The sequence below is a fragment of the Sulfurovum aggregans genome (genome assembly GCF_055385215.1).
On the sequence record NZ_AP042387.1, the window covers coordinates 1,321,088 to 1,378,758 of the forward strand.

Annotated in this window: 60 protein-coding genes and 2 pseudogenes (2 of these 62 running past the window's edge); 48 read left to right on the plus strand and 14 right to left on the minus strand. The window is 36.8% G+C overall.

The features are described 5' to 3' along the window. From ACZ48W_RS06725 to ACZ48W_RS06870, 30 genes are all read left to right on the plus strand, one after another. On the plus strand, positions 1–202 hold the final stretch of the coding sequence (locus ACZ48W_RS06725) for a hypothetical protein (protein ID WP_464827571.1). The gene continues 278 nt to the left of window position 1, outside the view; 202 of the gene's 480 nt are visible here — the last part of the coding sequence; the start codon falls outside the window, past its left edge; its stop codon occupies positions 200–202. Between the two features lie 2 nt (positions 203–204). Then, entirely contained in the window at positions 205–651 is a 447-nt protein-coding gene (locus ACZ48W_RS06730) for a hypothetical protein (protein ID WP_464827572.1), read from the plus strand. Between the two features lie 647 nt (positions 652–1,298). Further along, a complete protein-coding gene (locus ACZ48W_RS06735; RefSeq protein WP_464827573.1) occupies positions 1,299–3,848 on the plus strand; it encodes a molybdopterin-containing oxidoreductase family protein in 2,550 nt (849 codons plus the stop codon). Beyond that, a complete protein-coding gene (locus ACZ48W_RS06740) occupies positions 3,848–4,654 on the plus strand; it encodes a 4Fe-4S dicluster domain-containing protein (RefSeq protein WP_464827574.1) in 807 nt (268 codons plus the stop codon). Before ACZ48W_RS06735 ends, ACZ48W_RS06740 begins: the two co-directional genes overlap by 1 nt. After that, on the plus strand, positions 4,647–5,339 hold the full coding sequence (locus ACZ48W_RS06745; RefSeq protein WP_464827575.1) for a cytochrome b/b6 domain-containing protein: 693 nt from the start codon (positions 4,647–4,649) through the stop codon (positions 5,337–5,339). The genes ACZ48W_RS06740 and ACZ48W_RS06745 overlap by 8 nt, the downstream gene beginning before the upstream one ends. A 154-nt stretch (positions 5,340–5,493) precedes the next feature. Next, positions 5,494–6,654 carry a porin gene (locus tag ACZ48W_RS06750; protein WP_464827576.1) on the plus strand — a complete coding sequence of 387 codons (1,161 nt, stop codon included), beginning with the start codon at positions 5,494–5,496 and terminating at the stop codon, positions 6,652–6,654. Positions 6,655–6,806: 152 nt separating this feature from the next. Then, positions 6,807–7,601 carry a fumarate reductase cytochrome b subunit gene (locus ACZ48W_RS06755; protein WP_464827578.1) on the plus strand — a complete coding sequence of 265 codons (795 nt, stop codon included), beginning with the start codon at positions 6,807–6,809 and terminating at the stop codon, positions 7,599–7,601. Next, on the plus strand, positions 7,598–9,583 hold the full coding sequence (locus ACZ48W_RS06760; RefSeq protein WP_464827579.1) for a fumarate reductase flavoprotein subunit: 1,986 nt from the start codon (positions 7,598–7,600) through the stop codon (positions 9,581–9,583). The genes ACZ48W_RS06755 and ACZ48W_RS06760 overlap by 4 nt, the downstream gene beginning before the upstream one ends. Continuing rightward, the gene (locus ACZ48W_RS06765; RefSeq protein ID WP_464827580.1) at positions 9,555–10,313 is read left to right on the plus strand and encodes a fumarate reductase iron-sulfur subunit; all 759 of its coding nucleotides are present in this window, start codon (positions 9,555–9,557) and stop codon (positions 10,311–10,313) included. Before ACZ48W_RS06760 ends, ACZ48W_RS06765 begins: the two co-directional genes overlap by 29 nt. Before the next feature lie 10 nt (positions 10,314–10,323). Next, complete coding sequence (locus ACZ48W_RS06770) at positions 10,324–10,908, plus strand: adenylate kinase (protein ID WP_464827581.1); 585 nt, start codon at positions 10,324–10,326, stop codon at positions 10,906–10,908. 384 nt (positions 10,909–11,292) lie between these two features. Further along, on the plus strand, positions 11,293–12,384 hold the full coding sequence (locus tag ACZ48W_RS06775; RefSeq protein WP_464830477.1) for a hydrogenase small subunit: 1,092 nt from the start codon (positions 11,293–11,295) through the stop codon (positions 12,382–12,384). A gap of 14 nt (positions 12,385–12,398) precedes the next feature. Beyond that, complete coding sequence (locus ACZ48W_RS06780) at positions 12,399–14,135, plus strand: nickel-dependent hydrogenase large subunit (protein WP_464827582.1); 1,737 nt, start codon at positions 12,399–12,401, stop codon at positions 14,133–14,135. Between the two features lie 12 nt (positions 14,136–14,147). Next, on the plus strand, positions 14,148–14,849 hold the full coding sequence (cybH, locus tag ACZ48W_RS06785) for a Ni/Fe-hydrogenase, b-type cytochrome subunit (RefSeq protein WP_464827583.1): 702 nt from the start codon (positions 14,148–14,150) through the stop codon (positions 14,847–14,849). A gap of 314 nt (positions 14,850–15,163) precedes the next feature. Next, entirely contained in the window at positions 15,164–15,727 is a 564-nt protein-coding gene (locus ACZ48W_RS06790; RefSeq protein WP_464827584.1) for a HyaD/HybD family hydrogenase maturation endopeptidase, read from the plus strand. Beyond that, complete coding sequence (locus ACZ48W_RS06795) at positions 15,711–17,384, plus strand: hydrogenase (RefSeq protein ID WP_464827585.1); 1,674 nt, start codon at positions 15,711–15,713, stop codon at positions 17,382–17,384. Before ACZ48W_RS06790 ends, ACZ48W_RS06795 begins: the two co-directional genes overlap by 17 nt. A 161-nt stretch (positions 17,385–17,545) precedes the next feature. Beyond that, on the plus strand, positions 17,546–18,814 hold the full coding sequence (locus tag ACZ48W_RS06800; protein WP_464827586.1) for a coproporphyrinogen III oxidase family protein: 1,269 nt from the start codon (positions 17,546–17,548) through the stop codon (positions 18,812–18,814). A 167-nt stretch (positions 18,815–18,981) separates the two neighbouring features. Continuing rightward, complete coding sequence (locus ACZ48W_RS06805; protein WP_464827587.1) at positions 18,982–21,117, plus strand: cytochrome C; 2,136 nt, start codon at positions 18,982–18,984, stop codon at positions 21,115–21,117. An 87-nt stretch (positions 21,118–21,204) separates the two neighbouring features. Continuing rightward, positions 21,205–22,026, plus strand: coding sequence for an FKBP-type peptidyl-prolyl cis-trans isomerase (locus tag ACZ48W_RS06810; RefSeq protein ID WP_464827588.1), 822 nt, complete (start codon positions 21,205–21,207; stop codon positions 22,024–22,026). A gap of 25 nt (positions 22,027–22,051) precedes the next feature. Then, positions 22,052–22,738, plus strand: coding sequence for a 4Fe-4S dicluster domain-containing protein (locus ACZ48W_RS06815; protein ID WP_464827589.1), 687 nt, complete (start codon positions 22,052–22,054; stop codon positions 22,736–22,738). A gap of 1 nt (position 22,739) precedes the next feature. After that, a complete protein-coding gene (nrfD, locus tag ACZ48W_RS06820) occupies positions 22,740–23,720 on the plus strand; it encodes an NrfD/PsrC family molybdoenzyme membrane anchor subunit (RefSeq protein WP_464827590.1) in 981 nt (326 codons plus the stop codon). Between the two features lie 114 nt (positions 23,721–23,834). Next, positions 23,835–26,513, plus strand: coding sequence for a cytochrome c biogenesis protein CcsA (gene ccsA / locus ACZ48W_RS06825; protein WP_464827591.1), 2,679 nt, complete (start codon positions 23,835–23,837; stop codon positions 26,511–26,513). An 18-nt stretch (positions 26,514–26,531) separates the two neighbouring features. After that, positions 26,532–27,053, plus strand: a complete 522-nt coding sequence (locus ACZ48W_RS06830; RefSeq protein WP_464827592.1) for a CopD family protein — start codon at positions 26,532–26,534, stop codon at positions 27,051–27,053. Then, on the plus strand, positions 27,050–27,883 hold the full coding sequence (locus ACZ48W_RS06835) for a tetratricopeptide repeat protein (protein ID WP_464827594.1): 834 nt from the start codon (positions 27,050–27,052) through the stop codon (positions 27,881–27,883). Before ACZ48W_RS06830 ends, ACZ48W_RS06835 begins: the two co-directional genes overlap by 4 nt. A gap of 10 nt (positions 27,884–27,893) precedes the next feature. Continuing rightward, positions 27,894–28,721 carry a tetratricopeptide repeat protein gene (locus tag ACZ48W_RS06840; RefSeq protein WP_464827595.1) on the plus strand — a complete coding sequence of 276 codons (828 nt, stop codon included), beginning with the start codon at positions 27,894–27,896 and terminating at the stop codon, positions 28,719–28,721. A gap of 10 nt (positions 28,722–28,731) precedes the next feature. Next, on the plus strand, positions 28,732–29,796 hold the full coding sequence (locus ACZ48W_RS06845) for a nitrous oxide reductase accessory protein NosL (RefSeq protein ID WP_464827596.1): 1,065 nt from the start codon (positions 28,732–28,734) through the stop codon (positions 29,794–29,796). After that, on the plus strand, positions 29,796–29,984 hold the full coding sequence (locus tag ACZ48W_RS06850; RefSeq protein WP_464827597.1) for a hypothetical protein: 189 nt from the start codon (positions 29,796–29,798) through the stop codon (positions 29,982–29,984). Before ACZ48W_RS06845 ends, ACZ48W_RS06850 begins: the two co-directional genes overlap by 1 nt. Then, positions 29,974–31,074, plus strand: a complete 1,101-nt coding sequence (locus ACZ48W_RS06855) for an ABC transporter permease (protein ID WP_464827598.1) — start codon at positions 29,974–29,976, stop codon at positions 31,072–31,074. Before ACZ48W_RS06850 ends, ACZ48W_RS06855 begins: the two co-directional genes overlap by 11 nt. Continuing rightward, entirely contained in the window at positions 31,074–31,748 is a 675-nt protein-coding gene (locus tag ACZ48W_RS06860) for an ABC transporter ATP-binding protein (RefSeq protein WP_464827600.1), read from the plus strand. The genes ACZ48W_RS06855 and ACZ48W_RS06860 overlap by 1 nt, the downstream gene beginning before the upstream one ends. 2 nt (positions 31,749–31,750) lie before the next feature. Beyond that, positions 31,751–32,704 (plus strand): hypothetical protein, encoded by a 954-nt coding sequence (locus tag ACZ48W_RS06865; protein WP_464827601.1) that lies wholly within the window; start codon positions 31,751–31,753, stop codon positions 32,702–32,704. 8 nt (positions 32,705–32,712) lie between these two features. Continuing rightward, positions 32,713–33,303, plus strand: coding sequence for a hypothetical protein (locus ACZ48W_RS06870; protein WP_464827602.1), 591 nt, complete (start codon positions 32,713–32,715; stop codon positions 33,301–33,303). Here the strand turns inward: ACZ48W_RS06870 and ACZ48W_RS06875 are convergent. The 5 genes and pseudogenes from ACZ48W_RS06875 to ACZ48W_RS06895 all read right to left on the minus strand — a co-directional run. Further along, on the minus strand, positions 33,289–34,761 hold the full coding sequence (locus ACZ48W_RS06875; RefSeq protein ID WP_464827603.1) for a c-type heme family protein: 1,473 nt from the start codon (positions 34,759–34,761) through the stop codon (positions 33,289–33,291). The genes ACZ48W_RS06870 and ACZ48W_RS06875 overlap by 15 nt on opposite strands. Positions 34,762–34,797: 36 nt before the next feature. Next, positions 34,798–35,478: an IS1595 family transposase gene (locus ACZ48W_RS06880; protein WP_464830475.1), complete on the minus strand. Its 681-nt coding sequence runs from the start codon at positions 35,476–35,478 to the stop codon at positions 34,798–34,800. A 20-nt stretch (positions 35,479–35,498) separates the two neighbouring features. Next, positions 35,499–36,200 (minus strand): response regulator transcription factor, encoded by a 702-nt coding sequence (locus ACZ48W_RS06885; RefSeq protein WP_464827604.1) that lies wholly within the window; start codon positions 36,198–36,200, stop codon positions 35,499–35,501. 457 nt (positions 36,201–36,657) lie between these two features. Then, the gene (gene nrdD / locus ACZ48W_RS06890) at positions 36,658–36,819 is read right to left on the minus strand and encodes an anaerobic ribonucleoside-triphosphate reductase (RefSeq protein ID WP_464827605.1); all 162 of its coding nucleotides are present in this window, start codon (positions 36,817–36,819) and stop codon (positions 36,658–36,660) included. 131 nt (positions 36,820–36,950) lie between these two features. Further along, positions 36,951–37,052: pseudogene (locus ACZ48W_RS06895) on the minus strand (IS3 family transposase); the annotation flags it as partial. A 181-nt stretch (positions 37,053–37,233) separates the two neighbouring features. Here ACZ48W_RS06895 and ACZ48W_RS06900 point away from each other — a divergent pair. From ACZ48W_RS06900 to ACZ48W_RS06925, 6 genes and pseudogenes are all read left to right on the plus strand, one after another. Beyond that, the gene (locus ACZ48W_RS06900; protein WP_464830478.1) at positions 37,234–37,500 is read left to right on the plus strand and encodes an IS3 family transposase; all 267 of its coding nucleotides are present in this window, start codon (positions 37,234–37,236) and stop codon (positions 37,498–37,500) included. A 2-nt stretch (positions 37,501–37,502) separates the two neighbouring features. Next, positions 37,503–38,240: a nitrous oxide reductase accessory protein NosL gene (locus ACZ48W_RS06905; protein WP_464827606.1), complete on the plus strand. Its 738-nt coding sequence runs from the start codon at positions 37,503–37,505 to the stop codon at positions 38,238–38,240. Positions 38,241–38,454: 214 nt separating this feature from the next. Next, a pseudogene (locus tag ACZ48W_RS06910) lies at positions 38,455–38,913 on the plus strand (trigger factor); the annotation flags it as partial. 115 nt (positions 38,914–39,028) lie between these two features. Further along, complete coding sequence (gene clpP / locus ACZ48W_RS06915; RefSeq protein ID WP_464827513.1) at positions 39,029–39,616, plus strand: ATP-dependent Clp endopeptidase proteolytic subunit ClpP; 588 nt, start codon at positions 39,029–39,031, stop codon at positions 39,614–39,616. A gap of 9 nt (positions 39,617–39,625) precedes the next feature. Continuing rightward, positions 39,626–40,150, plus strand: a complete 525-nt coding sequence (gene def / locus ACZ48W_RS06920; protein ID WP_464827608.1) for a peptide deformylase — start codon at positions 39,626–39,628, stop codon at positions 40,148–40,150. A gap of 149 nt (positions 40,151–40,299) precedes the next feature. Further along, positions 40,300–41,811 carry a YifB family Mg chelatase-like AAA ATPase gene (locus tag ACZ48W_RS06925; protein WP_464830479.1) on the plus strand — a complete coding sequence of 504 codons (1,512 nt, stop codon included), beginning with the start codon at positions 40,300–40,302 and terminating at the stop codon, positions 41,809–41,811. 87 nt (positions 41,812–41,898) lie between these two features. Here ACZ48W_RS06925 and ACZ48W_RS06930 read toward each other — a convergent pair whose 3' ends face one another. Then, positions 41,899–42,966 carry a YeiH family protein gene (locus ACZ48W_RS06930; protein WP_464827609.1) on the minus strand — a complete coding sequence of 356 codons (1,068 nt, stop codon included), beginning with the start codon at positions 42,964–42,966 and terminating at the stop codon, positions 41,899–41,901. Positions 42,967–43,108: 142 nt separating this feature from the next. Here ACZ48W_RS06930 and ACZ48W_RS06935 point away from each other — a divergent pair, with 142 nt between their 5' ends. Then, positions 43,109–44,026 carry a LysR substrate-binding domain-containing protein gene (locus tag ACZ48W_RS06935; RefSeq protein ID WP_464827610.1) on the plus strand — a complete coding sequence of 306 codons (918 nt, stop codon included), beginning with the start codon at positions 43,109–43,111 and terminating at the stop codon, positions 44,024–44,026. A gap of 10 nt (positions 44,027–44,036) precedes the next feature. Here ACZ48W_RS06935 and mobA read toward each other — a convergent pair whose 3' ends face one another. From mobA to ACZ48W_RS06960, 5 genes are read right to left on the minus strand one after another with little or no spacing between them, the layout of a single operon-like run. Continuing rightward, positions 44,037–44,606: a molybdenum cofactor guanylyltransferase MobA gene (gene mobA / locus ACZ48W_RS06940; protein WP_464827611.1), complete on the minus strand. Its 570-nt coding sequence runs from the start codon at positions 44,604–44,606 to the stop codon at positions 44,037–44,039. Continuing rightward, the gene (locus ACZ48W_RS06945) at positions 44,603–45,721 is read right to left on the minus strand and encodes an MFS transporter (RefSeq protein ID WP_464827612.1); all 1,119 of its coding nucleotides are present in this window, start codon (positions 45,719–45,721) and stop codon (positions 44,603–44,605) included. The genes mobA and ACZ48W_RS06945 overlap by 4 nt, the downstream gene beginning before the upstream one ends. 11 nt (positions 45,722–45,732) lie before the next feature. Further along, the gene (locus ACZ48W_RS06950; RefSeq protein WP_464827613.1) at positions 45,733–46,218 is read right to left on the minus strand and encodes an RDD family protein; all 486 of its coding nucleotides are present in this window, start codon (positions 46,216–46,218) and stop codon (positions 45,733–45,735) included. Further along, entirely contained in the window at positions 46,218–46,976 is a 759-nt protein-coding gene (locus ACZ48W_RS06955) for a TIGR04219 family outer membrane beta-barrel protein (protein ID WP_464827614.1), read from the minus strand. The genes ACZ48W_RS06950 and ACZ48W_RS06955 overlap by 1 nt, the downstream gene beginning before the upstream one ends. Before the next feature lie 17 nt (positions 46,977–46,993). Then, positions 46,994–48,208 carry a type II secretion system F family protein gene (locus tag ACZ48W_RS06960; protein ID WP_464827615.1) on the minus strand — a complete coding sequence of 405 codons (1,215 nt, stop codon included), beginning with the start codon at positions 48,206–48,208 and terminating at the stop codon, positions 46,994–46,996. Positions 48,209–48,359: 151 nt separating this feature from the next. Between ACZ48W_RS06960 and ACZ48W_RS06965 the strand changes: the two genes are divergently transcribed. The 4 genes from ACZ48W_RS06965 to ACZ48W_RS06980 all read left to right on the plus strand — a co-directional run bounded on the left by ACZ48W_RS06965 (position 48,360) and on the right by ACZ48W_RS06980 (position 50,474). After that, the gene (locus ACZ48W_RS06965; protein ID WP_464827616.1) at positions 48,360–49,037 is read left to right on the plus strand and encodes a Crp/Fnr family transcriptional regulator; all 678 of its coding nucleotides are present in this window, start codon (positions 48,360–48,362) and stop codon (positions 49,035–49,037) included. An 88-nt stretch (positions 49,038–49,125) separates the two neighbouring features. After that, the gene (locus ACZ48W_RS06970; protein ID WP_464827617.1) at positions 49,126–49,560 is read left to right on the plus strand and encodes an Hsp20/alpha crystallin family protein; all 435 of its coding nucleotides are present in this window, start codon (positions 49,126–49,128) and stop codon (positions 49,558–49,560) included. Positions 49,561–49,570: 10 nt separating this feature from the next. Next, positions 49,571–49,996, plus strand: a complete 426-nt coding sequence (locus ACZ48W_RS06975) for an Hsp20/alpha crystallin family protein (protein ID WP_464827619.1) — start codon at positions 49,571–49,573, stop codon at positions 49,994–49,996. A 64-nt stretch (positions 49,997–50,060) separates the two neighbouring features. Continuing rightward, complete coding sequence (locus ACZ48W_RS06980) at positions 50,061–50,474, plus strand: exosortase/archaeosortase family protein (protein ID WP_464827620.1); 414 nt, start codon at positions 50,061–50,063, stop codon at positions 50,472–50,474. On the opposite strand, the gene ACZ48W_RS06985 is transcribed toward ACZ48W_RS06980, so the two are convergent. From ACZ48W_RS06985 to gspG, 3 genes are read right to left on the minus strand one after another with little or no spacing between them, the layout of a single operon-like run. Next, positions 50,461–50,871 carry a hypothetical protein gene (locus ACZ48W_RS06985; RefSeq protein ID WP_464827621.1) on the minus strand — a complete coding sequence of 137 codons (411 nt, stop codon included), beginning with the start codon at positions 50,869–50,871 and terminating at the stop codon, positions 50,461–50,463. The genes ACZ48W_RS06980 and ACZ48W_RS06985 overlap by 14 nt on opposite strands. After that, a complete protein-coding gene (locus tag ACZ48W_RS06990; protein WP_464827622.1) occupies positions 50,868–51,416 on the minus strand; it encodes a prepilin-type N-terminal cleavage/methylation domain-containing protein in 549 nt (182 codons plus the stop codon). Before ACZ48W_RS06990 ends, ACZ48W_RS06985 begins: the two co-directional genes overlap by 4 nt. Positions 51,417–51,423: 7 nt before the next feature. Beyond that, positions 51,424–51,855, minus strand: coding sequence for a type II secretion system major pseudopilin GspG (gene gspG, locus ACZ48W_RS06995; RefSeq protein WP_464827624.1), 432 nt, complete (start codon positions 51,853–51,855; stop codon positions 51,424–51,426). A 67-nt stretch (positions 51,856–51,922) separates the two neighbouring features. Between gspG and ACZ48W_RS07000 the strand changes: the two genes are divergently transcribed. The 7 genes in view from ACZ48W_RS07000 to ACZ48W_RS07030 are tightly spaced (at most 2 nt apart) and all read left to right on the plus strand, a layout consistent with a single transcriptional unit that may run on beyond the window. Further along, complete coding sequence (locus ACZ48W_RS07000; RefSeq protein WP_464827626.1) at positions 51,923–52,837, plus strand: hypothetical protein; 915 nt, start codon at positions 51,923–51,925, stop codon at positions 52,835–52,837. Continuing rightward, positions 52,824–53,735, plus strand: coding sequence for a hypothetical protein (locus ACZ48W_RS07005; RefSeq protein WP_464827627.1), 912 nt, complete (start codon positions 52,824–52,826; stop codon positions 53,733–53,735). The genes ACZ48W_RS07000 and ACZ48W_RS07005 overlap by 14 nt, the downstream gene beginning before the upstream one ends. Next, complete coding sequence (locus ACZ48W_RS07010) at positions 53,732–54,133, plus strand: hypothetical protein (RefSeq protein WP_464827628.1); 402 nt, start codon at positions 53,732–53,734, stop codon at positions 54,131–54,133. Before ACZ48W_RS07005 ends, ACZ48W_RS07010 begins: the two co-directional genes overlap by 4 nt. Next, complete coding sequence (locus ACZ48W_RS07015; protein WP_464827629.1) at positions 54,121–54,636, plus strand: hypothetical protein; 516 nt, start codon at positions 54,121–54,123, stop codon at positions 54,634–54,636. Before ACZ48W_RS07010 ends, ACZ48W_RS07015 begins: the two co-directional genes overlap by 13 nt. Further along, positions 54,620–55,468 carry a PDZ domain-containing protein gene (locus ACZ48W_RS07020; protein WP_464827631.1) on the plus strand — a complete coding sequence of 283 codons (849 nt, stop codon included), beginning with the start codon at positions 54,620–54,622 and terminating at the stop codon, positions 55,466–55,468. Before ACZ48W_RS07015 ends, ACZ48W_RS07020 begins: the two co-directional genes overlap by 17 nt. Beyond that, positions 55,455–57,449 (plus strand): type II secretion system secretin GspD, encoded by a 1,995-nt coding sequence (gene gspD / locus ACZ48W_RS07025; protein ID WP_464827632.1) that lies wholly within the window; start codon positions 55,455–55,457, stop codon positions 57,447–57,449. The genes ACZ48W_RS07020 and gspD overlap by 14 nt, the downstream gene beginning before the upstream one ends. 2 nt (positions 57,450–57,451) lie before the next feature. Continuing rightward, a protein-coding gene (locus tag ACZ48W_RS07030) for a GspE/PulE family protein (protein ID WP_464827633.1) crosses the window boundary here: on the plus strand, positions 57,452–57,671 show its 5' portion. 1,292 nt of this gene lie beyond the right edge of the window; only the first 220 of its 1,512 coding nucleotides appear in the window; it begins with the start codon at positions 57,452–57,454; its stop codon lies off the right edge, out of view.

Below are 57,671 nucleotides of genomic sequence, written 5' to 3' on the forward strand. Positions count from 1 at the left end.
TAAACGGGCACTCAATGCAAGAGCAATGTTTTTAGATACACAATATCAGGACATGAGCAGTGCACTAAAGAAGAAAGATGCCAAAGCAGTAGCAAAAGAGTATATAAGTACAAAAAATTTATGTAACAGTTGCCATATGGCTGAAAAAGTTCCATTTATAAAAGTTATTGACCCAAATACTAGATGGCAACCTATAAAATAATTATGGGCTGGGTTTTACATTTACATATCTTAGCCGCTATCGCATGGATAGGTGGATCCATTTTTATGTTTATCTTGGGGGTAACTGTTCGAGATAAAAAAATCCAAGATTCTGTATATCCTTATGTTGGACCAATTTTTGGTTATTATGAAGTGGTAGCATTGATACTTTTATTGGTCTCTGGTATATGGATGTTCTTTAACTATGGACTTTCTCAAATTCTCTTTACCAATATCCACTCTGAAGTGATAGACTCTCTGCGTATTAAGTTATGGATAGTGTTTGCATTGCTTATTGTAACAGTTATACATTTTATTATTGCACTTAAAACCAACGGGGGAAAAAGAACATTGAGACAAAATATCATCTCTCGCACCTCTTCTATGTTAATTTTTATTTTAAATCTTTTTATTTTACATTATGCGATGGTTATCAGAAATTATTTTTAATTCTATAAACTTTTCTTTTGCTTAAATAAATGAAATTCAATTTATACATTAAAGGATATACATGAAACTTTTTATCTTCTTTTGTTTGTTTTTTCTCTTATGTGTAGAGGTATCTATTGCTTGTAGTGGAGATTGCATTGTCTGTCATCCAGAACTTATCAAAAAAAAACGGAAACATGAATGCAGATCATCAAATTTTACAAAATTGCAAAAACTGTCATATAGACGGCACCAAAATAGAGATTATAGACAAAAATGTATCTGAGCTAAATGTCTCAAACATTAAAATCGTAAAATTTGATGAACATAATCTAAGTATCAATACAAGTCAGTCGTATAAATACTAAAGAACATAGAGTATTGCAAAAATGTATAAATTGTCATATTTCAATCGATAAAAATATTTTACAGAAAAGTTCACCAAACACAGGAAGTAACCTGATTTATTTTTTGAAATAAAACTATTAAAAATAGCTTAATTTATTCATAAAGAACGTCTCTTTGTGAATAACGATTCATTTTCTCCCTCTTTCTTCACCCTCTTTAGGAGTATTATACTTTTATGATTTTTTTTGATGTGCTTATCATTAAAATTGATTATTAACTATGATGAGCTGGTTTAGTAAAGATAAAAAGGAAGGAATGTTATGGGAAAAACAAGTAGAAGAGATTTTTTGAAAGGGGGTGCTGCAACAGTTGCTGGTACTGCGTTAGGCATACCGGCAGCAGCCAATGCAAAAACAATTACTTCGGCAGATTTCGCCAGAGAAAAAAAAGTAACTGTTTTATGTAGGATGTGTGCTCAAAAGTGCCCGGCAGTTGCAACCGTACTTGACGGAAGAGTGGTAAGGCTTGAACCGAATATGGGTACACCATATGGTGCTATTTGTGGTCGTGCCGCGGGAGCTGTAGGAACTCTATATGATGCTGACAGGATAACTACCCCTCTCATTAGAACAGGGGAAAGAGGAGAAGGAAAGTTTAGAAAAGCATCATGGGGTGAAGCCTTGGATATGGTTGCTAAGAAAATGAAAGAACTCAGAGAAGAGGGAGATGCCAAATCGGTAGCCTATTTGCCAAGATTTAGTTCTGCAGGTGGGTTGGACAAAGGTTTTTTCCATCTCTATGGGACACCAAATATAGTTGGATATGGAGACACATGTTTTGGTTCCTCTTTACCGGTTGGTTTTGGTGCAGTGATGGGAGGGACCAATATGTCTGCTGTCGCAGGTCCTGGTACTTCTGCAGTTAGTGCGGATCATGAGTTTGCCAAATATGGTGTGCTTATACAAAGAAATGTGGGTGGAGCCCTTGTTTGTCACCCTTGGGGAAAAACTTATGGTGCCGGCAAGAAAAATGGTATGGAAGTAGTGGTGGTTGACCCAAGAAAACCATCAGAAGCCGGGGAAAGCCTGACAGATTGGGCACCGATTAAACCCGGAACTGATGCAGCTTTCTTGCTTGGTCTAATGAATGAAATCTTTACAAAAAAATATTATGATGAAAAGCATTTGCTTAAAAAAACAAATGCAGACATGTTGATAAATCCTGAGACAGGTTTGCCTGTTGTAACACAGATTATCAAAAAGATGAAAAAAGGTAAAGAGATAGATGTTGAAGATTATTATGTAGCAACTTCTTCCGGTGTTGGATTTAAATCAGAATATCATGAAAATACAAAACTTTTAGGGGAGCATGAAGTTGAAGTTGAAGGTGTTGTAATAAGATGTAAAACAGCCCTTCAGCTTATGATAGATTCTTGTTCCAAGTATACACCTGAATGGGCGGCAAAAGAGACAACATTGGATGTTACTCAAATCAGAAAAATAGCTAAAAAGTTAAATGATGCAAAACCGGCATGTTTCCTTGAAAGAGGCTATAGAAGTGAAAGATATGCAAACAGTATGAGGGAAAAACTCCTCATTACGCAAATCAATGCTATTTTAGGTGTTTATGGGCACAAAGGTGGTGTTATCCAAAATGGAAAAGTAAAATTTGGAAAAGCGATCCATGCTCCTAAAGTGACTGATCCAAGTATTGCTAAATGGATGGCGAAACATGACAAAGACAAACCGTTTGTAAATGTTAAGTTTTACAGACGGGCCTGGGTTGAGGCGATATTGACAGATAAGCCTTATAAACAAAGGCTTGGATTCTTCTGGGGGCAAAATATTGTAGGCGGTTCTGTAGGAGCAAGTAAAATCACTGATGCTCTGAAAAAATTGGAGATGGTGGTTTGTGTGAGTCCTTACTGGAATGAGACCACTATGTTTGCAGATGTGATCTTGCCGGATGCTACATTTATGGAAAGAGATGAATGTCTCAACGGAAAATGGAAAAGTCCATTGGCAACATTGGGGGTTAACCGTAAAGCAGTAGAACCGTTGGGTGAATCAAAAGATGGCTACTGGATCGTCAATGAGCTTGCCAAAAGAATCTTCCCCGCCGATGTTTATGAAGAGCATTTTGGGGATTATAACAGAGAAGGCATGATGGCTATTTGGCAAAAACAGTATGATGGTATTCATGGGGTTACACCTAAAGAAAAAGCAACAATCCCATCTTTACAGGAGTTGCTCGACGGAAGAGTATGGGCTGGAGACAAGCATTATAAGATAAAAGTAAAAACAAAAACAGGGAAAATGGAGATATATTCTACTTCCTTGGCAAAAAAATACAATGAGCTAAAAGAGATTGGTAGTAAAGATGCCGAGTATGCAAACCCTCTTCCTGTCTATGACAAACCTTTCTTCCTGCAGGAAAAAAGTAACTTAGCCAATGATGAGTTTGTCCCAATTACCGGTTTCCATCCTCTTGGGACCTTTACTGGTCAACAGACCAAGAACAATATGTTATTTAAATCTATTTTTGAAGAGCACCATGCAGATCATATCTTTATCAACAAGAAAAAAGGTGAAAGTCTGGGGCTTAAAAATGGAGACAAAGTAACAATATACAACCCAAAATTACCCTCTATTGTCTCTACGGCAAAAGTGATGCTTAGTGAAACGGTGCAAGCAGATGCAATGTTCTCATACTATGGTGTAGCAGCCGGTGCTTTTGATGGGTTTGCAAAACATCTTCATCATCATAAAACAGGTGGGTTTAACCCAAACCACTTAACAGAATTTTTATTTAGTCCGCTTACTGCGGGGAACCCGGCACAAGATTTCACAGTTAAAATAAGGAGAGCATAATGAGTGTAAATATGAAATGCTATGACACTACACCATGTATTCGTTGTTTCGCGTGTATGGTTGGGTGTTCTGCTGAAAACAGATTGAGACTTCAAAGAGAAGAGCATATCGGTGTAGAAAAAAGTGTACAAAGTAAATTGGAACATCAAAGTCATTTAACACCGAGAAGAAAAGAGATAGGAGTATTCCCGGATTCCAGACAGGTTACTGCTTTTCATCACTGTAATCATTGTGAAAACGCACCTTGTTTGGAAATCTGTCCTGTAGATGCCATTACCCGAAGAGAGGGTGGGGAAATAGTCATAAATCAAGATCCGTGTATAGGGTGTAGTTCATGTGTGGATGCCTGTCCGTTTGATGTTCCTGTGGTGACTGACGGTAAGGCATATAAATGCCACGGATGTTATGACAGGGTTGAAAATGGTTTGAAACCAAGCTGTGTCAATGTCTGTCCAACAGAAGCAATGTTCTCCGGTACAAAAGAAGAGGTACTAAAAGAAGCATATAAGAGAGCTAAACTCTATACAAAGGTAACAGGCAAAGAGCATATTGTCTATGGTGCGGACAAAGTCAATGACTATGTCGGAACTTTACGATGGGTAACCATTATCCCCAAAGAGGATCTTGAAGCATACCAGCTTGACACACATCCGACAAGGCCTGTGATGCAAGCTAGAGAAATCGCTAAAAATGTAGGTGTTGTAGGTGCTGCAGCGGTGGCAGTCGGATCAGTAGGACATCTGATTTACTGGCTAAGCAAAAGAAAAGAAAAAGTAAGCCAAGAGGAGGGAAAAGATCATGAGTAAGAAAATCACAGTCTATGGTAACATGGAGCGGTTTTTCCATAGCCATTTAGTCCATTTTGTATCATTCTTAACAATATCAGGGTTGCCTGTATTGTCTCATAAGTTTGATTTTATTGCGTATGGTGCAGGTATCCCTGTAGCAGCATTGACAAACAATCAAGATGTGCTCTCAGCAGGCATGTCATTTATGCGATTTATTCACTATACAAGTGCCTTTTTATTGACACTGATGGCTATACCATTTCTGTTTATAATGCTTACAAAACTTACTAAACTAAGTATCTGGCCTGACAGATGGGGCTTTAGGGCTATAATAGATGGTATAGGTGATATGTGGAAATTTTATATCAAACAAGAGCATGTAAGTTTTGGGAAGATGAATATTGGACAAAAGGCTTTTGCTCAACTAACAGTAATCTGTATGTTCATTTTAACTATTTCCGGATATATGCTTATATTTAGAGATTCATTCTCTATTGAAATTGCTGCTTATGCCAGAGGCGCACATGCAATATCGTTTGTAATCTTAGCAATTGCATTGATAGTCCATATCTATTTTGCAGTGCATCCTACCAATAAAAACTCTTACAAAGCGATGTTTAAAACAGGTGAGATGGATGTAGATTTCATTAAAGACCATCATGGTATTTACTATGATAAATTAAAAGAGGAGGGTAAAGTTTGATACATATATGTAGGCGGATAAATACAAAACCAAATAGTGTATTTGGTTTTGTATCGAGGGGATAAAGAGATTTAGTCTATCAAAATATATTAAAAATCTTTATTTATAAAAGTATAAATATTAAAAGTTTCATAACAAAAAAAAGGAGTAACTAATGAAAAAAACAATGGGATTAAGTATGGTAGCAGCTTTACTTATGGGTACGGCAGCAATGGCAGGCGGTGATATTGCCCCAATGGAACCGGTAGTACATACCGAAGCACCGGCAAAAGTGACAGAGTGGACAAGTAAATTTAAGTTTTTTGGTTTTGCACAAATTGGGGTAGGATTTGGTGATGGTGTAACTGAAGATGCAGATTACAAATTTGAAGCAGACCGTGTACGTTTAGGATGGAAATACTTTTCCGGTCCATTAGCTGCTAAAGTATTTTTAGACTTTGCCAAAGAAGGTACTGACAATGGTGGGATTGGTGTACCTGACCTGATCAAAGATGCATTCATCGCCTATAAATTTGATGATGCTTTGGTCCTTAAAGCCGGTGTGATTAAAACACCTGTGGGTATGGGTTTCACCATTCCAGGGTGGAATCTTGATGTGATCAAACGTGGTTTTGATAAAAAACTGGCATTCGAGCGTGACTTTGGTATCATGATCTCAGGCCGTGACATCGGGTTTGGGAACAATGCAAAGGTAAACGGTCTTGAAATGGGTCATGAAAGACCAATGAAAGGTTTTGGCTATGACTTGATGATGGCTAGTCAGGCAGGACGTTCCGGAGCTGTTACCGAAGCAAGCCCAGGCAAAGGTGAAGCCTATATGGGACGTTTAATGTTTGACTGGGGTCAAGAACTTCATGCAGAAACTTCTTATGGTGTTTCAAAAGAGGCTGGTGGTGCAGGCACAGAAGATTATGAAGTATTCAATGCCGGTATTGACTCACATTTTGATGGGAGCAATGTAAAAGCAGAGTATTATGATGTTGAGAATATCAGAGGGGTAAAAGGTTGGGATATGCAAACTTTAGCACTTACTGGTACATACTATCTTACCGATACTTTAGAGTTTGCTGTTAAGGATATTAGGGGTACAGAGACAATAGGTGGTGTAGAGGCTGATGCAGCTAATACCTATATCGGTCTAAACTACTATATCAATCCTAAAAACAATAAAATGGATAGAGTATCCAGAAGAGGCAGAAACAGACACAGGGTGCAGCTGAACTATGTACTTACTGATGTAGATGATGGATTTGAAGGTGTAGGTGCCCTCTATAGAGATGATGCTGTTTTAATGCAGTATCAATTTAAATTCTAAAATTATTTATAATCCGGCCACACTACTTTTTAAATTAAGTAGTGTGGCTTCTCATTTTTTAACTTAATGGGGCGATAGATAATATGCTATTTTGTCATAATCAGATTTAATGTTTTGTGGCAATAAATATTTATATATTTCAAGGATTAGAGATGAAAAGTTTGATTGAAGGCTATCTTGGTATCACACAAGAAGGGAAGAAGAGCCGGTTACCTGCTAAGCTTGATTTTTGGCAAAGTGCCACAGGACTTTTTTTAGGATTGTTTATGTGGGGACATATGATTTTTGTCTCAACCATACTGATTAGTAAAGATTTTATGTATACAATTACTAAAATGTTTGAAGGAAGCTTTATTTTTGGAGAAGGAAAACCGCTTATTGTTGGTATTCTTGTTTTCTTTGTTTTTGTTATTTTTATTATACATGCAATGCTGGCATTACGAAAATTTCCCATTAATTACAAACAATATAAAACACTTCTAACTCATACAGTTTCTTTGAAACATGATGATACCAAGCTTTGGGTTATTCAAGTAATAACTGGATTTATTATGTTTTTTTTAGGTTCAGTACATCTTTATATTATTATGACCAATCCTGAAAAGATAGGCCCATTTGCATCTGCCGATAGGATGTTTAGTGATTTGATGTGGCCTCTTTATATTGTATTGCTTTTAGCAGTTGAATTTCATGGCTCTATTGGACTCTATAGATTAGCTGTAAAATGGGGTTGGTTTGATGGTAAAGATGCCAGAGAGACTCGTAAAAAACTTAAAAAAGCCAAATGGGGTGCTACAATTTTCTTCTTAGTGCTAGGTTTTGCTTCATTCGCTGCTTATATCAAAATAGGTATAGAGCATAAAGATAATTATGGAGAACGCTATAAACCAACTGCTCATACAAGTGATATAGAGTTAAACACTCAATTTAAAAGGGTATTATCATGAAAATAGTCTATTGTGATGCATTAATTATTGGTGGTGGTCTAGCGGGTCTTAGAGCAAGTGTGGCGACACAGAGTGCAGGACTTAAAACTATAGTTCTTTCATTAGTGCCAGTTAAGCGTTCTCACTCAGCAGCTGCACAAGGCGGTATGCAGGCGAGTGTAGGTAATGCCAAGATGAGCCAGGGGGATAACGAAGATATACACTTTATGGATACAGTCAAAGGAAGTGATTGGGGGTGTGACCAACAAGTGGCCAGAATGTTTGTCAATACCGCACCAAAAGCAATTCGAGAACTTGCCAATTGGGGGGTGCCTTGGACACGGGTGAGAAAGGGTAATCACGAAGCAGTAATCGATACCAAAAAAACAACCATTACCGAAGATGATGAAGCACATGGTTTGATTACCTCTAGAGATTTTGGCGGAACAAAAAAATGGCGTACCTGTTATACAGCAGATGCTACAGGTCATACCATGCTTTTTGGTGTTGCAAATGAGGCTCTCAAACACAAAGTCGATATTAGGGATCGAAAAGAGGCAATCTCTTTGATACACAAAGATAAAAGGTGTTATGGAGCTATTGTTAGAGATTTGATTACAGGAGAGCTCTCAGCATATGTGGCAAAAGCTACTTGTATCGCAACAGGTGGGTATGGTCGTTTATACAAAACAACAACCAATGCAGTCATCTGTGAGGGTACAGGACAAGCGGTCGTACTTGAAACAGGTGTGGCAACACTTGGAAACATGGAAGCTGTTCAGTTTCATCCAACCCCAATTGTTCCTTCTGGCATTCTATTGACAGAAGGGTGTCGTGGAGATGGTGGAGTTCTACGAGACAAAGACGGTTACCGTTTTATGCCTGATTATGAACCTGAAAAGAAAGATTTGGCTTCTCGTGATGTTGTAAGTCGTCGTATGATGGAACATATTAGAAAAGGCAAAGGTGTTTCGTCTGCATTTGGAGACCATTTGTGGCTTGATATTTCGATTCTCGGTCGTGAACATGTAGAAAAAAACCTAAGAGACGTTCAAGAGATTTCGGAAACATTTAATGGGATTGACCCTGCTAATGAAGGTCCTGCTGGTTGGATGCCTGTTCGTCCTGCACAACACTACTCTATGGGAGGAATTCGTACCAAAAAGACAGGAGAATCTCAACAATTGGCAGGTCTCTTCTCTTGTGGTGAAGCTGCGTGCTGGGATATGCACGGATTTAACCGTTTGGGCGGAAACTCTGTTTCAGAGGCAGTGGTAGCAGGTATGATTGTTGGAAAATATTTTGCAGACTACTGTTTGGAAAATGAAATAAACATTGATACCCAACTAGTTCATGATGCTCTCGAAAAAGAAGAAGCATATATTGGTGAGATACTGAACCGTCCAGAGGGTGAAGATATTTTTGTTATCAAAAAAAGAATGCAAGAGATAATGGATGAGCAAGTAGGTATTTTTAGAAACGGTGATGATTTACAAGCTGCTGTGGATGAACTCCAAGAATTACTTGTACGAAGTAGAAAAGCTCATGTTAAAAGTAAACTCAAGTCTGCCAATCCAGAGCTTGAAGAGGCGTATAGAGTACCAAAAATGTTAAAGCTTTCACTCTGTGTTGCCTATGGTGCATTGTTGCGTACAGAATCAAGAGGAGCTCATTATAGGGAAGATTTCCTCAAACGAGATGATGCCAATTGGTTAAATCGTACACTTACTTTTTGGCCAGATGAAAATAGCACTCTGCCAGAGATAACCTATGAACCATTGGATGTTATGAGTATGGAAATACCACCTGGATTTAGAGGTTATGGTGCGAAGGGGATGATTATTGAGCATGAACTATCTGCAAAACGCCAAAAAGAGGTGGATGAGATAAAAGAGAAGATGAAAGCTGAAGATAGATTTTCATTGCAGGATGCTTTAATGAGCTATGAATTGCCTTTAAACTATAAAGATAAAAATGAACGCTTTGGAGTCGGATATGAGTAATAAAGAAAAACAAGGAAGAGAGTTAACCATATCAGTTTTAAAATATAACCCTTTGGAAAAGGGGAATAAGCCTAGGTTTGTAGATTTTAAAGTCCAGGAAACTGAGGGAATGACTCTTTTTATTGCACTGAATATTATACGAGAGACACTAGACCCCGATTTGGCATTTGATTTTGTCTGTCGTGCAGGGATATGTGGCTCTTGTGGTATGGTGGTTAATGGAAAGCCACTACTAGCATGTCGAACTCTAACTAAAAACTATCCTGACGGAAAGATACAATTGATGCCAATGCCAGCATTTGGGCTTATTCGTGATTTATCGGTCAATACAGGTAAGTGGATGGAAGCAATGTCTGTGCGTGTTGAATCATGGATTCATGCAGAACAAGAGCATGATATTTCAAAACTGGAAGAGAAAGTTGAGCCTGATGTTGCTGATGAGACCTTTGAGCTTGACCGTTGTATTGAGTGTGGGTTGTGTGTATCTTCTTGTGCTACTGCACTTATGCGACCTGATTTTATAGGACCTGCTGGATTAAATAGGATTGCAAGATTCAAAGCTGACCCACATGATACTCGTACCGATGAGGATTTCTATGAGATTATCGGTGATGACAATGGTATCTTTGGCTGTATGAGTCTATTGGCTTGTGAAGACCATTGTCCTAAAGAGTTGCCTTTACAAGAAAAGATTGCGTATCTTAGAAGAAAAATGGTATCGTTAAAGTAAGGAGATATTTATGCCAAAAAAACTAATATTAATCATTGGAGCTCCTGGAGCTGGGAAATCTACAGACAGTAGATTAATTGCAAAAAAACATGAGAGAGATATAACAACTATCTCCGTAGGTGAACTACTACAAGAAGAAGTAGAAAAGGATACAGCTATTGGTAAAATTGCAAAGAAATATATGAAAACAGGTGATTTAGTGCCTGGTTCAGTTGTGATGTATGAAATTTTTGGAAAAGTTAAAAATGCTCCTACAAATATTGTGTTGATGGATGGTTTTCCAAGAGGAATCAATCAAATGAAAGAGATGGGAGATGAGCTTTTTCAAGAAAAAGATATCAAGCTAGTCTCTGTGATTGAAATTCGTGTAAGTGAAGCGGTTTCTAGACAAAGAGTACTGGGGGATAACCCTTCACGAGAAGAGGAAAAACTTTTTAATCATAAAATGGAAGTCTATAATGGTCTCATTCAGACAATAGAAAATTATTATAAAAAAGATAATCTATTAACTGTGATTGATGGAGAAGGTAATTTAGATACCACCATCGCTAAAATAGATAAGCATTTAGAAAAACAAGTCCATTTATTTGCTTAATATATGAATGTATGCTTTAAAATGCTATAATATCTAATTAAAAATTTGAATTGAACATAGCAACAGATAAAGCATACAACCGTATTGGCACAGCAAAAAAATATTTTTAACAAAAAAACAAAAGATTTTATTGTATAGATATCTTTGTTAGAATTGGCATTGTAATAATACAATTATCTTAGTTTTGATTTATCGTGTACCATTACCCCCTTTTTTCTCCTTTTTTATAATTATACTTCACTTTAGCAAATTTTATTTGGGGTACTCAATAAAATTCAATTAAGAAAAGGAGAAGAAATGAGTATGGGTAAAAAAGACACATCCTATGATACGCTTTATGCGGCATTTGAAGATAGAATAGAGCAGTTAAAAAAGCTGCCAAAGATGAAAGAAAACAGTTCTATAGAACAGGTTATAGAAGAAAATGGCTTCGCAAGAAGAGATTTTATGAAGTGGGCGGGAATGATGACGGCCTTGCTTTCATTGCCTTCAACATTTACACCATTGATGGCTGAAGCAGTTAAGGTAGCTGATAGATTGCCTATTATCTGGTTGCACATGGCAGAGTGTACAGGATGTACAGAAGCACTGCTTCGTTCCGCCAACCCAACTATAGATAGCCTTATTTTTGATTATATCTCTTTAGAGTATCAAGAGACACTTATGTCAGCTGCCGGCTGGCAGGCAGAGGAGAACCTTGAGGGTGCCATGGAGAAATATAAGGGTAGATATATTTTGATGGTAGAGGGTGGTATTCCTATGGGAAATGAGGGGTCGTATTTAACGATTGGCGGACACGGCAAAAAAGGAAAGGATATTGCTATTGAGGCTTCTGAAAAAGCCGCAGCTATTTTTGCAATTGGTACCTGTTCTGCATTTGGTGGTGTTCAGGCAGCTGTTCCAAACCCAACAGGTGCAGTAGCCCTTAGTGAAGTAACACATAAAACGGTAATTAATGTACCAGGGTGTCCTCCAAGTGAAAAGAATATTGTAGGAACATTGCTTCACTATTTGCTTTATGGGACATTACCTGCTCTTGATGCATACAATAGACCAAAATGGGCATACAGACTTAGAATTCACGATCTTTGTGAAAGAAGAGGACGCTTTGATGCAGGTGAATTTGTAGAGCAGTTTGGTGACCAAGGTGCAAAAGATGGCTATTGTCTCTATAAAGTAGGCTGTAAAGGACCTTATACATTTAATAACTGTTCTAAAAACAAGTTTAACCAAGGTACATCTTGGCCGGTACAAGTTGGTTTTGGATGTATGGGTTGTAGTGAACCGGATTTCTGGGATACTATGGGTACGGTAAATGAACCGCTTAAAGACAGATTGTATAATACAACATTCGGTGGGCTTGGTGCAGATGCGACAGCAGACAGAATCGGCATCGGGTTACTCGTTGCTACAGGTGTAGGTGTTGCAGCACATGCAGCGATTTCAGCGGTTAAACCACCAAAATCAGATGACTAGTAAGGAGAAGAATAATGAGTAAAAGAGTAGTAGTAGATCCGATTACAAGAATCGAGGGACACTTAAGAGCAGAGGTGATAGTTGGTGATGATGGTGTTGTAGAAGATGCATTTGTATCTTCTACGCTGTGGAGAGGTTTAGAGGTAATTGTAAAAGATAGAGATCCTAGAAATGTACCTTTGGTTATGCAGAGAATTTGTGGTGTATGTACCTACTCACACTACTTAAAAAGTACAATGGCAGTTGAAGATGCATTGGGCATTAAAATTCCATTGAATGCAGAACTTGTAAGAACGCTTATGAATGCAGCACTTTTTATGCACGACCATGTGGTTCACTTCTATCATCTGCATGGTGTAGATTGGGTAGATATCGTTTCAGCATTGGATGCGGATCCAAAAAAAGCAAGTGAATTGGCTTTCAAATATACAGACAGTCCTATTTCTACAGGTGAAAATGATCTTAAAAAAGTACAAGAGACTGTAGCAAAATTTGCTAAAAATCCTCAAGGACTCGGGCCGTTTGCTAATGCATATTGGGGGCATGGTACCTATAAGTTTACACCAGAGCAAAACCTTATTGCCCTAGCTCACTATTTAAAAGCACTGGAGATACAAAGATTAGCTGCAAAAATAATGGCAATTTTTGGAGGGAAAAACCCACATCCTCAATCATTGGTAGTGGGTGGAGTTACCTGTGTTATGGATATTTTAGACCCTGCCAGAATGGGTGAGTATATGGTACAGTTTAAAACCATACAAAATTTTATTAAAAATGCATATCTTGCAGACATTAAAATGGCTGCAGAAATGTATAAAGATGAACCTTCAGTAACAAAGCCGATGGGAGTTAAAAATTTCATGGCATATAAAGATTTCATGATCGGACGTGATCAGTATCTCTTTGACAGTGGGTATATCCTTAATGGGGATATCGCTAAAGTTTTTGATATAGATGAGAGTTTAATTACTGAAGAGGCAACACACTCTTGGTATGCTGATGATGAACCGCAGCATCCATATGATGGTACTACTATTCCTAAACATACAGGGTATGTAGATGGGGAGAGTGTGGGGCCAGATGGAGAGATGATCCATTCTAAGCTTATCAATCCGGAAGGAAAATATACGTGGATTAAATCTCCGAGATATGATGGAATGCCTATGGAAGTTGGTCCATTGGCATGTTTACTGGTCAACTATGCAAAAGGCAATAAGATAGTTCAAGATTCAGTGAATGGTTTCCTAAAAGAGACAGGACTTCCGGTATCAGCACTCTTTACGACGTTGGGAAGAACAGCAGCTCGTGCACTGCAAGCAGGAATTGTTGCAGATAATGCTTTGGTCGCTTTCAATAATCTAATTGAAAATATCAAAAGTGGAGATCAGGAAACTTGTACTCCTTATGTGATTGATAAAGATAAAGAGTATAAAGGAAGAGGGATCGGTGATGTTCCAAGAGGAATGTTGATTCACTGGATCAGAATTAAAAATGGCGTGTGTGAAAACTATCAGGCTACGGTTCCATCTACATGGAATGCCGGACCAGTAGATGCTAATGGGATAAAAGGACCGTATGAGGCGGATTTGGTGGGACTCAGAATCAAAGATATTAAACAACCATTAGAAATCATTAGAGTTATTCACTCTTATGATCCATGTATTGCATGTGCCGTACATGTTATGGATACAAAAGGCAATAAATTAGCTGAATACAAGGTTGATCCTACTTACGATAGTTGCAGTGTATAAAAGGAGCTAAAAATGGAAAAAGTTCAAAATGAGACCCATAATCACCATATGGTGATTGAAGAGGAGATGGAGTTTACTCCGGCATATAGATGGCAGCACTGGATTAGAGCACTCTCGATTTTAATACTGATTGTTACCGGATTTTATATCGCTGAACCTTTTGTGGCACCTATCTCCAATGGGCAACCAACAAACTTTATGCAGGCTTATTTTAGATTTGCTCATATTGTTTTTGGTTTTGTGATGACTGCTGTGGTTGTTTGGAAATTGTATTTGACATTTTTTGCAAAAGCATATAAGCATGAAAGACATTCTGTACAAGATATGTTCAGTCCAATGGTATGGGTAAAACAGATTGGATATTATCTGTTTATAACAAAACACCCTCATTTAAAAGGTGTTTATAATCCACTACAGTCAATGGCGTATATTGGATTGTATATTGTCTTTTTTGTATTGATTCTTACAGGACTTATCCTTCATGCAAATGTGTATCATGAAGGGTTTGGTGGCTTGATCTATGCACCAATGAGAGTGCTTGAAGAGATGATGGGAGGATTGGCAATGGTAAGGGAGATCCACCATATTGCAATGTGGGTAGTGATCATTATTGTAACTATACATATTTATATGGCATCCTTTAATGCTATATTTGGTAAGAATGGATCAATGGATGCTATTTTTTCAGGTATGAAATGGCACAAAAAACATTAATATAATGGTCAGCTTAGGCTGGCCATTAATACTAATATTAGTTATGAGGCAATATACTTTTTAATACTGTTTTTTACTTCAACCTGCACAGTATTTTAGAGTTATCTTGTCTCTTTAGTGATATTAGTCATGAGGGAAAAGAAATTTTTAGTTTTATATTCAAATCCTCCTTTGAAAAAGCATTAAAAAGCCTTCCTTTCTTTCCCTCTTGAGTGATATCAGTCATGAGGGGAAAAGTAGACATTTATCCAAAACCTCCTTTCTCCTCTTGAGTAATATTTAATATAATTCGTAGAATATAAAAGGATAATAATTTGAAAATTTTGATATTAGGTATAGGAAATATCCTCTTTGGAGATGAAGGAATAGGTCCTCATTTGGCAAATCTTATTGAAGAGAAATACCGTTTTGATTCCAAGGGGTATACTGTAGAGATTATTGATGGCGGTACACTGGCACATAGACTTATTCCTATAATCACAGAGTATGACAGAGTTATTATTATTGATTGTGTCAAGGTGGATGATGGGAACATTGGAGATGTTTATTCTTTTGAGTTTGATGATATGCCGGAGTATATCACATGGAACGGAAGTGCACATGAAGTAGAGATGCTTCAGACACTTCAGATGATAGAGATGATGGGTGATCTGCCACCGACAAAGATTGTGGGTGTCATTCCTTATGTTATAGGAGAGGACAGTACTTTTACAATGACAGATGAAGTGAAAAAAGCAGCCAATGTTATGGAAAGAGTAATTATTGATGAGTTGAATACTTTAGGTATGAAAGCCATTCTTAAAAATAGTGGTATTGACCTGCAAGAGATAGCAAGAGGTACATATGTAAAAGGGATTGAGTATGATATTGGAGTATAAACTCGATTATCGTTCTTCATCATTAGTATATGAGAAGATTTTTTTAAAAGCATTGCAAGAATTCTCTTTAAGGGGGAAAATACTAAAAGAACATTTTTTGCTCAAATTGTATGTTCAAGCAGACGATGCTGATGTGTTAATAGAGTTTGCTAATTACTTTTCCGTTATGTTGCCACACTCTATTTTCCTTTACAACACAGAAGCCAGTATTGTAGATGAGCTACCTGAAGGAGACTATGTTTTAGCTAAACAACAAGAGAAGCTCTCTTTGCCTTTTTGTCCAAAATGCTTAAAAAAAGTGATGGATGAAGAAAATGAGGACTATTACAATATATTTACAGAGTGTGATGCCTGTGGATATAGTCTAGCAGGAGAGAGAAAAAACTACAAGAGTGAGTTTGAACAAGCAGCACTCTCTATCAGTCAAGGTAAAATGATAGAGTTGAATACATTTTATGGAAAGTATTATGCAGGTATACCAAGTAAGGTTTGTAACAAAATAAACTTTGACGTTGTAGTATACGATCTTGCAACTATTGAGAAATATGCCAATGTAGAAACCTATGAGGTCACAACTTTGGGAGCGTTTGAGAAGCCACTGCTTAAACTGAAAAAGAAGATCAAATTCACTATGGATCATGAAGAGGTTGAAGCAGATCTGATCCGTTTTAAACTTCCGGATGACTTTATTCTGCATCTTCTTATGCAAGAGTTGCATCAAGTTGGTATCGATGCGATTTTTATCACAAAAGAAGAGATTCCTACCCAAGAGAAACTGTTATTGGTTGATTTTAAAGAGGAGCTAGAACCCATTGAAGTTGTAGCTTCCCAAAAGGATGTTGCAATTGTTTCTGGGGAAAAAGGTTTACCTCTCTTTCCAATGAATTCATCTAAAGTTAATCCTGCAATAGGTTCTTTCTTCTCTGTTATAAAAGAGCATCAATTAAAAGATGAAAATATTGCGGGTCTTAATCTGAGTAAAGAGTATAAAAATAATATATTGGTGCACGGCAATAAATATGGGGTTGTTGAATATCTCTCATTGAATTTTAATTTTTTCTCTATGAAAGAGATATTTGATCAAATTATAGCCACAGATGAAACAGGAATAAAAATAGTTGAAAACTATAAAAATAAATTTCCGGATCATTTTGATAAAGTATCTAAAATTGTGTTTGAAGATAAAGCGTTTAATATCTTTAAACTCTGGGGTATAGTAGCCATTGTACTTGATTTTGCTCAAACAGAAGACCCGTTTGAAGCCGCTGAAATCTTAGAAGAGAGTGCCATGTCATTTTTAGGAGAAAAAGGTCCTAGAATTGACTATAAGTTACTTAATATAGATGGAAAAGTATATTTGGACCCTTTAATGACTATCAGGACAGCAATGAGTTTTCGTCTTGCCGGGGTTGATCAGCTTATGTTGAGTTATGGGGTGATAGAGAGTTTCCTTGAATTCCTTGCCAATGAACTGGATGAATTAAAGCCCAGTATGGATATAACGGCTGTTACAGCAACAGGTTCTCTCTTGGCAAATAAACATCTCTTTTCCAAAATGAGTAGGGAGATATCTATCAACCATAATATTTATTTCAATAATGAACTTCCTGTTGATGGCAGGAATATGTTTTATGGAGGTGTTTCTTTAATTCAGTAGATATGCTATTATCCAGTACGCAACCAGAAAGATAAAAAGGTTTTATATTCTAAACATACACAGATGCAAACCTCCTTATTATGCATTGACTTTTTTTGATTTCTGGTTGCGTAGTGGATAAATTCAGATGAGTGCTTTTTTAATAAAATATAAGGGAACAAATGAAACATTTAATGATAAAAACAATAGAAAAATATGCTCGATATAAAATAGATAAAAATTTAAATCTTGTCTACAAAGATGATCTAATCTACCCTAAACCGGAAAAAAATAAAAATTATCTGCTCTATTTGCATATTCCTTTCTGTAAAGTCTTTTGCCCTTACTGTTCTTTTCATAAGTACAGTTTTGATGAAAAAAAAGCAAGAGAGTATTTTGAGACGTTAAGAAAAGAAATACGTTTGGCTAAAGAAAAAGGATTTTGTTTCTCCTCTGTATATATAGGAGGAGGTACTCCAACCATACTTCCGGATGAATTGGCCAAGACTATTGATTTGGTACGAGAACTTTTTGATATCAAAGAGCTTTCATGTGAAGCAGATCCAGATATCAGTGATGAGTTGATTGCACTTTTAAAAGATAGAGTAGATAGACTTTCCGTAGGTATACAGTCTCTTGATGACAAAAGACTACAGCAAACCAAAAGGTGTGACAAATTTGGCACTGTTGATGAGCAGATAACCAATATTAAAAAATTAATTGAGAATTTTAAAATTGTCAACTGTGATCTTATTTTTAATTTTCCTGATCAAACACCCCAAGAGTTACGAGAAGATATCAAAAAACTAAAAGAACTCTCCCCTCCTCAAATATCGATGTATCCATTGATGTACTCCCCTTCAGTAAGAAAAGATATTGAAAAAAATATGGGAAAAGTTGAAAACACCAAAGAGTTTGAACTCTATAAAGTGATTTTAGATGAACTGGGTCAAGATTATGTACAAAATACCTGCTGGGCCTTTTCAAAAAAGGGAATCACACTTATAGATGAATATGTAGTTGACCACATTGAGTATTTAGGTCTTGGTTCTGGGGCTTTTGGATTCATTGACGGTACTTTATACATTAATACATTTGCATTAGACGAATACAAACAAAGAGTGGATGGCGGGGAATTCTCTACAGCACGATATAAAACATATTCTAAAAAAGAGATATTGAACTATAGACTCATGGTAGATATGTTTGGATTTGAATTTTCAATGGAAAACCTCATTCAAAAATATGGCAAAGATGCAAAACTAAAATTGGCATTGGAACTTTTTTTACTGAAACTCTTTAAAATTACAGATAAAGACTATAAGCTTACTACCTTTGGTAAATATATCTTTTTGATTTTAATGAAAGAGTTTTATATCGGTATGGACTACGTAAGAGAAAGCTCCAGAAAAGGCATAGACAGATTTGGGTTTTTAAAAAATGAGGGATAATGATGTAAACTTCCCTCCTCTATAAAAATAAAATCTTTCTAATTTTTTATTTATCCTATATTTCTCCCTTTTCTCCCCTTTTTATATGTTAGATTTCTATGCAGTGGAATGGTGAGTATACACAAAAGTGTTATTTTACATTCTTTACTAAAAAAAAGGAGATCTACATGAAAACGTGGAAAAGGAAAATCGGTATTGCTTTTTTACTTGGTTCACTTGTAGCTACTACTGCTATTGCCTCTGAGCATAAGTCAGATAGCAAAAAAGTTGAACAGAGTGAAGATTCGTTAGAAATTTTTGCCCATCCGGATGGAACGAAGGCAAAAAATGGTGTCACCTCTTTGCAAGACTATGTTGTGCAAGAGAAGGCTATGTATGATTGGTTGTTTAAAAATCACCCCATCATGAAAACATATCTGCCAAAAGGCAAGGTAGTCGGCAAATTGAAAGTTGCAGACCGTGGAGAAGAGTGGGTTGCTGCTGGTAATGGTAATGAATTTCAAAAATATAGCAAAAGAAAAGGTCTTACATCTACTATGTATAGACTTGCTAGAAAAGATACTCTAACTTATCCTAATAAATTTATAGGGCCTAAAAAGTGTGGGGAGTGTCATGCTGTTCAGTATGAAAAATGGAGTCATTCACGACATGCAACTACTGTACGATTTCCTGGAGAACATCCGGAAGTTAGCAATAATTTAACAGCATCAGTTTTTGGTAAAGATACAGCATCTATCATCCCAAAAGGGTTAACTCCAGATATGGTTTATTGTACTATTGGACACCTCAGAACGAAATTGGGCTTTTTTGATGCTTATTTATTGAGAGGGACTTATCATGTAGTAGATGGTTTGCTCAAAGATGGTACAGGAACTGTGGTTGCCGGAGGTAACCAATTCCAAAGAACATGGGCAAACGATTTGACTCCAGAAGTTGCTAAAAAAATTAGAAAGTATGTCCCTAATTTCCCTGTTACTCTTGAAGAGTATGGAGACAATAGTGGTTATGTAAGAGGATTGGCTTCTTATGCAGCAAGATATAAAAAAAGTATGGCATTTCAATCTTCAACATCTTATTGTGAGATCTGCCACCCTTGGAAGTTTGACTTTAAAAGCCAAAAAGAGCTTTTTGCAGCACTTGGGGATGCAAAAAAACTTCATGAGCATACAGTTTCCAAAGGTATTTCCTGTGAAGAGTGTCATGGTGCCGGGGGTCACTTGGATGGTGGTTCTGGTTTGATGATCTCAAACTGTGAAAGATGTCACCAAAGATTCAGCTTTAGACCATTCCTGGCTGAGAAATTTAGAAAATCTAAAAACCCTAATCTAAGAAGAAGAGCAGCTGAGTTGGGAATGACTTCCAAGTTTAAATCAGCAGGTCCAGGATGTGGTACTGAAGGTTCACAATCATACTTTACAGCTCACTATGAAGCAGGTATGAGATGTACAACATGTCATGACCCACATGATGTTACAGGATATGCACATTATAATGAAAAGAAAAATGGTGTCAACAAGATTGCAAAAGGTGGAGTTTATACAGATGAAGGTACTCATTTGAGTTCATTCTATACAAAACCTATGATTAGAAAAAATTGTGCTTCATGCCACAAAGAGGCAGCATATATAGCAAGCAATACAAAAGATACACACTCAAAAGTAAGTTGTGCAGCTTGCCATATGCCTTATATTATGAGTTGTGAAAACTGGTATGCTGCTCAGTATCAAGATCATGGTGGATTTGATACTCAAAGAAGATCACACATTTGGAAAATTTTGGTTGATCCTAAGAAGAAAACACTTAACCCTCCTCCAGGAGCACCAAGAGAGCAACAGGTACCTAAAAAATACAAAAACTGGTACATTGCCAAAGATGATAAAGGTCATAACTTTATTGACTTGATGTGGGCTTGTGGTAAAACATCTTGGGCAGACAAAGACCTAGAGGACAACAAAGGGTGTCACAGTGTGGCTCAATCTACATTGAAAAAGACACTTCATTTTGAAGATCAGCAAAGAGTCTATGATGAAGTTATGGGTTGGCAAAAACCAATCAAAAAGCTTTATAGTCAAGTCAATACATCTATAAAAGGAATCTATGAATTGCTTGATGTTACTGAACTTGATGATGCGCAAAGATCTAGAGTTAATGAACTCATAGAGAAAGCTCAGGCGAATATTGATCTTATCAAAGCAGATGGTTCGTGGGGTATGCATGGATTTAAATTTACTAAGAGAAAAGCAGAAGCAGCTCTATCTTATGTAAAAGGTGCACAGAAAATTTTACAGGATGCATCAAAATAATCTCTTATCTGAAAGGCAGATAGAGATTTGGGTCACACATTCAAGTGTGACCCAACAAAATTAAACTAATAAAATAAGGATTAAAAAATGAAGCTGATAAATAAAAAACTATATACCATATTACCTCTGTTTTTAGTTTTGTGCGGGACACAAAGTTATGGAACAGAATTAAAAACAAAGGTTCAAAAAGAGTCTTATAGTATAGGGGCTTCTACGGGTAACTATATATCTAATCAGATATTTAATCAAGTGAAACTCGGTGCTAAAGTAGATATGAATCTAGTTGTAAAGGGGTTCGAAGATGCACTGAAAAATAAACTTGACATGAATGACAGTGAGATCATTGGCAACCTGAACAGTAGAGCAGAATTTATGAATAAGGCACAAAAAAAACAACATGAAAAACTCTTGGCGAAGAATGCTAAAAAAGAGAAAGAGTTTCTTAAAAAAAATAAAAAAAGAGCTACGGTTAAAGTAACAAAATCAGGTTTACAATATGAGATTATCAAAGAGGGAAAAGGTAAAACACCTCATGATGAAAATATTGTTGTCATAAACTACAAAGGTTCACTCGCCGATGGGTATGTTTTTGATGACACCTACAAGAGGAAAGCACCGGCTCATCTTTCTATGGTCAATGTAGTGGATGGACTCAAAGAGGGATTGAAACTTATGAAAGAGGGAGCAAAGTATAAGCTTTTTGTTCCAAGCAAATTGGGTTATGGAAAAGTTCAGATGAGAGACATACCACCAAATTCTGTACTGATCTTCGAAGTGGAACTTATGAAAGTTTTAAAACCTGGTGCTTTTAAGAAAAAATTAGATTTTGAAAAAATGGCAAGAGAAAAAAACATAAAGAAAAAAGCTATGAAAAAAAATCCACATAGTAGCCCTTCAGCTACAAAATAAATAAAGACTTAAAAGAAGGAAAGAAATGAGTAAAGAAAACAAAAGAAGAAAATTCTTGAAGGGAGTTGGTTTAGGTTCTGTTATATTAGGCTCTGCCTCCTTTGCTATTGGTAGTACTCAAGAAAAGAAACCGGACAAAGAAGAAAATAAAAAACCTCATTACAGTATGCTGTTTGATCAAACCAAATGTGTCGGGTGCGGGGAGTGTGAAGATGCTTGCCATAAAGTAAACTTTGTACCGTTCGGACAGGACAGAATGATTGTACAAGACAGAACAGACCCTCTCAATGTAAAAGAAAGAAGATTTGTAAGGATGTCATGTCAACAATGTCAAGATGCTCCATGTGTAAATGTTTGTCCAACCAATGCTTGTCATCGAGATTCTCTTACAGATATAGTAACAATGAATGGAGATGATTGTATTGGTTGTGCATACTGTATTGTTGCCTGCCCATATGATGTAAGATTTATCAATGAAGAGACAAATATGGCAGAAAATTGTAACTTTTGTTTGGATACAAGACTTGAAAAAGGTCTTCTACCCGCTTGTATAGAAGCTTGTAAATATGAAGCAATTGTGTTTGGTGACTTAAATGATGAAAACTCAAGAATATCCAAACTGCTTAGTGTAAAAGACTCTGTCAGACAAAAGCCTGAGATGGGCACCAAACCGAGCCTTAGATATATTCCAGCTATAAAACAAGGAGTTTAAAATGCATGAAATGGCAATTAATTTTACAGAAGGTTTTTCCCATCATATCATATGGGGTTGGATGATCGGAGTTTATTTGGTACTTGCAGGTATGTCTGGCGGTGCTTTGATTATTATGCTTTTAAGACGCTACTACCTTAAAAAAACAGAGATCACACCACTATACAAAGCTGCTGCACTTATTGGTTTTGGCACAATAGCCTTTGGTATGGTTTTTTTGGTTGCAGACCTGCACAGACCACTCTATTTTTGGAAAATATTGATCCATTATAATTTTACGTCGGTCATGTCCATAGGTGTTGCAGCGATCTCTCTTTATATTCCATTGACTCTTTTGGTTTTTTTAATTGCTTTTGAAAAAGAAATAAAAGATATTTTTGAAAAGAAAATTAAAATCTCTTTACTCTCTTCCTTAATCTCTTCAATCATGAAGATATTGCATAAATTTAGAGTACCAATAGAGGCTTCAACAGTACTGTTTGCTGTTATTATTTGTGCTTATACAGGCTTTCTTATCTCTGTTCTTGTACGTTTTCCATTACTTAATACGGCTGTATTGCCGGCACTCTTTGTAGCTTCTGGACTTGCAGCGGGTGGTGCTGCTACAGCAATAGTTGCCAAATGGCTTTTTGAAAAGGAAGCTCACTCTAAGGAGTTGAGTTTTTTACATAATCTTGAGTGGCCTGTAATGTTTATGGAGCTTTTATTGATCGTGATGCTTGTTGTCTCGCTGTTAATAGGAAATGAGTACCAAAAAGTTGCATTACAAGCATTTGATATACATGCTACCAGTTGGGCATATCTTTTTTGGGTAGGTGTTATTGGTACTGGTTTTGGTGTTCCTCTGGCTTTAAATTTTCTCTTTGGTCATAAAATTGCTCACTCAAATTTTACACTTTACGCCTCAGGAATTGCAGGGATTATAGGTGTTTTATGTCTAAGGCTTTTCCTTTTATATGCTGGTCAAACTTTTGGTGCATAGCTATCATATATTGAGAGCGGTCAATAACTCTTTTTGTAATACGTGCTATACTTTAAGTAATAAAAGTAGTTTATGTATCATGCATTCACTTATAATGCAAATTAAAGGAAAATAATGAAGCTTCTAAGTAAAATCTTTTTATCGTATTATTTTGTGATTTTCTTGCTCATAGTACTGGGGGCTTCTGCCGGCATTGCAACCTTTATAGAAAATGATTACGGTACACAAAGTGCAAAAGTACTGGTTTACAATGCGAGATGGTATGAAGCAGTCATGGTACTTTTAGCCATCTCTCTTGTTGCTGTCATCTATAAAAGAAAAATGTGGAAACGTTTGGGAGCTTTTGTTTTTCATTTAGGTTTTGTAGTTATTCTGCTTGGTGCGGGCTTAACAAGATATTTTGGTCAAGAAGGTGTATTACATATAAGAGAGGGGAGAAGTGAGAACAATATGATCACAGAAGCTTCCTACTTTCAAATTGAGGCTGAAGAGAAATTGTTGTCATATCCTCTTGCTCTGACAAAACTTGGGAACAATAATTTTAAGATTAAAGACAACATAGAGAATAAAGAGATTCAAATAACTTTTAAAGACTATAAATATACAAAAAAAGAGCGAGGCGTTGAAAAACTTATTGTAGATGTAAAATTCAATGGGGTTAGTAAAGAAATTGTAATAAATGGTGGACATGGAAGTGTAGAGTTTCCTACGGTGGAAAACTTTAAAGGTTCAAGACTTTCTTTTTCATGGGGATCAAAAATTGTTGAATTGCCTTTTGAGATCAAACTTGTGGATTTTCAACTTGAGAGATATCCGGGTTCTATGAGTGCCTCTTCCTACAGCAGTCAAATAGAGCTTAAAGATAAGGATAAGACAATTCCCTACAACATATTTATGAATCATCCTTTAACATATAATGGATATAAGTTTTTTCAATCATCCTATGATCAAGATGAGTTGGGAACCATACTTGAGGTAAACAAAGATCCTGGTAAATGGCCTACATATATTGGGTATGCTCTTCTATCTCTTGGCTTTTTACTTAATTTTTTTACAAAAGGAAGTAGATTTCAGAGACTAAGAAAGTTTTTAAAGCACAGTAGTCTTTTAATTTTAATGCTTATTGGACTTTTTTCAAACAGTTCTCTTAAAGCCTCGGATGATACAGAGTATCTTAAAAAATTTAATGTAAATACATTAAATCACATAGAAAATTTTGAAACCCTTTTGGTGCAAGACTACAATGGTAGAATCAAACCGATAAGCACAGAAGCTTTGGATGTACTTCATAAACTCTCAAATAAAGATGGTTTGTATGGACTCAACGCAACACAGATTATGATTGGTATCATAGGGGATCCTAATAATTGGAATAATATCAAACTGATAAAAATAAGTAATAAAAAAATAAAAAAGCTATTGAATATAGATGAAAATGAAAAATATGTAGCTTTTAACAATTCTTTTAACCAAAAAGGTCTTTATAAATTAAAAGATCAACTTGCCAGTGCAAATAAACTGGCACCAGGGAAGAGAGGAACCTTTGAAAAGGACCTCATTAAATTTGATGAGAGACTCAATGTCTACTATTTGACAGCACAAGGTATGTTTTTTAAATTTATCCCAAGAAAAGAAGATGCCAATCAAAAGTGGGCAAGCCCTCAAGAGGTTATTCAGGAGGGGTGGCAAGATAGTTTTGTAGAGGATATTTATACCTATATGGATGGGCTTATAGACGGTATAGATAATAATAACTGGACCAAAGCAAATCAAACCATAGAAAAATTTAAAGCCCTGCAAAAAGAGTTAAGTTCAGATATACTTCCTGATTCAAACAGAGTAAAAGTTGAAGTGCTTTTCAACAAACTGAAAATTTTTCAAAACCTTATAACAGCCTATATGTTATTGGGGTTTATCATACTCATACTTGCACTTTTAACGGTATTCTTTAAAAAAAGGTATCCAAAAACAGAAAGGATACTCTTCTCGTTACTTTTTATGGCTTTTATTGCCCATACAGTGGCTTTGGCTATGAGATGGTATATATCAGGACATGCTCCATGGAGTGATACGTATGAATCGTTGATTTATATTGGTTGGTCTGGAATCTTTGCTGGGCTTATTGTGTTTAGAAGATCGTTACTGGCGTTAAGTGCTTCTGCCATACTCGGTGGTATCATTATGCTTGTGGCACATCTAAGTTTCATAAGTCCTCAAATCACCAATTTGGTGCCAGTGCTTAAATCATACTGGTTAAGTATACATGTATCTATTATCACAGCGAGTTATGGCTTTTTTGGATTAAGCTTTTTACTGGGATGTATTACTTTGCTTTTAATGGCTTTAAAAAATAAAAATAATAAATCGCTTCTTAATATTCAAATAAGAGAACTCTCGGCTATTAATGAGATAAGTCTAATCATAGGGCTATCTCTTTTAACAGTTGGAAACTTTATTGGTGGTGTTTGGGCAAATGAGAGCTGGGGAAGGTATTGGGGATGGGATTCGAAAGAGACTTGGGCTTTTGTCTCCATTGTTGTGTATACTATAGTACTACACCTAAGATTCATCCCTAAGTTCAATTCAATCTATGCTTTAACTGTGGCATCAGTTGTATCTTTTGCGACGATACTCATGACATATTTTGGTGTGAATTTCTATCTCTCCGGGCTTCACTCTTATGCAACAGGAGATAAAGTGCCAATTCCTAGTTTTGTTTATTATACAACGGCAATGATCATACTAATGATAGTTGCAGCATATAGAGGGCGCGATGTCAAAAACATTAAATAATAATAAAGGTGGTTTGTGATGGCATATTATATGTATATCCTGGTATTTCATGTAATGGCGATGATCTCTTGGATGGCAGTTATGTTTTATCTTCCGCGGCTTTATGTTTACCATGTAGAGCATCAGGATAAAAAAGAGTTTGTTGAGGTTGTTAAGGTTCAGGAGTATAAACTCTATAAATATATAGGGTTACCATCATTTTGGGCTACACTTTTCAGTGGTGCCTTACTCATCTATCTTAATCCATACCTATTGGAACAGCCATGGATGTTAATGAAACTGTTGGTGTTGGTATTGCTGAGTATTTTTAGTTTCAGTATGGAGTACTATAGAGTAAAACTGGACAAAAATGAATGCAGTAAAAGTGGACAATTCTTTAGAGCATACAATGAAATACCTACTTTGCTTTCTCTCTTGATAGTTGGATATGTGATCACAAAAAGTCTGCTACCAATATATACTTTGGCAATTATTGTTATTTTTGGTTTTATCATATATAAAATAGGAACATTGAAAAAAAACAAAAAGGTATTAAAATGAAAAAACTTGTAACACTGTTGATCTTAGGATTTGTATCGCTTTATGCTACAGACTTGGATAGAGCCATAGACTTATATGATAATAAAAAGTTTGAAGAGGCTGAAACTATGTTTAGTAAACTGTGTGATGCAAATAATACAAAAGCCTGTTTTAAACTTGCTTATCTTTATGAAAATAAAGATAAAAAAGATAGAGATTTAAAAAAAGCTTTTAAATTATATAAAAAGTCGTGTGAACTTGGTGATGCAAAAGCCTGTTTTAAAGTTGGAGTTTGTTACGACAAAGGTGGTATTATTAAAGTAAAAAAAGATAACAAAATTGCTGAGGAATATTATAAAAAATCCTGTGAAGGAGGGTTTTCTCTAGCTTGCTACAATCTTGGAGAAGTGTATCAATTCTACTATAAACCTAAAAAAAATAAAAATAAAATGATCGAAGTGTATAAAAAAGCTTGTGAAAATGGAGCAGTGCTTGGATGTTATAAATTAGGTAATATTTATGCGAAAGAAAAACCATTTTTAGCTATGGAGTGGTATAAAGTCGGATGTGATCAAGAAGATAAAGAATCCTGTTTCAGGTTGGGTGATCTTCAGGTAAAATTCATTTCTAAAATTGACCCTAAAGATTTTAAAAAACTTCTCAAGGAGTATACAGAAAAATGTAATAAAGGTGATGGACTTAGTTGTTACAGAGAAGCTGTATTTTATTCAACAGGCAGAGGAGTCAGACAAAGCTACAAAAAGGCCAATAAAGTTTTTTGGAAATCTTGTGAAATGGGTGATAAAATAAGCTGTATGGAGTATTTAATGCTCAATGAGTTAGGATATTAAGGAGTAGAACATGAAAAAAATTTTAATTTTATTGGTGGTACACTTAGGATTTATCCATGCAGGATATATCAAAGAGAGTGTTGAAGCACACAAAAAAGGTGATCATAAAAAAGTAGCAAATATCTATCAAAAAGCCTGTAATGAAGGGAAAGCATCTGCCTGTTACAATTTGGGTGTTTTGTATATGGGTTCAAAAGGTGTCAAGAAAAATGCCAAAAATGCCATGAAGTATTACGAAAAGGCATGTGACGGCAATTTTACATCTGCTTGCTATAATCTTGCACTCATCTATGAAATAGGAGTCGATGTAAAAAAAGATATCAATAGATCCATTGTGCTTTATGAGAAGGCATGTAAGAAAAATGATGGTTCTGCATGCAATAATTTGGGCATGATCTATAATTTCGGTAAAGGTGTAAAAAAAGATTTTAAAAAGGCATTGGACTATTATAAAAAATCGTGTAGCAGTTTTGACGATGTGGGGTGCAGTAATCTTGCCTATATGTACGACAAAGGTATAGGTATAAAGCAAGATTTCAAAAGTGCGATAAAACTCTATACAAAAGCCTGCAATACCGGTGTTCCATTAGCTTGTTCAAATCTTGGGATAATGTATGAAAAAGCGAAGGGGGTCAAAAAAGATCTTAAAAAAGCTGCTAAACTTTATGAAAAAGCCTGTAATAGTAAATATGCAAAAGGTTGTAACAATTTGGCAATCCTGTATGCAGTTGGTTCTGATGGTGTTAAAAAAAATCTAAAAAAAGCAAAAAATCTCTTTGAACAGGCTTGTAAAGACGGGTTCAAAGATGCTTGCGAAAATGCCAAACTTATAAAATAAAGGATATAAAATGATTCGAATTATCGTAGTACTATTCATGGTTTTCTCTTTTTCTGACGCAAAGATGTTTCAAAGTGTCAAAAAAGAGAGTGGTGAGTTTATTCAAACAGGTAAAAGTAGGTTTTATTGTCCTAATTGTGGCATGAACCTACCGAAATTTTACAAAACAAATCATATCCATAATAATAAGCAATACTGTTCATTGCACTGTCTGGTTGACGCAACAAAAAAAGAGATGCCTGCTGATGATGTAAAAGTTGTAGATACAAAAACATTAAAATTTATAGATGCAAAGCATGCTTTCTATGTTATTGGAAGTAAAAAAAGAGGCACCATGAGCATCAAGAGCAAATATGCTTTTGGTACACAAGAGGATGCTGAAGCATTCCAGAAAAAATTTGGTGGCAAAATAGTCGATTTTCAAACCGCTTACATGATAGCAAAAAATGATTTTGAGAGCGATATCAAAATGATCAACACTAAAAAAGAGAAAAAAGTGTATAAAATCGGAAAGAAACTTTATGAGAAAAAATGCAATAAAATAGAAGATCTAAACTATGACACTATCGCGCTGCTCAAAGCTGATCTGAAAAAAGAGTGTGATATAAAAAAAGATAAAAAACTGCAAGCAGTAGCCATCTATCTTTGGGATATAAAGAAACTCAAAAAGCCTATGGAGAAAATAACGAAAATGGAGGTTCCAGAAGATGCAAAATGTCCTGTTTGCGGTATGTTTGTTTATAAATACCCTAAGTGGGCAGCAATGATTGAAGTAGATGGCAAAAAACTCTATTTTGACGGTGTTAAGGACATGATGAAATACTATCTTCCCCGCTTCAATAAGATAAAGATAGAAAATATCTATGTAACGGACTACTTTACAACCAAAAAGATCAAAGCGAGTGATGCCTATTATGTTTTTGGTTCAAATGTTTATGGGCCTATGGGGCATGAACTCATTCCTTTTGAAAAAGCGCTTCGTGCTAATGCTTTCAAAAGAGACCATTTTGGTAAGAAAGTAATCACATTTTATGATATCGATGATGAGCTTATGCAGGAGCTAGAGGAGCTGTAGTGCGATTTTTACAGATATTGGCAGTGGCATTTATTGTCCTTTTGTGTATTATTGTTGTAGATATGAAGCGCTATCCCTATAGTGAGAAAAAGCAGAATATTCAGGAAGTAGCAGAGAAGATGGAGTATATCAGACCAGCCTTCTCTTTTACATCAAAAGAGTATAAAGGGTTTGCCTATGAACGGTAGAAATTTTGTTGATTTTTCAATTGCACTCTTGTTGAAAGATAAAAAAGAGTATCTTTTCAGTTTTCTCATATTTACTTTTATTATCTTCATAGCCAGTTCCGTACTTTTTGTATCGGACTCTATCAAATACGATCTTTTTGGGGCACTTGAGAAAGAGCATCAAATCATTGTTACCAATACAAAATCCGGGAGATATGCTCTACTGACGGATGAACATATTGATAGAATTTTACAACTTGCCGGAGTTGAGGATGTCATAGGCAAGATCGATGGATACTACTTTTTTGCCCAAGACAGAAGATATTTTCATATTGTAGTAGATGATGAACTTGATGATGATAGCATGATCGTTTCCAGTGAAATCAAAGAGTTGCTTGAACACTTCAAATATGATAAAGAGTTAAACTTTTTGTCAGAGGATGGTACCCTGACACTAAATATCAAAAAGGTGATCCCTTCCAATATCATTTCAAACGATGTGGTTTTAGTCAACAGTGATAATGCCAGAAAGATCCTAGAGATGGATGAGGATGAATACTCCTATCTTGATGTTATTGTCCCCAACGATGACGAGGTAGAGTATATTCCTCTGAAGATTGTGGAGATCTATCCTGATGCCAAAGCGATTGCCGCAAAAGATATCAAGTCTGATTATGAACATCTCTTCTATTACAAGGGGGGCATCTTTATGATCTTATACATTGTAGCCATGATCTCTTTCTTTATCCTGTTGAAAAACCAGATATCCTCTGTATATGGAGAGAAGAAGAAAGAGATTGCGATTTTAAGAAGTTTTGGCTTTGCAATTAAAGATATCATTTTGCTAAAGTTTATTCAAAACAGCGTAGTTGCCTTGAGTGCATTTTTTATCGGTATTTTTCTGGCGTATATCTATGTCTTTATCTTTGATGCACCTTTGCTGAAAAATATTTTTATCGGCAGTTCTGCTAGCCATATTGAATTTACTCCTATACTTGATATCAAGGTACTTGTTTTAATGTTTATTTTTACAGTTATTCCGTTTCTGGCTTCCATCCTTCTGCCTGCCTGGAGAATTGCAATTGATGATATGGACGAGGTGATGAAGTAATGAAGCCGATAATACAAGTAAGAGAACTCTATAAAATCTACAACGAAGGTAAAGAGAATGAGTTTACTGCACTTAAAAATATTAATCTAATGGTTAATGAGGGGGAGATCGTTATTATAAAAGGGGTAAGCGGAAGCGGTAAGAGTACACTTCTGTCATTAATAGGTGCGCTTAGTAAGCCAAGTCGTGGAGACATTTTAATTCATGGAGAAAATATCTCCAAACTTCCCGACATATTTGCATCCAAGTATAGAAATAAAGATGTAGGATTTATCTTCCAGTCATTCAATCTTATCAATGGATTGAGCCTTTATGACAATGTTAAGGCACCGCTTGCTTTGAGCGATTATAGTATGAAAGAGCTCGATGAGAGGGTAAACAGCGCAATGGAGCTGGCAAATATTTCCCATAAACAGGATCAGCTTGTCTCTAAACTCAGCGGTGGGGAGAAGCAGAGGTGCGCCATAGCAAGAGCACTCGTTAACTCTCCTTCCATCATACTTGCCGACGAACCTACAGCCAATCTCGACAGAGAAAACTCACTGCTTTTTGTTGAGATTTTGAAAAAGTTCAAAGAGCTGCACAAAACAGTCATTGTCGTTACTCATGATACCATTTTTGACGATCTTCCTTTCGTCGACAAAGTGCTGCATATGCATGACGGAGTACTCTGAGTATGTCGATTTTTCTGCTAAATGATATCGTTGTTTTTCTTTTTATTGAGGTAATACTGCTGCTACTGATGAGTGTCAGTGAATTTTCTGTTATAAAAGTTTTGAGATACTGGGATTTTAGTGCATCAACTACATTACAATATGCTCTGGAGAAGAGAAACTACCTGGTCAATACAATAATATACTTTACTGTGGTTGTCAAGATCGTTATGTTTATATTTTTTATAAAATCACTCGATGAACTAGCACCCCTCGTTCCCGGAGCGATGTGTGCTACCGGTGTGATAGGTGCCAATTCTTACGGAAACCCACTGCTTCTTTTCAAGATTCTACTGCTCTTTTTACTTGGCATCTGGATTATTATCAACAAACTGGATCTTAAAGCAAAGAAATTTCCCTATCTTCGTGAGAAATACTACCTCTTTAGCTTTATCTATGTTTTGATCATCATGGAATTTATTCTGGAGATCGTCTATTTTATCAATATTCCTCTCGATGTGCCAGTTTTTTGTTGCAGTTCTGTTTTTAAACTCGATAACCTTCCATTTGGGCTGGATACAAAAAAGCTGTTAATCATCTTTTATGCTCTCTATGCATTTATTGTAGTAGTCTCTATAAGAAAGCAGATTGTTGTAAACTTTTTTCTCAATATTCTTTTTTTGTTTGTTTCATACTACTGTGTCACATATTTTTTTGGAACCTATGTCTATGAGATGCCCAATCACAAATGTCCCTATTGTATGCTTCAAAAAGAATATTATTATGTAGGCTACTTTATATGGTTTTCACTTTTTTTGGGTGTTTTTTTTGGTATAACCCCTTATATTACTTATTCATTGATCCTAAAGAAATACGTACATTTATTTAAATATGCCATTATTTTTAATACCATTTTTGTACTCTTGTGTACCTATTTTGTAGCAATTTATTATTATAAAAACGGGGTATTCCTATGAAAAAGTCCTTGATAAGATTTGTACCCTATCTTTTTTTGATTTTTCTGTTTACCTATCTCTATCAGCAGATGCAGGTCACTTCAGAAAACCTCTATTATGTTGATGGCAATACCAAAGGGGAACCTCTTCCGGTCGAAGAGATCAAAAAAGAAAAATATATTATATGCAGTGATTGTGGTATGATGGTGAAAAATCCATTGACTTCTGCACAAGTAGTGGTTCCTGGCGGGAGAACATACTTCTTCGACGATGTGGGATGCATGATCAGATGGGTAGACAAAAGTGGCTACAAAGATGAGGAACTGAAAATGTTTGTTTTTGTTCCAGAATGTACCTGCTACATAGATGCAGAAGATGCCTGGTACATTAGAGACGGGATAACCCCTATCGGATATGGAGTGGTTGCTTATGGTACATCTTTGGGGGCAGCCAGCAGTGATTTCACGACATCTGCATTTGACTATGGATATGAGTCATTTAAAGAAAATGATGATGGCGAAAAAGAGATTTATGAGTTTGACGAGATAAGAAAGTTTGTTTTAAGAGGTGAGACTATGCTTCATCCGATAGTAAGAAAATTACTCTTAAAAGGCAAATAGCTTTTCTTGTCCTCCTAAAGAAACTTTACTTTCGAAAGTGATTATAAATTTTGCACCCACTTCTGTATTTTCTACTTTTATAGTTCCTCCATGTTTCTTTTCTATAATTATTTTACTCATATATAAACCGATACCTGTACCTATGCTTGGATGTTTGGATGTAAAGTAAGGGTCAAATATTTTTTCCATGATTGACTCTTTAATGCCCCCTGCATTGTCTTCAATAATCAGAATTTTGCTATTTTCTTCCATATAGGTCTTTATATGTATCTCTTTTTCTTGAATACTGTTTTCCACAAGGGCATCTTTGGCATTATTGATGATATTGATAATAGCTTGTATTAGATCATTAGAGTATCCAAACAACATATAGTCATCTTGAATCTCTATATCTAGTGTGATATCATTCTCATAAATAGAGGCTGAAACAAGTTGATATGCATGTTCAATAGCTTCACTGATATAATACTCGTTATGTTCTTGCTGCTTGAGATAAAAATTTCTAAAATCATCAATGGTCTGAGACATAAAAGAGATCTGCTCGTTGGCTTCTTTTATCTTCTCTTCTACAATCTTCTGCGTTAGCTTATTCTGTTTTCCCCTAAGCTCCATATTGACCAGAATGGAAGAGATCTGTGCAAGGGGCTGTCTCCATTGGTGGGCGATATTGTTTATCATCTCTCCGAGTGAAGCCAATTTATTTTGATTCTCAAGCAATTTTTCTTTTTTGGATTGCAGTATCATCTCTTTTCTATAAAGCATATAAACAAAAAATATAAATGTCATAAATGCTCCAAGCATAGCAAGTCCACCAATAATGAACTCTTTGGCATGATAGGTAACAATATCTTTAACCGGTGCTTTCAGGGAGATCAGTGCCCGGATCTCATCTACCTTTTCATGAAAGCCGTGTTTATCTCCATAAAGTTTTATCATTGCAGGCGGTGCAGAAGCCGGATCTCCGTGGCACTCCAGACAAGAGGGTTTATTTATGCTTATGGGCAAAGCGATATAAAAGTAGTCTACCCCTTCCTTTTTGAATGTATCAAAGTACTGTTTTATTTCGTTATTTTGAAATTGTTTCAATATTTTTACTTCAAATCCAGTTGCCATATTTTCCAGATTTGTTGGATTGGCAGCTGCAAGTTTAAAGGTATAGTTGATTTTTTTATCTCTCAATAGTATGTCATAGATATGTTTTGTGATATAGGAAGAGGAGAGAATCTTCGGGTCAAAAAAGTTTTTATCCAGCATGTCTCTGTTTTTTAGATCATAAATGAGTGGGCGCTGTGTATTTTCTATGTAAAGTCGAAGGGCCTTCATTGTATTAAGTATAGAGATCGCCTCCTGCTTTGTATCCTGAATAGCAAGATTTTTATAAAAATTAAAAAATAAAACAGTAACAACGGCATACAGAAGGATAAAGAATAGTACGATATATCTGAATTTATATTTCAAGCGTATACCCTACACCATAAACATTTTGGGTCTAGACTAGTTCAGGGGTTCTTTTCTGAAGATTTTCAACAAAATTTTGTATAAATCTTCACCTCTATGATTGAACCTAAACTCACACTCTTTGAGATGCGTATTAAAGTGTTCTTTGTCCAGTCCTCTGAATTTGACTAATCTAATTTTAGCATAACTCCAGAAGGATTCAATACCATTGATATGGCAATGGCCTCTAGCAAATTCATTTTTGCCATGATGGACTCTGAAATGTTTGTCATATCCAATATCAACCAACCCATCATAGCCTTTCCAACCATCTGTATGGATTTCACTTTGAATATCTATCTTACCCCGTATGATAGCCTGCAGTGTGGCTTTCTTGGCATCTGGTATAATTTGCGTATAGACCTTATCATTACGTTTCAACAAACCAAATACAATAGTTTTCCCTGATGCACCTCTACCTCTTTTGCCTCTGACTCTTCTTGCCCCAAAGTAACTCTCATCCATCTCTATCTCTCCTGAGAGAGGAGATTCCTTTTCTTGAATCTTAACAATTCTATCTCTGAATAATGAATAGTATCGGTTAATAGTATTACGATTAATGCCTGTAAGATTAGCTGTCTGAGTAGCTGAAAGATCATTAGCAAAGCACTTTACAATGAGCCTAAATTTACTCTCTGAAATCTTCGCAACTTTTATATACTTGTTTTTCATCGGTATAATGGTACTTTCTTTGCACTTTATACCCTCTGTTCTAGTCTAGACCCAACATTTTTAATGAAGTCTTTACCAATTTTTCTTCTCAACTCTTTCACAACAGATTTCACCGCCTCTTTGCTTGGTTCTTCAAATTCCCACACATATTCGTAAAGATCATCAAAAGAGACGATCTGGTTTTTACGATCTATCATATATTCTAAAAATCTGGACTCATTTTTAGATAATCGAATCACATTCCCTTTATGTAGAACGACCTTTCGACTTAAATCATACCGATGTTCCGATGTAAGTGCAAAATATACATGGTAATCAACCAACTCCAAACAGACCTTCTCCAAAGCATTTAAAAATGAATCCGTATCATAAGGCTTGGTAAGATATTTGACAATTTTAAGCTCAACTGCTCTCCAAAGATACTCCTGTTGTGTAAATGCAGACAGAATAATAATAGGTACTTTGTGATCAAACTCTCTAATTCTTTCTATGGCTTCAATACCATCCATGTTTGGCATGCAGATATCCAATATCAATGCATCATAGCTGTTGTATTCAAATTCATCCAAAGCCTCCTGTCCATCTTGAACATAGACCACTTTTTCAAAAAAAATCTCTAAAATTTCAATGGTATTTTTTGCAACACCAGGCTCATCTTCCGCATAAAGCACTTTTTTGGTACTTAATATATTTAGTAGATCTGAATTCTTCTTTGTTTTACTATACATACTTAAACTATATCATATCTTTACTTACTATATCACTAGGTAGATTCGTATGTACAGTTGTACACACCTCAAAAGGAGTATCTGCATTGATCAAAAGTCCAAGTGTCTCATGGAATGTTGAAAAGCATCGGTTCCAGTAATACTTCTGAAATACTCAGGAGGTACCTTATAATCAAAAGCCACATAATCAAGTAGTCTTTTATAAAGCAGAGCTTCAAGCCGGTGTAGCATGTCGCTTCGCCATCTGACAAAACGGCCCCCCGTCAAGCAGTCTTCTGCATGTTTCAAGAAAATACAGTGCCCCTATTATCGAAATCTGTCCGACAGAAGACACAATATCAACATTGTAGCAGTACCCACAATGCATATTGCATCCGATAAACCAAAAGATGGCAGCAAGATGATCCGTATAATCAAAGGCTGTAAACGAGGTAATATCATACAGTGGGGGGGTCTTTCACTGTGAGAGCTTCTCCTCAAAAAATTTCCGCTCTCTATGCTCCCCTTTTTTCCCGGTATTGAAACTCTCAATAGGTCGATGATATCCCATTATACGTGTATAGATAATACATTTTGTACGCTTTGCTTCCAAATTTTTCAACTTCTTTTCTCTTTGCATTGTTTTCCCTTTATGAATTTTTCAATAAGCGCATCAGTATGCACAAGCAATATTGGAATGACCCCTATTTCATAGACACAAACTTAGTTGCTGACACCTCTTGTTTCTTGATGTCCGAATAATATCTTATCTCAAAGTTGTTTGGAGAGATAATCCAAGTAGCTATGCCGTCTTCTTGAGTTGTAAAACATCTCGATATATTCAAAAATTTTCCGTTTCGCTTCTTCTCTGGTTTTAAAAACGTCAATAAAAGCGGAGGGGGCATCGGGAAAGTTAAAGAATTTGAACTTTGATAATAAGAAGTCTCTGCTTGAGTCTAAGGATAATAAAATATCTGTATCAGAGTAGTATGAGAGTCTTGGGATCAGTAGAAGCAGGTACTATTATAAACTTGTTCCTATGGGTTAAGAGAATATCAAACTCCTTCATAGAATAGATGAGATAGCTACAAACAATTCTGAATATGGCTATCGTTTTATATATGAGCAGTTAAAAGAAGATGGTTTAAGTATTGGGAAACATAGGATATTGAAATATATGGGTATACTTGGTATACAAGCTATATATCCAACAAAAAAGAAACTTACACACCTTAAGAACCAAGAATATAAAACATACCCCACCCCTTTTTTAGCTCCGATTTTTAGACACAATAAAATACAAATTTATTTTAAGGATTAATAATGAAAAATTTACTCTTAACTCTTTTGGCGTTAGGTACTTTACTAAGCTTCTCACAAGCTGAGATGAAATGTGCTCCAGGTAAATGTGGTACCGCAATGAAGAAGGAATCTCCCGGTAAAAAAATGAAAACAATGTTTCAAACTGTAGCTAAAGATAAAGTTATTTTTTTACAAGAAGGGAAAGCAAAAGCCTTTTGCCCAGAATGTGGAATGACACTATCTATATTTTACAAAACTAATCATGCAGCACATGTGAATGGTAAAACAAAACAGTATTGTTCTATTCATTGTTTAGTTGAAGATATAAAAAAGGGTTCTAGATTAGAAGAGATTAAAGTCGTAGACACAAATTCTTTAAAATTTATAGATGCTACAAAAGCTTTCTATGTTGTAGGAAGTAAGAAAAAAGGAACAATGAGTACGGTAAGTAAATATGCTTTTAGCAAGAAAAAAGATGCTAATCTGTTTGCTGAAGAAAATGGTGGTCAAGTAGTTGACTTTAAAGGAGCATTAGAGGCTGCAAAAGCTGATTTTTCCAAAGATACCGACATGATATTTAAAAAACAAAAGATGATGACAGAACAAGGTAAAATGCTTTATAATGATCTCTGTCAAAAAACAGATAAAAAGTTTTCTACTACTGCTGAAGCTAAAGCTTTTATTTTGTCTACAAAACTTTGCAATAAACTAAAGGGTAAACAATTACAAGCAATTGGTCTTTACTTAAAAAGCCGATGATTTAGTTTTTTGTGCGGGGGTAGGTGAAGTGTCGTATAGCTTTTAGCACAAGAGATTGCGTAGTAGTAGGGCTTTGTGGTCTAAAAGTAGTGATAGACTCTCTATTCAAGCATGTGAAGTTGTGGTAAAATAAGCACTTTTACAACCAAAAGCAACCAAAAACAACCACAAAAAAACAAAATAAGAGTGGCGCTACCTTGATAAACTCAAAGAGCAGATCGTTTCTGAAAAAGTATCAAAAATCTATAACGAAGAGTTAAAGCCAAAACTTATCGAAGCACTCGTAGCACACTTTGATTTTGCACTTCCAAACAATATTGTTGAGCAGGAGATCGATGCGAAGATCAATGCAAAAGCAAGAGAGATGAAAGAGGAAGAGCTTAAAGAGTATCAGGAAAATCCTGAAAAAGTAGAAGCACTTCGTGATGAGGTAAGAGAAGAAGCACAAAATAGTGTGAAAGCAACATTCATTGTGGATGCATTGGCTAAAAAAGAAGAAGTAAATGTAGAAGATCAGGAAGTATCTCAAGCGATCTACTACGAAGCGATGATGAGTGGTCAGGATCCTCAGCAAGTGATCAAATATTACCAAGATAACAATCTTCTCCCAGCTGTAAAAATGGGTATGATTGAAGATAAACTTTTTGGAAAACTTTTAGGTTTAGATAAATAAGAAGCGTAAGTAAACGACAATAGTTTGTCGTTTATAGCTCCTTCATTAACCAATAAAGTGTATATTTGAGTTGATTATAAAATCTATTTAACTATATATTATTAAAGGAAAAAACATGAGTTATATTCCATACGTTGTAGAACAGACAGGCAGAGGTGAAAGATCTTATGATATCTATTCACGACTGCTTAAAGACCGTATCATAATGCTGAGTGGGGAAGTCAACGATCAGGTTGCTTCTTCGATCGTAGCACAACTGTTGTTTCTTGAAGCACAGGATCCGGATAAAGATATCTATTTTTACATTAATTCACCGGGCGGGGTGATCACTTCGGGCCTTTCTATGTTTGATACAATGAACTATATCAAGCCAGATATCGTAACGATCTGTATCGGTCAGGCAGCATCTATGGGAGCATTCCTCCTGGCTTCAGGTACAAAGGGTAAACGTTATGCACTTCCGCATGCACGTATCATGATACATCAGCCATCAGGCGGAGCGCAGGGGCAGTCAACAGATATTCAGATACAAGCTCAAGAGATACAAAGACTCAAAGATACACTCAATGAGATTTTGGCAGAAAAAACAGGTAAAACAGCTAAAAAGATAGAAAAAGATACAGAGCGTGATAACTTTATGTCTGCAAAAGAAGCTCTAGAGTATGGTCTTATTGATAAAGTTTTAACGAAGAGCTTTAATTAGGTTTGCCAGATGATTAGAGAGATAGTAGTATACCCGGATAAGAGACTCAAGCTCATCTCAAAAGAGGTAGAGTCTTTTGATGGCGCACTGCATGATCTGCTTGATGATATGTATGAGACCATGCGTGCTAAAAACGGAGTAGGACTTGCAGCTATTCAAGTAGGTGTTGACTTAAGGGCACTGATCATCAATATTCCCCTGGAAAATGAAGATGGAGAACATGATCAACCTAAAGAGAATACTTTAGAGATGATAAATCCTGTCATTATAGAAAAAGATGGTTCAACAAAGTTCCAAGAGGGGTGTTTGTCCATTCCCGGTGTCTATGAAGATGTGGAGCGTGCAAAACATGTCAAAGTGGAGTATTTTGACAGAGATGGAAACAAACAGGTTATAGAAGATAATGATTTCCTTGCTATCGCTATGCAACATGAGATGGATCATTTGGATGGTAAGGTATTCATCGAAAAGCTCTCATATATTAAGCGAAAGAAATTCGAAAAAGAGTGGCGTAAAAGACAAAAACAATTGTAAAAATATGACAATTTGACATATTTTCAGCGTTCTTCTTCTATTTATGTAAAACTGTTACTATGAATGCAAAAACACATAGTGGTAATCTCCCACCCGAAAGACAAACAGGCCAAGTAAAAACTATCAGACAGAAAGAGAAGAAACAAGCTATTGTGAACAGGTTGACTTGTGCTACCCTTGAAGGGGTTAATGCCAAGGTCATAGAAGTCGAAGCTACTTTTACAAAAGGCCTGCCCGGATTTTCAGTGGTTGGTCTGGCAAGTAATGATATACAGGAGGCAAAAGAACGTACCAAGTCTGCACTGCTTACCAATGAATTTGTTTTTCCTCCTTTAAAAATAACAGTAAATCTCAGTCCTTCGGATCTGAAAAAATCAGGTACGCATTTTGACCTCTCTTTAGCACTTTTGATTGCATTGAACAAAAAGATCATAGAGGAAGAGGGGCTTTTTGTTTTTGGTGAGTTGGGCCTGGATGGAAAAGTAAAGACAAGTTCCATGCTGTTTCCTCTGGTTCTTTCATTGAAAGAGCAGGGGCTTATCCAAAGAGCGATCGTTCCAAAGGAAGCCATTAGCTATCTAAGTCATATTTCCGGGGTAGATTTTATTGCGGTAGATACATTAAATGAAGCAATACAGATCCTGAAAAGCAAGAACTTCAAAGCCAATGTACAGGCATTTTCCTATGAGTCGGAAAGTTTTATACTAAAAGATATACCTTACTATTTTGAAAAAAAGTATGAGAGTGATTTTCTGGATGTAAAAGGTCAGTCTGTAGCAAAGAGAGCTTCACTCATTGCAGCAGCAGGGATGCATAATTTTTTAATGGAGGGAAATCCCGGTTGTGGAAAAAGTATGATAGCAAAGCGTATCAAAGATATTCTGCCTCCGCTGTATGAGGAGGAGATACTCTCTATAGCAAAACATCAGTTTCTGGATGGAGCAACTCCCAGTTTTTCTGCTTTGCGTCCTATAAGGGCTCCTCATCATACTGCAACTTCTGCATCCATCTTTGGTGGAGGTTCCTCTGTTGCAAAGATAGGGGAGGTTGCCCTGGCACACAAAGGCATACTTTTTTTCGATGAATTGCCTCATTTCTCCAAAAATGTTTTAGAAGCATTGAGAGAGCCTCTGCAAGACAGAAAGGTCCATATTGCAAGGGTAAATGCCAAGATAGAATATGAAGCGGATATCATGTTCGTAGCGGCACAGAATCCCTGTCCCTGCGGTAACCTTTTATCAAAGATAAAATCCTGCAGATGCAGTGAAGTAGAAATAAAACGTTATCAGAACAAACTTTCCGATCCTTTTTTGGACCGAATAGATATTTTTGTGGTAATGCAGGAGGTTCAGAGTTCGGATAAAGGAGATATTTCTTCTAAAGAGATGCATGAAGAGGTACTCAAAGCCTTTAAAATGCAAAAACGGAGAGGGCAGCAGAGACTCAATGGCAAATTGACCGAAGAGGAGATAGAGACCTATTGTATTTTAGATGAGAATGCAAGCAAGATCCTGGAAGGTGCCATAGGTAAATTCGGACTTTCGCATCGAAGTATCGCTTCGGTCAAAAAGACAGGGAGAACGATAGCAGACCTTAATATGCATGAGAAGATAGGGAAGTCGGATATTTTAGAAGCATTAAGCTACAGAAGAAGGAAGTAGGGTGCGCAATCACGCACCGCAAACGAACAAATATACTCTTTTATATTTTCCTGTTGTCAAAGGAGTGTGATTGTGTACTCTACGTATTTACAATATTTCTACGATCACTTTTGTGACAATAAATCCACCTATAACAAGCCAGAGGAACATACTGGTTGCTGTATAGATAGGAGCAAGGCCCAAACCTTTGAATTTAGAGAAGATTGTTCCCATACCAAGTGCAGTCATTGCCATGGTAAGTAAAAATGTATCTATTTCGTTGATGATATCAACAATGTTCTGAGGTATAAGATGAAATGAGTTGAACCCTGCAACCATGATAAAGTAAACAGCAAACCAAGGAATAACAAGTTTGGTTTTTTCATTTCTTTCTCCACCCTCTTTTTTAGCTGACCATGCAAGGTAAAGTCCTAATATGATTAGCATTGGAGCGATCATAATAACACGTGTCATTTTAACAATGACCGCAGCATTTGCCATTTCCACAGGAGATCCCGGGACAGAAGCAGGTACGGCAACAACCTGTGCTACCTCATGGATTGTTCCACCCACATAGATACCAAACTCTCTAGCACTCATATGTAAAAATCCTGAGGCATTTTCGATAAAAGCTGTGTAAAGTACGGGATACAAAAACATAGAGATGGTTCCAAAGAGTACTACCATAGAAACAGCGATAGCTGTTTTGTACTCTTCAGCTTTTAGGACAGGTTCTGTTGCAAGTACTGCTGCTGCACCACAAACTGATGCTCCAGATGCAGTAAGTATAGAGGTGTCTTTATCCATACCAAATATTTTATAGCCTAACCAAGAACCCAATATAAGTGTACTTGTAAGCATGATAAGTGAAACCAGGAAACCATCCAATCCTACGTCAGCTATCTGCTGGAAAGTAATTCTAAATCCATAAAGTACGATAGCAAAACGTAAAATCTTTTTACCGGAAAAAGTAATACCGCTCTGCCATGCCTCCGGAGTTTGATTATGGAGGGTATTGGCATAAAATATACCCATAACAATACCGATAACAAGAGGAGAAAGACCAAGTGCTTTTACCGGGCCCAGTCCTGAAATATAGGTTGCAGCTGCTGCAAATATAGCTACAAAGAGAATACCACTTAGAGTTCCGACACGATTTTGGGGAGAAAAAGCCATATAAATCCTTTTTTAGAGTGAATATCTTCAAAATTATTGATAACATTTTTGAAATTCTACTATAATTTTGATATAATAGGCAAATCAATAAAATAAAGAATGTTAATAAGTTTTATAGATAGATAGAATAAAAAGAGAGAAGATGAAATTAACCCTTAGACAAATGCAAATTTTTCTGAAGGTGGTGTCCTCCGGACACTTAACCAATGTAGCAAAAGAGATGAAACTGAGTCAATCAGCTATTTCAATGTCCATTAAAGAGTTGGAAAATATTCTGGGACGGCCTGTATTTGACAGGATTAGTAAAAAACTGGTACTTAATGAAGTGGGCAGAGCATTTTACAAAGAGATCGATCCTATCTTTAAAAAACTTTCGGATATTGAGTATGAATTTAAGAATTCAGAAAATAAAGGGATGATCCGTGTAGGGGCAAGTACTACCATTGTAGATTATCTGATGCCTTCTATCATTTGCAGCTATATGAGTTCCTATCCGGATGTCAAGATTACACTTAAAGAAGGAAATACCAAAGAGATCACACAAATGATACAGGATGGTGTGATCGATATAGGTTTCGTGGAAGGATTTGTTTCAGGTTCTGACATTATAAAAGAGAAGATAGGTGTAGATGAACTTCTTGTTGTAACTTCAAATAAAAATTTGTGTAATTCCTGTTATATTGATGAGTTGGCTGAAAAGAGATGGGTACTCAGAGAAGAGGGATCCGGTACACGAGAAGTTTTTTTGAATTATATTAAAGAAAAAGTAGATAACCTGAATATCTTTTTTGAGTTGGGACATACCGAGTCTATTAAAAGTATTCTGATGAACCGTGAATGTTTGACATGTATTTCAAAGATATCTGTAGAAACTGAGATAAAAGAAGGAAAGCTACATCAAGTAGATGTGAAGAATTTTGAATGTAAGCGAGACTTTTTGATGATATATCATAAAGACAAGTATCATAGTACATTGTTTGAAAAATTTCTTTTTTTCTCTAAAAAACTAATGATGCAGATGCTTGATAATGAAAATAAAAAGAGTTTTAAATCAAAATAAGTTTTATAAATCAAAAGAACTTTTTTAAGGCAAGTTCATATTCATGAGGATGGTTTAAATTTATAAAAGGTGTATCATCCTCAAAAGTAACAAACCGAGTGTGTGCTTCCTTGAGTAGATCACTTAGTCTATGATTCCCCTCAGTTAAATGCTTTTGCGCCAAGGGCAATATGGAACGTCTATATACACCGCAGAGTGGTTGTACTCCATTGGGGCTTTTAGCGATAATAGCATCAAACTTTTCTTCAGTAGGTCGCAAAAGTTTTTTTATGACTTTTTCATCTACAAATGGAGCATCTACACTAAGTATAAAAATTTCATCTTCTTCCAATGTCTCAAAAAGTGAGATAATGCCTACCAACGGTGAATTCTCTTCATATTTATCAGTGATGACAGCAGCTTCAAAATTAAACTTATCCTCTTTTGCACAGAGATAGACTTTTTTAAACAGCAAACTAAGTTTCTTATACTGAAATTCACTCAGTGTATTATACTTTCCAAAAGGCAGCAATGCTTTGTCTTTACCCATGCGAGAGCTTTTACCTCCTGCAAAGATGATAGCCGGTATAGGATACTTCATGTAATGTTCACTTTACGTTTTTGATGTACCCACAATACCACAAATGCCATAAAAGCGATAACAGCTTCTATCAAAAACATGTTTTCTCCATAAATTTGTCCGGAAAGTACGGCTCCTACCGACCCGCCCAGTCCAAATGCAATACCCAGAAAAAACTGTTGGGCAAGTTTTTTCTGGGTATAGAGTGAAAAAACGTATGTGATGGCTGCTGAATGATAGAGGGCGAAGCTGACAGCATGGAGTGACTGGGAGGCAAAAGTAAGTACAACCGAGTCCGGAAAAAGATAGAGCATCATCCATCGTATGGCAGTAACAAATGTTGCGAACTGCAGGATGTTCAGTAGATTTCTTTGTAAAAGAGGTCCCTGAAAATAGAGCATGACAATTTCACAAATAACACCGAAACTCCACATCCAGCTTATTATTTCAAGAGAGATACCATGGGAAGTTTCATAAATGGTGAAAAAGTTATAGAACCCTCCAAATCCTACCTGCATGAGAAATACAGAGGTCCAAAATGCCCAATATTTTAAAAGTGAAAAACTGGCATCTTCCTGTGCTGATCCATGGGAGATAGTATCATATTTTGTGAGTATTGCACCAAAGAGAAAGGTCAAAAATGCCATAGTGCTCAAATAGTAGAGTGCCTGATAGGGGGAGTCAAGTACTTTCCCCAGCCAAAGTGCGATTCCCATGAACCCTAAAGAACCCCATAGACGTACTTTCCCATAACGGTTTTTAGACAAAGAGGCAAGGGCAATAGTCTCTATGTACGGCAGGGAAATACCCATGGCCGCACCAAAAACAAGATTAGCAAAAAGATAGATCCAAAAACTCTCAACACTGGCTAAAAAAAGCAGTGTTCCGATAAAGGTCAATAGAAGAGAGAGTAGATAGACTTTTGCAGTGAGAGCAAGATAGTGACGAAATACAAAAGGGAGCAAAAAACGCATAAAGGGTGCAGCAGCATAGATGATCCCTACATCAACAGCAGAGTACCCCAATCCGAGCAGGACTTTGGGCATAAAGATAACATACACACCCACAAGTGCAAAGTAAAAGAAATAATATGCTCCCAAAAGGGGGGAGAATAAAGAGGAATATGCAGTTCTCATTTTCTACAATATCATTTTTTGTGTATAACTGCTGTACGGCTTAAGAGGTCATGAAGTGTTTTATGGTCTTTTCTGAAGAACATCATGATCCAACCGAAGAAAGTGAAAAGAGACAACACTGCACACATATTTCTAAAGAGGATCACAAAAAAAGAGGGTTTTTCTCCGGTAGATTCATCTATGACCATCAGGTCATAGGCACGATAACCCGGGGTTTGGCCAGTGTTAAACATAAAAATGGTTTGTATGCTGACCAAAGGGACCAGAATATAAAGCCATCCGAGTGCTTTATGCTCCGCAAAGCCTTCACGACCTCCCATAACAAGATAAAAGACAATATACATAATAGGCATTACAAGCATGAAGGCATCAGTAAGAAATGCTTTTACTTTACTTGCTTTGGAAGCATAGTCTCTCTGTTTTAGAGAAGAAATATCTTTTATTTTCTCTTCTTTTTTTCTGCCTTGCTTGATATCTCGAAATCGTTGTTTTGCCATTAGAAATCCCAGATGATGCTGGCATAAGGACCCTGGAAGTCTATATTGGTACTCAGTCCTTCTTCAAGATCCTCACTGTCAAGATGGATGGCTTTATAACCTGCTTCAATACCGAAGCCCATTGTAAAAGAGTAGCGTGCACTGATCTCATAGTCATAGAAAGTTGTATCTTCATAGGTAATGAAGTTCCCTTCAGCCTGAAGACTAATATCTGTTGCCGGGATATTTGCTTTGAGTTTTCCATAGAGCATAGGAACCAAAGTAGTAAAATTGACAACTTCATGTTCTTCCACAAGAGAAAGAAGCGGTGTGACTGTAACATCAATATTGCCATCCAAATAGCGTAATGTAATACCCGTATCTATCTCAATCGTATTGTCCAGCAGTTCGTAGTACAATGTAGCATCGTACATTTTAAGATCAAGAGAAGAGTCAATATCTCCAGTCACATTAATGATGTCTCCCCAGGAGAAAGCAGTAACGGTGCCCTGACCGGTATGTGACAGATCTGTATATGCTACTTTTAGATTTGGGAGAAAAGGGGTAGGATGTTCAATATATGCTTTTAGTATCATATCCTGTTCTTCACTCCACTTAAGATCATCTTCAAGATCTATAGATGTCGTATTCTCATATGAAGTATATCCGCTGGGGGCATGGCTGTAAAAGCCCAAAGAGACTTCTCCTCCAATAGTATCAGCATAGATGGTAACAGTGCCAAGCAGTGTTAAATAACCTAATTTTTGCAATTTTGTCATATGTTTCCTTTATAATTTTATTGTAAGCCTTGCGTCATAGTAAAGATAGGGAGCAGCATGGCAGATACTATCACACCGACGATCACACCGATGAAAAGCATCATAAAAGGTTCTAGAAGCCCCAAAAGTAATTTGAGTTTATCTTCATTCTCTTCGGCATATAGATTTGAAATATTGTTCAGGATACTTGCGACTTCACTGGACTCTTCACCTAGAGCAAGCGACTGCATAAAGTTACGTTTTAACTTAACGCCTTTTGTAAGTTGTAAGGCATTGGAAAGCTTATTTCCTTCAAGGACCTTGGTAGAGGCTTTTTCAAAAAGTTCCCTGAGTTTATAGTTGCCAAATGATGCGGTAGAGAGCTTAACAGCCTGTGCATAAGCAACTCCTGAATCAAGCATTAAAGAGAGAATGTAAGAAAATCTTCCCAGTTCATGATTTTGGATGAGTGACCCCAAAACAGGTATTTTTAGCAACCATCCGTCTATGAGCCTATGAAATGAGTCTATTTTTGCATATGCCAGTTTAAAGAGCACAATAAAAAGGGTGATACCTATGATCAGATGTATATAATAAGCAGTTAAAAAATCACTGATATTCAGTACAAATTGTGTGATAGGCGGGAGTTCCTGGTCAGTATCTTCAAAAATAGCTGTAATTTTAGGTACCACAAAAGCAATGAGAAAACTGGTCATGGCTATGGCAACAGTAAAGATAACAGCAGGGTAAACCATTGCCCCTTTTACCTGTTTTTTTACTTTGTTCTGCGCAGAGAAGAAATTTCCCATATTGCTAAGTACTTCCACCATTTTCCCGCTTTGTCCGGCAATGTTCAGGCTCTGTAAGAAGAACTCAGGCATCGCATAGACTTTTTGGGAATTGAGTGCATGGTAGAGTGATTTACCTTCATCAATCATAGTTTTGATTGAATTTAAAAAAGAGACATAACGCTTTTCTCCCTCGTGCTGATTTTCAAGAAGCTTGATCGCTGTCAGGATGGTCATACCGGAGTTAAGATAGGAAGAGAGTTCTTTTGAAAAAGCAGCAAGAAGTTCACCAGGCATTTGACGTTTGGAAAAAGCTTCAAGGGAAAACTCTTTTGTAGGGGAGAGCCCTTCATGGTAGATGCCGCCGGAACGGAGTTTTTGTCCAGCCTCTTCTATTGAACTGGCAGTAACAGTACCTTTGACTTTTTTCCCTGATTTGTCAAATCCTTTATATTTAAAAAGCATCTGTATTATAGTCCTTGCCTGAATTAGTGATATTATAACTTTTTTAGCTGTATCTTTGAGAAAAGGAGAGAAGAAAGTATAAAGGAAAAGGCATTCATCATTCATTTACTTTAAATTATTATACTTGGAGTTCATTTAAAAAAGGAAAACAGTGCAGCATAATGAGATAGAAATATTTAAAGGTCTCGATCAGAGTTTTGAGCAACAATTCAGTAAATACGGAAAGCTGGTCTCTTTTAAAAAAAAGGAGATGCCTTTTACTGACGGAAGACTCTCTTCTTATTTTTATATCGTTTTGAAGGGGAGGATCAAAAGTTATCAGATGAACTTGAGTAACGGTAAAGAACAGACACTTTTTATCTACCGTCAGGGAGATATGTTCGACACTCTGATCCTTCTTGACGGTAAGCCGCATGATGTGCTGTACGAAGTACTTGAAGAGGTTGAACTTTTGGAATTTCCCATTGCAAAAGTACGTGAGTGGTTACATACCAATGAACAGTTTAATCGGCATTTTTTCCCTTATCTGGCTTCACAAATGCGTCATACGGAAGAGTTGGCATGCGATCTCTCTTTATACAGCACATTTGAACGACTCTCTAAGCTTTTACTGCAAAATATCGACCCGGGAAACAGACAGTATTTCCGACTGTTGCAAAATCTTTCCAAAACAGAGATCGCCAAACTGCTGGGAACGGTCAGACATGTGGTTGAAAGACATTTAAAAGAACTTGAGAATGATCAGACCATAGAGAACAGCCGTAAAAATATCTTCATTAAAGATGTCAAAAAACTTTTAGCCCACTCCAAACAGTTATTATTACCTTAAAATATGCAAAATGCGACTTTAGTAGCATTTTTTTCTTCATACACTCTTTTATAATACATGCATAACAAAGTAGAAAAAAGGAGAAAGCATGTTAGTAAGACACTTTGAACCATTTAATGATATAAGAAAAAGTTTTGATCTGGTAAATGCTATTATGAAATCGGTCGGAGAACAGACAGAGATGCATTCCCTGGCAGATTTCAACCCTAAAATCAATACCCGTGAAGGTAAAGAGGCATACCATATAGAAGTGGAACTGCCGGGTATTAAGAAAGAAGATGTAGATGTAAAAGTCGATGGAAATGTGTTGACTATCTCGGGAGAGAGAAAACTCAGAGATGAAGTAAAAGAAGAAGATTACCATAAAATAGAGAGCAGCTATGGTGTTTTCTCAAGAAGTTTTACTCTGCCTGAAAAAGTAGATATTGAAAATATCCATGCAGAATCAGAAGATGGTGTTTTGGAAATAGTGATCCCCAAACTTAAAATAGATACATCATGCAAAAAAATTGAGATCAAATAAGGAGGATAGTATGAGTATTGCAGAAAAAGGAAAAGAATTGGTCCAAAATGTTGAGGAAAAAGTGGAACATGGATTGGAAGTTGCAAAAGAGACGCTCGGAAATGTAGCCAGACATCTGCCTTTGGCAAATTTTGCAAAACACAGCAGTGATACCTATGATATAGAGATCGACCTGCCGGGTGTGAAAAAAGAAGATATCGAACTCAAGATCGAAGATGAGTATCTTACGGTCAATGCTACAAGAAAAGCCAAAAAAGAAGTAAAAGAGGATGACTATTATCTACGTGAAAGTAACTTCGGTCTGATTTCAAGAAGTTTTATCCTGCCGAAAGATATAGACAGGGAGAAGATCTCTGCACATCTGGAAGATGGTCGGCTCTATATTACACTGGAGAAAGAAGAATCTAGAAAAGCACGTAATATTTCTATTAAATAAGTAAGAATACTCTCTCCGGAGCAGAGGGGAGAGTATTGAACATTTTTTTTACGCACCTACCTCAATGCTGTCTGTATATGTGGATGAGGGACAGACCCGTCTTACACTTTACTTTTTAAGTATCTTCCTGTCTCCAGGCCAGCTGATCGATGCGGATATTATGATAAATCCGCATTACAGGATCATTATCAGCCAGGCCTGTAACGGAATAATACCTGTACTTTTTTATTTGCTTCGATACTTGCCTATCCCTCCGTACCTATCCAAGGCAGTATGGATGCTGATTGGATATCTGTCATTCACTATGGTCAATATTATACGCATATTAATGGTAGTGTATTTTGTAGAGGGAGAAGGAGGCAGAGGGAACTTTTACTGGTCTCATGACTTTTTTGGAAATGTATTATTGATGCTATGGGGATTGGGACTTTTTGTTTTATGTATAAAAAGATCCGGAAGAAGAGTTAGAAACTACTGATCTTAACATGATAATACATAGAAGAATATTGATCTTTGATCATGATCTCATCTATAATGGCAGTTGGCCCATATCCCTCGACTGGTAAGATCTTAACAGGTTCAGGGATAAAAAAGTCCCGGGCGCTGTTTTTTAAAATTTCTCTGCTTTTCAGATTTTCGATCTTAAAATGTTTTTGCAGAATGTCATAAGCGGATTTTCTTTCTTTATGGTAGCGTGTTACATCTTCTGCCAAAAAAAGTGAGTCCTGCAAAGAGCGGTTGTTTCTTTCGGAAATATAAATGATCTGTTCCTGATTTTGGCTGTGTATCTTAAGAATACCGATGATGGAAACAGAGATAATAATTACAGAAATGAGGATCTCGATAATAGTAAAGGCAGGACGTAAAGTTTTCAATAAAAGTCTCCACTGTTTGATACAAGCTCACTGTTCTTAAGCCAAAGATCCCTTGCTTCTTCCAGAGAATCCACTTTTTGGGGTGTCCCAAAAAAAGCAGGCAGGAAATAGACAGCATCTTCATTTTTCAAAATGATCTGAGTGCTGCTTCCATTCCGGTAAAAGTTAAGGAGAAGACATATTTTTCTGTCCTGATACCGTCCATATTCCAGGGGAAGAAGAGCGTCTCTGCTGTCCAGTGTGTAGGCTCTCGGTCTTTTGAGGTCTATAGCATTGTTGTAAGGCTGAAAGTCGGAGTGTATCCCTTTTCGAAGATAGCAGGAGCGACATTCGTCTACGCAGAGCAGCGTAGCTTTTCCTGTAAAAATATCTGATTTTACAATAGTGGATTTGAGGTTAAGCGGGGTAAGTGCCTTAGGTTTGTCAATATGCTTTTCCCACCCGCTGAAACCCAGGAAATAGACCATGGAAATAATAAGAATAACGATCAGGAGTTCTATAAGCGAGAAGCCCCTGTGATATTTTCCTGCTGGCTGTTCAGACATCAGAAGGTTATTTATTGCACTCGCTGAGCAAGATGTCTTTGTTGTTTTCTTCACCGCCTTCTTTTCTATCTGCAGCAAAACTGATGATCTCCACGTCTGAACCGTTCTTCAAATAAACAAAAGGTGTTTTCCATGAATCTTTCGGAAGTTTTTTAAGATAGGGTTTTGCACGGTAGTTAGGATATTTGTCAGCATCCGGGTTGCTTAAAAGTGCTTCAAATCCCTCTTCGGTTTCCGGATAGACACCGTTGTCAAGTTTAAACATGTCGAGTCTTTTTTTAAGGTCATTCATTTTGAGACATACCGTATCTCTTTTTGCCTGGTCTGCGGAATCCATGAGGCCCGGTGCTACGATCGCTACAAGCCCACCAAGTATCACAATAACGATAAGTAGTTCTATCAGAGAGAACCCCGCTCTCAATTCTTTATTTTTTTTCATATCAATCCTTAGTTTGCTTTGGTATAATAATATTTCAAATACGATTTTACTTTAATAGAGCTTTTAGATGGATAAACCTGAGTATAGCATACATAAGAGTGTTCCCCACAAAAAGGGCATTGCTCTCCTCATTACTTTATCTGTACTGGCTGTGATCATTGCCCTGACAGGTGTACTCCTGAATTATTTTAATGAAGTAAGAAAAGAGGCAGGTGCCACAAAAGCACTGATACAGGGAGATCTTTACTATACAGATATCAGAAAGATATTCCAGAACTTTAAAAAGAAAAAAACCCTATATACCACACTCTATACCACACCCGTACCTTTATCCTCCTCTGACGGTAGATTTTCCATGCTTCTCAAGTGCCGTCCTTTGGCAAACGGGGTCAATATCAATTGGCTGGGGAGGGGTAATGGTCAGGAAATGTTAGAACAGTATAATGCAGTACAAAAAGTATTTGATGCTATTGAACAGAGATATGATCTGGAAGATATGGGAAGATTGCAGGAGATGCTGCTTGAAGAGATAGGCGGCAAAGGGAAGTTTGTTCAAAAAGAACAAAGCAGACTTCGACAAAAAAACGGTATTATATCGTATGAACAGTTTGAGGCGATTATAAGCCGGTATCAGTTTGAAGTTGATGATCAGAACGTAAGGAAGGTGCCCTGGTCAAAATTTTTTGTATTCGGTTCTGCGGCAAAAGAGATAGACGGTGATTATATGTCTGCAGAACTGATCTCTTTGCTTTTTGATATTGATCTGGTTACGGTAAAAGAAGAATGGATAGAGGGGCAGACCAAGCTTAAAACATTTGTTGAAGAGTATGGTGGTATATACAGGCAAGCACTTTTTGTAAAAGATTTTTTGGAAGAAGCAGAGTGTGAAGTTCAGTATGGATATGCAGATAAAAGATTCAAATTTAAATTTGTAGATATTCAAGGAGAGGTAAAAGATTTTGAATTTTATGGGAAGCAATAAAGAACTGCTGTTGATCCATGCATCAATGGAAAATATCTCTTTGTCATCTGTGGTAAATGTGATGCTTACACCACAGTTCTATACAGTAAAAAAAGAAACCCTCCCTGTAAAATATCTCTATGAGGCAAAAAAAATAGCCCCCTCTCTTTTTGACGGACTGCTTGAAGCAGGGAGAGCATACAGATATCTGGTATTCAAAGAAGAGGAAAACTGGGTCTTTATCGCATATGATCCGGAGAAGATCAGTGATTTTCTCCTTTCAAAGGGGATCCGGCCCGAGCAGGTATCCAAACTCTTCTTTGCGCAACAGGCACTTGCATCTTTCAGTGCACCGGTTCTTTTGGGAAAAAAAGAAGCACTGGTGGTTTTAGACAATACAGTAACGGTTGTACCCCGGGCAGTTCTGGGAGAAGAGACGCAGCCATTGGTTTTTGACCGCAGTTTTACACCCAGAACAGGGGTTTCTTTGGAAGGGGCATACGGTTCTGTATTCAACTTGAAACAGGCGTTGGTATTGGCAGCGGTCTTTATAGGTTTCGCAGCAATCTTCTTTGCAGAGGGGTTGCGTTACGGTAATGCAGCAGAAACAGAGGAGATGCAGAGACTTTTGGAAGCATACCCTTCTATGCAGAGTGGGATCCAGAGAAAAAATATTGCTGAAAAATACAGAATGATCGATACAGCAGAAAGAAAAAAAAGGGAAATGATACGCGTACTCTCCAAAATGATCTTCAAAGGGGTTACGCTGACATCATTTATATTGAATGAAAAACATTTCAAAGCGCAATTCTCATGCAGTAATGACAAAGTGGCCAAACGCTTGAAAGAGCTGGCTGAAAAGGAGAAGCTGCATACTTCAAAAGCGGCGGGCACTATAGAGATAAAGGGAACATTATGAGTTTGAAACGGTATCAGAACGAATTGGTAGTGTTCCTGGCATTCCTGCTCATGCTTGGAGCGTTTCTATATAAGAACGGGCAGCGCTCTTTCCAGCAGGAAGAGGCGGCCCGTACAGCACAGGCAGTAAGTGATTTCAAGGAAGTTGTTACACTTAAAAAAGTATGGGCAGATAAAAAAACAGGCAAAAAAGTAGAAAAACTAAAGGGCCTTGTTCCTGTCTCCAAAGTCAAATGGAGCAGGAAAAGTAAAAAAGTCACAGCAGTGTATGAAGGCTTAAGTGCAAAAGAATTAAACAAACTTATTACAGGGATATTGAATCTTCCTGTAGTGATCAGACAATTGGATATCAAAAAGACAGGTCCGTCGTATCATGTGGAGTTTAAATGCAAATGGTAAAAAAAATTCTTCTGACCCTGCTTCTCATTTGGTTTGCTCTGCTGGTGTTCATGCCTAAACAGGAAATGTACTACGCCTTGGAAAAAGCGCTTGCCGAACAAGAGATAGAGATAAATGAGCAAAGCATAGAGGAAGGATGGTTCTCCTTAAGTATCAGAGATGCTTCCGTATATGGAAAAGGAATCAAAATAGCAGACATTGAAAAGCTTACATGCCATACCCTGCTTTTCTACACAAAAGTTGAAATAGACAGTATGGTGCTGGATGATTCCTTGAAAGCAATGTTTCCTCAAAAAACGGATAAAGTATTTTTGACCCATACTTTACTCTCTCCTTTGACTGTATGGGTACATGCAGAAGGTATATTCGGTACATTTGAAGGAAGTATTGATCTGAAAGAACGGAAACTCCATATAAATTTTACTGAAGTCAAAGAGATAGGGACTATAAGATCCGAATTGAAAAAAGGTGAAAAAGGATGGTACTATGAAAAATCTTTTTAAACCCGAAACGGTTAAAATGTTCATTGCTGCTCTACTGCTTTTACTGATGGTCAAACTGCTTTGGTTCGCTGTTGAGGTATTATGGCTTCCTTCATACGGTGTAGATCATAGAGATGAAAAAAGGGGGAAAGCCCTCTATTACAGAGTAAAACTGACACCAAACGAAATGCCTGTTCCTGCAAAATTGAAACCTAGTCGTTCGGTTGGATCCCATGGAAATATTAAGGATATTATACTTCTGGCCATTTATAATGCTTCGGATACAACGGTTATCACAGTGTCATATAAAAATAAAACAAAAGTCCTTTCCAGAGGAGATGAGATCAACGGGTATGTACTGGAGGGTGCAGGAAGAAATTTTGCCACGTTCAGTAAACAATCCAGAACTTTTCGGATAAACCTTGTTAAGAGCAGAGAGGGAAAGGGAGAGAAATATCCGATCAGCTCCAGGACCCATCTCCAAAAAGAAAAATCATCTTCTGCAAAACCGGAAGGAGAGATCGTGGATGCAGGAGATCATAAGATCGTAGATAAAAGTCTAGTTGAATACTATGCGAAGAATATGAAGGATATAGGAAAAGATATTGGAGTGACTGAAGAGAAAAACGGAAAAGAGCTGAAGGGATTCCGTGTGACTTTTATTCGAAAGAACAGTCTTTTTTCAAAACTTGGATTAAAAAGAGGTGATGTAATCAAGGCGGTGAACGGACAGGAGCTGACCAGTTATAATGCAGCAATGGATTTCTATAAAAGTATAGACTCGATAGATAGTCTCAGCTTAACGATCAAAAGAGGAAAAGAAGAAATGGAGTTAGAATATGAAATTAACTAAAATAGTATTGAGTATATTGCTTATATTGTCTATAGGATTACATGCACAGGAAGAAGAAAAGATAGATATAAATTTTCGTAACTTGAATATAAAAGATTTTGTAGAGATGGTCTCAAAGATCACGCATAAAAATATTTTGATCGATGTTGACCTGAAAGGTAAAATCAATTTTGTTTCACAGGAGCCTATAAAAAAGAGTTCTCTTATCCCATTGGCAAACTCCATTTTGGGAAGCAAAGGCTATACGATCGTTGATCTGGGAGAGTACTACAAAGTGGTAAAAGGTACCAATGCTGCAGGAGAAGGACTCGATGTCAGCAGCAGTGTAGATGGTGAGACCATGAAAACAGTGATGTTCCCGCTTAAAAACTCCAATGCAGCCGTGATACGGGCGAAGATAAAACCGTTATTGCACAAAAATGCAAAAGTGATCTCTTTTAAAGAGAACAATGTCCTGGCAATTACCGCAACACCCAGAACATTGCGTTCCATCTCCAAAGTGATCAAGGCTGTAGAAGAAAGGGGTGAAAAGAGATCTATGGTCGTAAAACTCAAGAACGCCAGTGTGAAAGATGTGTTCAGCAATGCACAGAATATGGCAAAAAAACTGTTTCCCCGGACCATTGAGAGTGAAAAAGTAGATATTTTCAAAGATGAAGCAACCAATTCCATCATACTGGTAGGCAAAACAGACAACAACCGCCGAATGATCAGATATATCAAGCAGCTGGATATGAAAGGGGAAGAGCAGACACAAAAAATGTATGTGATCCGTCTGAAGAATTCCAATGTGGAAGAGATGGAGAAGATCCTCTCCAAGCTGGTATCACAAATGAACAATGTTGCTCTTAAGCAGCCTAAAAAAGGCGGAAAGCCGCCTAGTAAAGCAATGGTGGTTTCAGATGTGGAAAGAAATGCGCTGATTATACTTGCGACCGGAGAACAGATCAGGAACATAAGAGAGACAGTCAAAAAGATAGATATTCCCAAAGTGCAGGTATATGTGAAAGCACGTATCGTAGAGATCAATACCGGACTTGCTGAACAGATCGGTCTTAAATACGGATTTGAAGGAGGGAAGATCACTTCTACAGGGCTTTTCTCGCTGGCAGGGAATATGGGAGCATCCTCTTTAATGGTATCAGATACATTGCTGGGATTCCTGAATAATGAGACTACACAATTTGATATTAATGGAAATGCATATACTTCTACGGATAAAGCATTCAGTTTTGACAGTAATATCTCACAGATCTTTGCTTTGGGTGCAAAACTTGACCTTCTTAAACAAAACGGTGCAGCACACATTCTGAGTGAACCCTCTATTCTATGTACCAACAATAAAGAAGCTTCTATCTATGTAGGGCAGACACAGTCTATTTTAACCCAGGCTCAGCAGTCCACACAGGGGCAGGCAAATATTGTTAATAACTACTCAAGGGAAGATATAGGGATTACCTTGAAAGTAAAACCGAGACTCTCCAGCAATAACAAAGTCACTCTGGAAGTGGAAACACAGATTGAAGATGTCCTGCCTGGTTCAAGTGCTTCCGCAGACAGACCAACCACAACGAAACGTAAAGTACTGACCAATGCAATTGTCAATAACGGTGAGACGATCATTTTAGGCGGACTGATCAAAAGTTCAGGAGGGAAAACGGTTACAAAAGTGCCGTTCTTGGGAGATATCCCTATACTTGGAGAACTATTTACTTCCAGAGACAGTGCGCAGAGTAAAGTAAATGTTGTTATCTATCTTACCCCTTATATCATAAGAAAAAGTGATGATCTTCAGCGTTTACGGACAGCACTTGCCGAACTTGAAGAGATACAGACCAAATATAATGCTTTTGTACGTGAAGGGCTTGAAAAAAAGAGTGGTGAAAGCTATAGTGATGAAAGTACGGCAAGTCCTGCAAGCCAGAGAATCCGAAGAAAGCCTAAAAGCAATTTGTCTATACTGGATGAGGAAGAGGAGTAGCAATGCAGTTCCCCCGCCTACAGGATGTGAACCTTGACCCTTTATGGGAAGAAGAGATAAACCATAAGCTTGCATTGAAGCACTCTTTGCTTTTCAGTATGATAGATGGAGAGAAAAGGACTGTTGTAGAGCAGGAGACATTGTCAGATGCACTCAACCATCTTTCCAAACTTTCACTGGATTACCCTATAGTACTGCTTGATGGAGAGAGTTTTGAAAGGC

Coding starts and splice junctions, on each gene's coding strand:
- ACZ48W_RS06980 (WP_464827620.1), top strand. CDS start 50,061: ATGCTGTCTGTATATGTGGATGAGGGACAGACCCGTCTTACACTTTAC.
- ACZ48W_RS06950 (WP_464827613.1), bottom strand. CDS start 46,218: ATGGCAAAACAACGATTTCGAGATATCAAGCAAGGCAGAAAAAAAGAA.
- ACZ48W_RS06930 (WP_464827609.1), bottom strand. CDS start 42,966: ATGGCTTTTTCTCCCCAAAATCGTGTCGGAACTCTAAGTGGTATTCTC.
- ACZ48W_RS06740 (WP_464827574.1), top strand. CDS start 3,848: ATGAGTGTAAATATGAAATGCTATGACACTACACCATGTATTCGTTGT.
- ACZ48W_RS06730 (WP_464827572.1), top strand. CDS start 205: ATGGGCTGGGTTTTACATTTACATATCTTAGCCGCTATCGCATGGATA.
- ACZ48W_RS06840 (WP_464827595.1), top strand. CDS start 27,894: ATGAAAAAAATTTTAATTTTATTGGTGGTACACTTAGGATTTATCCAT.
- mobA (WP_464827611.1), bottom strand. CDS start 44,606: ATGAAGTATCCTATACCGGCTATCATCTTTGCAGGAGGTAAAAGCTCT.
- ACZ48W_RS06945 (WP_464827612.1), bottom strand. CDS start 45,721: ATGAGAACTGCATATTCCTCTTTATTCTCCCCCCTTTTGGGAGCATAT.
- nrdD (WP_464827605.1), bottom strand. CDS start 36,819: ATGCAAAGAGAAAAGAAGTTGAAAAATTTGGAAGCAAAGCGTACAAAA.
- ACZ48W_RS06815 (WP_464827589.1), top strand. CDS start 22,052: ATGAGTAAAGAAAACAAAAGAAGAAAATTCTTGAAGGGAGTTGGTTTA.
- ACZ48W_RS06855 (WP_464827598.1), top strand. CDS start 29,974: ATGAACGGTAGAAATTTTGTTGATTTTTCAATTGCACTCTTGTTGAAA.
- ACZ48W_RS06800 (WP_464827586.1), top strand. CDS start 17,546: ATGAAACATTTAATGATAAAAACAATAGAAAAATATGCTCGATATAAA.
- ACZ48W_RS06750 (WP_464827576.1), top strand. CDS start 5,494: ATGAAAAAAACAATGGGATTAAGTATGGTAGCAGCTTTACTTATGGGT.
- ccsA (WP_464827591.1), top strand. CDS start 23,835: ATGAAGCTTCTAAGTAAAATCTTTTTATCGTATTATTTTGTGATTTTC.
- ACZ48W_RS06955 (WP_464827614.1), bottom strand. CDS start 46,976: ATGACAAAATTGCAAAAATTAGGTTATTTAACACTGCTTGGCACTGTT.
- ACZ48W_RS06970 (WP_464827617.1), top strand. CDS start 49,126: ATGTTAGTAAGACACTTTGAACCATTTAATGATATAAGAAAAAGTTTT.
- ACZ48W_RS06760 (WP_464827579.1), top strand. CDS start 7,598: ATGAAAATAGTCTATTGTGATGCATTAATTATTGGTGGTGGTCTAGCG.
- ACZ48W_RS06835 (WP_464827594.1), top strand. CDS start 27,050: ATGAAAAAACTTGTAACACTGTTGATCTTAGGATTTGTATCGCTTTAT.
- ACZ48W_RS07020 (WP_464827631.1), top strand. CDS start 54,620: ATGAAAAATCTTTTTAAACCCGAAACGGTTAAAATGTTCATTGCTGCT.
- ACZ48W_RS06735 (WP_464827573.1), top strand. CDS start 1,299: ATGGGAAAAACAAGTAGAAGAGATTTTTTGAAAGGGGGTGCTGCAACA.
- ACZ48W_RS06745 (WP_464827575.1), top strand. CDS start 4,647: ATGAGTAAGAAAATCACAGTCTATGGTAACATGGAGCGGTTTTTCCAT.
- ACZ48W_RS06990 (WP_464827622.1), bottom strand. CDS start 51,416: ATGTCTGAACAGCCAGCAGGAAAATATCACAGGGGCTTCTCGCTTATA.
- ACZ48W_RS06830 (WP_464827592.1), top strand. CDS start 26,532: ATGGCATATTATATGTATATCCTGGTATTTCATGTAATGGCGATGATC.
- ACZ48W_RS07010 (WP_464827628.1), top strand. CDS start 53,732: ATGAGTTTGAAACGGTATCAGAACGAATTGGTAGTGTTCCTGGCATTC.
- ACZ48W_RS06780 (WP_464827582.1), top strand. CDS start 12,399: ATGAGTAAAAGAGTAGTAGTAGATCCGATTACAAGAATCGAGGGACAC.
- ACZ48W_RS06905 (WP_464827606.1), top strand. CDS start 37,503: ATGAAAAATTTACTCTTAACTCTTTTGGCGTTAGGTACTTTACTAAGC.
- ACZ48W_RS07005 (WP_464827627.1), top strand. CDS start 52,824: ATGGGAAGCAATAAAGAACTGCTGTTGATCCATGCATCAATGGAAAAT.
- ACZ48W_RS06860 (WP_464827600.1), top strand. CDS start 31,074: ATGAAGCCGATAATACAAGTAAGAGAACTCTATAAAATCTACAACGAA.
- ACZ48W_RS06755 (WP_464827578.1), top strand. CDS start 6,807: ATGAAAAGTTTGATTGAAGGCTATCTTGGTATCACACAAGAAGGGAAG.
- gspG (WP_464827624.1), bottom strand. CDS start 51,855: ATGAAAAAAAATAAAGAATTGAGAGCGGGGTTCTCTCTGATAGAACTA.
- ACZ48W_RS06960 (WP_464827615.1), bottom strand. CDS start 48,208: ATGCTTTTTAAATATAAAGGATTTGACAAATCAGGGAAAAAAGTCAAA.
- ACZ48W_RS06935 (WP_464827610.1), top strand. CDS start 43,109: ATGAAATTAACCCTTAGACAAATGCAAATTTTTCTGAAGGTGGTGTCC.
- nrfD (WP_464827590.1), top strand. CDS start 22,740: ATGCATGAAATGGCAATTAATTTTACAGAAGGTTTTTCCCATCATATC.
- clpP (WP_464827513.1), top strand. CDS start 39,029: ATGAGTTATATTCCATACGTTGTAGAACAGACAGGCAGAGGTGAAAGA.
- ACZ48W_RS07000 (WP_464827626.1), top strand. CDS start 51,923: ATGGATAAACCTGAGTATAGCATACATAAGAGTGTTCCCCACAAAAAG.
- ACZ48W_RS06810 (WP_464827588.1), top strand. CDS start 21,205: ATGAAGCTGATAAATAAAAAACTATATACCATATTACCTCTGTTTTTA.
- def (WP_464827608.1), top strand. CDS start 39,626: ATGATTAGAGAGATAGTAGTATACCCGGATAAGAGACTCAAGCTCATC.
- cybH (WP_464827583.1), top strand. CDS start 14,148: ATGGAAAAAGTTCAAAATGAGACCCATAATCACCATATGGTGATTGAA.
- ACZ48W_RS06795 (WP_464827585.1), top strand. CDS start 15,711: ATGATATTGGAGTATAAACTCGATTATCGTTCTTCATCATTAGTATAT.
- ACZ48W_RS06865 (WP_464827601.1), top strand. CDS start 31,751: ATGTCGATTTTTCTGCTAAATGATATCGTTGTTTTTCTTTTTATTGAG.
- ACZ48W_RS06775 (WP_464830477.1), top strand. CDS start 11,293: ATGAAAGAAAACAGTTCTATAGAACAGGTTATAGAAGAAAATGGCTTC.
- ACZ48W_RS06975 (WP_464827619.1), top strand. CDS start 49,571: ATGAGTATTGCAGAAAAAGGAAAAGAATTGGTCCAAAATGTTGAGGAA.
- ACZ48W_RS06885 (WP_464827604.1), bottom strand. CDS start 36,200: ATGTATAGTAAAACAAAGAAGAATTCAGATCTACTAAATATATTAAGT.
- ACZ48W_RS06845 (WP_464827596.1), top strand. CDS start 28,732: ATGATTCGAATTATCGTAGTACTATTCATGGTTTTCTCTTTTTCTGAC.
- ACZ48W_RS06805 (WP_464827587.1), top strand. CDS start 18,982: ATGAAAACGTGGAAAAGGAAAATCGGTATTGCTTTTTTACTTGGTTCA.
- gspD (WP_464827632.1), top strand. CDS start 55,455: ATGAAATTAACTAAAATAGTATTGAGTATATTGCTTATATTGTCTATA.
- ACZ48W_RS06765 (WP_464827580.1), top strand. CDS start 9,555: ATGAACGCTTTGGAGTCGGATATGAGTAATAAAGAAAAACAAGGAAGA.
- ACZ48W_RS07015 (WP_464827629.1), top strand. CDS start 54,121: ATGCAAATGGTAAAAAAAATTCTTCTGACCCTGCTTCTCATTTGGTTT.
- ACZ48W_RS06770 (WP_464827581.1), top strand. CDS start 10,324: ATGCCAAAAAAACTAATATTAATCATTGGAGCTCCTGGAGCTGGGAAA.